At 63.2% G+C, this 54,226-nt stretch carries 47 protein-coding genes and 3 pseudogenes (1 of these 50 running past the window's edge); 31 read left to right on the top strand and 19 right to left on the bottom strand.

Annotated elements, in window-relative coordinates:
* Positions 1-1,148 precede the first annotated feature (1,148 nt).
* On the bottom strand, positions 1,149-1,403 hold the full coding sequence (locus M6G65_RS27240; protein WP_238199071.1) for a hypothetical protein: 255 nt from the start codon (positions 1,401-1,403) through the stop codon (positions 1,149-1,151).
* A 180-nt stretch (positions 1,404-1,583) separates the two neighbouring features.
* On the opposite strand from M6G65_RS27240, the gene M6G65_RS27235 reads away from it, so the two are divergent.
* The 9 genes and pseudogenes from M6G65_RS27235 to M6G65_RS27195 all read left to right on the top strand — a co-directional run bounded on the left by M6G65_RS27235 (position 1,584) and on the right by M6G65_RS27195 (position 9,497).
* Positions 1,584-1,793: a cold-shock protein gene (locus M6G65_RS27235; protein ID WP_238199072.1), complete on the top strand. Its 210-nt coding sequence runs from the start codon at positions 1,584-1,586 to the stop codon at positions 1,791-1,793.
* 77 nt (positions 1,794-1,870) lie between these two features.
* Positions 1,871-2,083, top strand: a complete 213-nt coding sequence (locus M6G65_RS27230) for a hypothetical protein (RefSeq protein ID WP_238199073.1) — start codon at positions 1,871-1,873, stop codon at positions 2,081-2,083.
* 847 nt (positions 2,084-2,930) lie between these two features.
* Positions 2,931-3,215 carry a hypothetical protein gene (locus tag M6G65_RS27225; protein WP_238199074.1) on the top strand — a complete coding sequence of 95 codons (285 nt, stop codon included), beginning with the start codon at positions 2,931-2,933 and terminating at the stop codon, positions 3,213-3,215.
* Between the two features lie 44 nt (positions 3,216-3,259).
* Positions 3,260-3,561, top strand: a pseudogene (locus tag M6G65_RS27220) (integrase core domain-containing protein); the annotation flags it as partial.
* A 1,040-nt stretch (positions 3,562-4,601) separates the two neighbouring features.
* Entirely contained in the window at positions 4,602-6,485 is a 1,884-nt protein-coding gene (locus M6G65_RS27215) for a PAS domain S-box protein (RefSeq protein WP_250103116.1), read from the top strand.
* A gap of 69 nt (positions 6,486-6,554) precedes the next feature.
* On the top strand, positions 6,555-6,947 hold the full coding sequence (locus tag M6G65_RS27210; RefSeq protein WP_238199076.1) for a response regulator: 393 nt from the start codon (positions 6,555-6,557) through the stop codon (positions 6,945-6,947).
* A 458-nt stretch (positions 6,948-7,405) separates the two neighbouring features.
* A complete protein-coding gene (locus tag M6G65_RS27205; RefSeq protein WP_238199077.1) occupies positions 7,406-7,762 on the top strand; it encodes an acyl-CoA thioesterase in 357 nt (118 codons plus the stop codon).
* A gap of 758 nt (positions 7,763-8,520) precedes the next feature.
* Positions 8,521-8,967 carry a PRC-barrel domain-containing protein gene (locus M6G65_RS27200; protein ID WP_238199078.1) on the top strand — a complete coding sequence of 149 codons (447 nt, stop codon included), beginning with the start codon at positions 8,521-8,523 and terminating at the stop codon, positions 8,965-8,967.
* Between the two features lie 86 nt (positions 8,968-9,053).
* Positions 9,054-9,497, top strand: a complete 444-nt coding sequence (locus M6G65_RS27195; RefSeq protein WP_250103115.1) for a GlcG/HbpS family heme-binding protein — start codon at positions 9,054-9,056, stop codon at positions 9,495-9,497.
* A 53-nt stretch (positions 9,498-9,550) separates the two neighbouring features.
* Here M6G65_RS27195 and M6G65_RS27190 read toward each other — a convergent pair whose 3' ends face one another.
* Together M6G65_RS27190 and M6G65_RS27185 are read right to left on the bottom strand one after the other, a co-directional pair.
* Positions 9,551-9,823, bottom strand: a complete 273-nt coding sequence (locus M6G65_RS27190) for a hypothetical protein (protein ID WP_238199080.1) — start codon at positions 9,821-9,823, stop codon at positions 9,551-9,553.
* A 261-nt stretch (positions 9,824-10,084) separates the two neighbouring features.
* Positions 10,085-10,378, bottom strand: a complete 294-nt coding sequence (locus M6G65_RS27185; RefSeq protein ID WP_238199081.1) for a hypothetical protein — start codon at positions 10,376-10,378, stop codon at positions 10,085-10,087.
* A 1,398-nt stretch (positions 10,379-11,776) separates the two neighbouring features.
* Here M6G65_RS27185 and M6G65_RS27180 point away from each other — a divergent pair.
* Complete coding sequence (locus tag M6G65_RS27180) at positions 11,777-12,040, top strand: hypothetical protein (RefSeq protein ID WP_238199133.1); 264 nt, start codon at positions 11,777-11,779, stop codon at positions 12,038-12,040.
* Positions 12,041-13,218: 1,178 nt separating this feature from the next.
* Here M6G65_RS27180 and M6G65_RS27175 read toward each other — a convergent pair.
* From M6G65_RS27175 to M6G65_RS27160, 4 genes are all read right to left on the bottom strand, one after another.
* On the bottom strand, positions 13,219-14,409 hold the full coding sequence (locus M6G65_RS27175; RefSeq protein WP_250103114.1) for an NADH-quinone oxidoreductase subunit D: 1,191 nt from the start codon (positions 14,407-14,409) through the stop codon (positions 13,219-13,221).
* Positions 14,410-15,096: 687 nt separating this feature from the next.
* Positions 15,097-15,429: a hypothetical protein gene (locus M6G65_RS27170; protein ID WP_238199083.1), complete on the bottom strand. Its 333-nt coding sequence runs from the start codon at positions 15,427-15,429 to the stop codon at positions 15,097-15,099.
* Between the two features lie 192 nt (positions 15,430-15,621).
* Positions 15,622-15,915, bottom strand: a complete 294-nt coding sequence (locus M6G65_RS27165; RefSeq protein WP_238199084.1) for a hypothetical protein — start codon at positions 15,913-15,915, stop codon at positions 15,622-15,624.
* A gap of 211 nt (positions 15,916-16,126) precedes the next feature.
* Positions 16,127-16,360, bottom strand: a complete 234-nt coding sequence (locus tag M6G65_RS27160; RefSeq protein ID WP_238199085.1) for a hypothetical protein — start codon at positions 16,358-16,360, stop codon at positions 16,127-16,129.
* A 589-nt stretch (positions 16,361-16,949) separates the two neighbouring features.
* Here M6G65_RS27160 and M6G65_RS27155 point away from each other — a divergent pair.
* The 5 genes and pseudogenes from M6G65_RS27155 to M6G65_RS27135 form a co-directional block, all read left to right on the top strand.
* On the top strand, positions 16,950-17,867 hold the full coding sequence (locus M6G65_RS27155) for a CBS domain-containing protein (RefSeq protein WP_238199087.1): 918 nt from the start codon (positions 16,950-16,952) through the stop codon (positions 17,865-17,867).
* 133 nt (positions 17,868-18,000) lie between these two features.
* Complete coding sequence (locus tag M6G65_RS27150) at positions 18,001-18,612, top strand: alpha/beta hydrolase (RefSeq protein WP_250103113.1); 612 nt, start codon at positions 18,001-18,003, stop codon at positions 18,610-18,612.
* Between the two features lie 56 nt (positions 18,613-18,668).
* On the top strand, positions 18,669-19,979 hold the full coding sequence (locus M6G65_RS27145; protein ID WP_250103112.1) for an erythromycin esterase family protein: 1,311 nt from the start codon (positions 18,669-18,671) through the stop codon (positions 19,977-19,979).
* A 404-nt stretch (positions 19,980-20,383) separates the two neighbouring features.
* Positions 20,384-20,596 (top strand): hypothetical protein, encoded by a 213-nt coding sequence (locus M6G65_RS27140; protein WP_238199095.1) that lies wholly within the window; start codon positions 20,384-20,386, stop codon positions 20,594-20,596.
* Positions 20,597-20,602: 6 nt separating this feature from the next.
* Positions 20,603-21,124 (top strand): annotated as a pseudogene (locus M6G65_RS27135) (Clp1/GlmU family protein); the annotation flags it as partial.
* A 315-nt stretch (positions 21,125-21,439) separates the two neighbouring features.
* Here M6G65_RS27135 and M6G65_RS27130 read toward each other — a convergent pair.
* Together M6G65_RS27130 and M6G65_RS27125 are read right to left on the bottom strand one after the other, a co-directional pair.
* A pseudogene (locus M6G65_RS27130) lies at positions 21,440-21,547 on the bottom strand (MarC family protein); the annotation flags it as partial.
* Positions 21,548-21,908: 361 nt separating this feature from the next.
* Positions 21,909-22,970: a zinc-binding metallopeptidase family protein gene (locus M6G65_RS27125; protein ID WP_238199096.1), complete on the bottom strand. Its 1,062-nt coding sequence runs from the start codon at positions 22,968-22,970 to the stop codon at positions 21,909-21,911.
* Positions 22,971-23,187: 217 nt separating this feature from the next.
* Between M6G65_RS27125 and M6G65_RS27120 the strand changes: the two genes are divergently transcribed.
* The 6 genes from M6G65_RS27120 to M6G65_RS27095 all read left to right on the top strand — a co-directional run bounded on the left by M6G65_RS27120 (position 23,188) and on the right by M6G65_RS27095 (position 28,107).
* On the top strand, positions 23,188-23,442 hold the full coding sequence (locus tag M6G65_RS27120) for a DUF6894 family protein (RefSeq protein ID WP_238199097.1): 255 nt from the start codon (positions 23,188-23,190) through the stop codon (positions 23,440-23,442).
* A 1,082-nt stretch (positions 23,443-24,524) separates the two neighbouring features.
* Positions 24,525-25,589 (top strand): M42 family metallopeptidase, encoded by a 1,065-nt coding sequence (locus tag M6G65_RS27115; RefSeq protein WP_238199098.1) that lies wholly within the window; start codon positions 24,525-24,527, stop codon positions 25,587-25,589.
* Between the two features lie 160 nt (positions 25,590-25,749).
* Positions 25,750-26,361, top strand: coding sequence for a cysteine hydrolase family protein (locus M6G65_RS27110; RefSeq protein ID WP_238199099.1), 612 nt, complete (start codon positions 25,750-25,752; stop codon positions 26,359-26,361).
* A gap of 35 nt (positions 26,362-26,396) precedes the next feature.
* Positions 26,397-27,137: an SGNH/GDSL hydrolase family protein gene (locus M6G65_RS27105; RefSeq protein ID WP_250103111.1), complete on the top strand. Its 741-nt coding sequence runs from the start codon at positions 26,397-26,399 to the stop codon at positions 27,135-27,137.
* 127 nt (positions 27,138-27,264) lie between these two features.
* Complete coding sequence (locus M6G65_RS27100) at positions 27,265-27,501, top strand: hypothetical protein (protein ID WP_250103110.1); 237 nt, start codon at positions 27,265-27,267, stop codon at positions 27,499-27,501.
* Between the two features lie 135 nt (positions 27,502-27,636).
* Positions 27,637-28,107 carry a CBS domain-containing protein gene (locus M6G65_RS27095; protein WP_238199102.1) on the top strand — a complete coding sequence of 157 codons (471 nt, stop codon included), beginning with the start codon at positions 27,637-27,639 and terminating at the stop codon, positions 28,105-28,107.
* Positions 28,108-28,152: 45 nt separating this feature from the next.
* Here the strand turns inward: M6G65_RS27095 and M6G65_RS27090 are convergent, their stop codons facing one another.
* On the bottom strand, positions 28,153-28,686 hold the full coding sequence (locus M6G65_RS27090) for a hypothetical protein (RefSeq protein ID WP_250103109.1): 534 nt from the start codon (positions 28,684-28,686) through the stop codon (positions 28,153-28,155).
* Positions 28,687-28,743: 57 nt separating this feature from the next.
* Here M6G65_RS27090 and M6G65_RS27085 point away from each other — a divergent pair, with 57 nt between their 5' ends.
* On the top strand, positions 28,744-30,507 hold the full coding sequence (locus M6G65_RS27085) for an SLC13 family permease (protein WP_238199134.1): 1,764 nt from the start codon (positions 28,744-28,746) through the stop codon (positions 30,505-30,507).
* 204 nt (positions 30,508-30,711) lie between these two features.
* Here M6G65_RS27085 and M6G65_RS27080 read toward each other — a convergent pair whose 3' ends face one another.
* From M6G65_RS27080 to M6G65_RS27065, 4 genes are all read right to left on the bottom strand, one after another.
* Entirely contained in the window at positions 30,712-31,020 is a 309-nt protein-coding gene (locus tag M6G65_RS27080) for a hypothetical protein (protein WP_238199103.1), read from the bottom strand.
* Between the two features lie 229 nt (positions 31,021-31,249).
* Entirely contained in the window at positions 31,250-31,453 is a 204-nt protein-coding gene (locus tag M6G65_RS27075) for a hypothetical protein (RefSeq protein ID WP_238199104.1), read from the bottom strand.
* Between the two features lie 59 nt (positions 31,454-31,512).
* Positions 31,513-32,013 carry a response regulator gene (locus tag M6G65_RS27070; protein WP_308445232.1) on the bottom strand — a complete coding sequence of 167 codons (501 nt, stop codon included), beginning with the start codon at positions 32,011-32,013 and terminating at the stop codon, positions 31,513-31,515.
* Positions 32,014-33,129: 1,116 nt separating this feature from the next.
* A complete protein-coding gene (locus tag M6G65_RS27065; RefSeq protein WP_238199106.1) occupies positions 33,130-33,873 on the bottom strand; it encodes a Crp/Fnr family transcriptional regulator in 744 nt (247 codons plus the stop codon).
* Positions 33,874-34,130: 257 nt separating this feature from the next.
* Between M6G65_RS27065 and M6G65_RS27060 the strand changes: the two genes are divergently transcribed.
* The 7 genes from M6G65_RS27060 (at position 34,131) to M6G65_RS27025 (ending at position 39,493) form a co-directional block, all read left to right on the top strand.
* Entirely contained in the window at positions 34,131-34,856 is a 726-nt protein-coding gene (locus tag M6G65_RS27060) for a Crp/Fnr family transcriptional regulator (RefSeq protein ID WP_250103108.1), read from the top strand.
* A 95-nt stretch (positions 34,857-34,951) separates the two neighbouring features.
* Entirely contained in the window at positions 34,952-35,212 is a 261-nt protein-coding gene (locus M6G65_RS27055; protein ID WP_238199109.1) for a hypothetical protein, read from the top strand.
* Between the two features lie 580 nt (positions 35,213-35,792).
* Entirely contained in the window at positions 35,793-36,515 is a 723-nt protein-coding gene (locus tag M6G65_RS27045) for a DUF4142 domain-containing protein (protein ID WP_238199112.1), read from the top strand.
* Positions 36,516-36,919: 404 nt separating this feature from the next.
* Positions 36,920-37,108 (top strand): hypothetical protein, encoded by a 189-nt coding sequence (locus tag M6G65_RS27040; protein ID WP_238199113.1) that lies wholly within the window; start codon positions 36,920-36,922, stop codon positions 37,106-37,108.
* A gap of 200 nt (positions 37,109-37,308) precedes the next feature.
* The gene (locus M6G65_RS27035; RefSeq protein ID WP_238199114.1) at positions 37,309-37,497 is read left to right on the top strand and encodes a hypothetical protein; all 189 of its coding nucleotides are present in this window, start codon (positions 37,309-37,311) and stop codon (positions 37,495-37,497) included.
* A gap of 17 nt (positions 37,498-37,514) precedes the next feature.
* Positions 37,515-38,399 carry a type 1 glutamine amidotransferase gene (locus tag M6G65_RS27030; RefSeq protein WP_250103107.1) on the top strand — a complete coding sequence of 295 codons (885 nt, stop codon included), beginning with the start codon at positions 37,515-37,517 and terminating at the stop codon, positions 38,397-38,399.
* Positions 38,400-38,962: 563 nt separating this feature from the next.
* Entirely contained in the window at positions 38,963-39,493 is a 531-nt protein-coding gene (locus M6G65_RS27025; RefSeq protein WP_238199116.1) for a DUF2721 domain-containing protein, read from the top strand.
* A gap of 121 nt (positions 39,494-39,614) precedes the next feature.
* On the opposite strand, the gene M6G65_RS27020 is transcribed toward M6G65_RS27025, so the two are convergent.
* The 3 genes from M6G65_RS27020 to M6G65_RS27010 all read right to left on the bottom strand — a co-directional run bounded on the left by M6G65_RS27020 (position 39,615) and on the right by M6G65_RS27010 (position 43,725).
* Positions 39,615-39,854 carry a hypothetical protein gene (locus tag M6G65_RS27020; protein WP_238199117.1) on the bottom strand — a complete coding sequence of 80 codons (240 nt, stop codon included), beginning with the start codon at positions 39,852-39,854 and terminating at the stop codon, positions 39,615-39,617.
* Between the two features lie 623 nt (positions 39,855-40,477).
* Positions 40,478-42,922 carry a tetratricopeptide repeat protein gene (locus M6G65_RS27015; RefSeq protein WP_250103106.1) on the bottom strand — a complete coding sequence of 815 codons (2,445 nt, stop codon included), beginning with the start codon at positions 42,920-42,922 and terminating at the stop codon, positions 40,478-40,480.
* A 353-nt stretch (positions 42,923-43,275) separates the two neighbouring features.
* Entirely contained in the window at positions 43,276-43,725 is a 450-nt protein-coding gene (locus tag M6G65_RS27010) for a hypothetical protein (RefSeq protein ID WP_238199119.1), read from the bottom strand.
* 904 nt (positions 43,726-44,629) lie between these two features.
* Here M6G65_RS27010 and M6G65_RS27005 point away from each other — a divergent pair.
* Positions 44,630-49,138, top strand: coding sequence for a HEAT repeat domain-containing protein (locus M6G65_RS27005; RefSeq protein WP_347710464.1), 4,509 nt, complete (start codon positions 44,630-44,632; stop codon positions 49,136-49,138).
* 139 nt (positions 49,139-49,277) lie between these two features.
* On the opposite strand, the gene M6G65_RS27000 is transcribed toward M6G65_RS27005, so the two are convergent.
* Positions 49,278-50,699 carry a hypothetical protein gene (locus tag M6G65_RS27000; RefSeq protein ID WP_238199120.1) on the bottom strand — a complete coding sequence of 474 codons (1,422 nt, stop codon included), beginning with the start codon at positions 50,697-50,699 and terminating at the stop codon, positions 49,278-49,280.
* A gap of 9 nt (positions 50,700-50,708) precedes the next feature.
* Positions 50,709-51,965, bottom strand: a complete 1,257-nt coding sequence (locus tag M6G65_RS26995; RefSeq protein ID WP_250103105.1) for a hypothetical protein — start codon at positions 51,963-51,965, stop codon at positions 50,709-50,711.
* A gap of 524 nt (positions 51,966-52,489) precedes the next feature.
* On the opposite strand from M6G65_RS26995, the gene M6G65_RS26990 reads away from it, so the two are divergent.
* Positions 52,490-54,226, top strand: partial view of a peptidoglycan-binding protein gene (locus M6G65_RS26990; protein WP_250103104.1) — the 5' portion only. It continues 135 nt past the right edge of the window; only the first 1,737 of its 1,872 coding nucleotides appear in the window; the start codon lies at positions 52,490-52,492; its stop codon lies off the right edge, out of view.

The raw sequence follows: 54,226 nt of genomic DNA, 5'->3' as shown, positions 1-54,226 counted from the left end.
CCCGCGGAAGCCGCGCCATTGGATCTGTGGTGCCGGGCGTGGCAGTTCCAGCTACCATGGCGACGCGCGCAGCGTCGCGATCCTTCATGTTCGGCATGAGATACTCCGTGTGGCGCAGGACGATGCATGGATGCGCCCTGCAACAGATGCAAAGGGCAGACGATCAGCTACGCTGGCCGACCAGCGCGAAAGCCGCGCGTGAGCGCGAGGCTGTTATTTTGAGATGGTGTATGCCGTTATTCAGCGAATTCAGACAATGCAAATGTCCCTGGCGATTGCATAGAACCGCTCATCGTTCGGGGCCCGCAGTTGAATTCATCAGGTCTCACTAGGTCCCAGTACGCTCAGGTTCGGCGCCGTCTGTCCAGTTGCCGTCCTATTCGATGCCCTTGTCGCTGAAGCACGCCTCTGGTCAGCTCCGACCTGATCCCCATCCTGGGCCATGACAGGATAAGGAGCCATGCTCATGAGCGCGGCAATGGAGACCAATAGCCGTTTGTGCATGTAGAGCCTCGGCACGTGGGCATATGAACTTGGATCGCGTAGGTTATAAGCGACTAGCGCGCCGAAAGTTTCGTTCGAAATACGACCTAAGGACCGATCCAGCCTAAGCTTGTGAAAAGTTGTCAATCTCAGTTCTGCCGTAAAATACATATGGTTGGCTTGAATGTTTATTTTCGTACCGCTAGAACAGGTAGATTCCCACGCGGAGATTCCGCCGCTTCTGCGTCATTTACGGGCTACGAGGCGTTTTTGCCGGCTGCGGTGAGTGTCAGCAGCCGGGCAGCCCTCTATCTGCGTTGCCGCAACCAGCACTCGCGATGACGGCCCCTTCAAGGGTGGCGCGATTGGTGGCGTGCTGGTGCTATCCAAAATCAGGCGGGAGGATTGCGGCAGGTCTCTGACTGCGCGCCTGCTGGCGCACCTGTCGTTACCGACTGGCGCCAGAAGCAGCTTTCCCGTTCCGGGACCCCGCCAAGTGCCACCGTTGAGCCTCAGCTCACCGCCGCCCGCCATCCTACGTCTCGGGCCGCGCCGCGTATCGGGCCCATGCCGTGAGGAACGGCACCAAGCCCCGCCGACCCGTGATCAGATCGGGTGACGGGGCCGAGCCCAAACCACAGCCCAGCCGCTCCGCTGAACGGCCGCTATTCTTGCACGGGCCTCGGCTCCGGCCTGGCGGCTCGCGTCAGGCTCTGGATCACTCGCGGCGGCCGACCAGCCTTCTGGGCGATCTCCGCCTCCTGCTGCTCGATGAGATCACGGGCGGGCTGATCACCGTCCAAGCCGCCCAGGATCTCCACCGGCACGCGCCGGTTCGAGGCGCGGCTGCCGTCCGCGAAGACGATGTCGAACAGAACGGTGCCCCGCTCCTGCGGGAGGGACTTCACGCGCTTGGCCATGCCGAGCTGCTATGCTGGCAAGCTCGGCTGCACCAGACCAGCAGAGTGACGCATGCTGGCTGGCAGTGCACCATCCGGCCTGCCGAGCCCCAGGGAACGGATGGCCGACGCAGCCGTTTCGGGCTTCATGGCACGCCATCTTGGCGAGCCGACGACGACAAAGACCACCAGGATACCGAAATGGCTACCGGCACTGTGAAGTGGTTCAACGAGACGAAGGGCTACGGCTTCATCCAGCCCGATGACGGCGGTAAGGACGTGTTCGTGCACATCTCCGCCGTGGAGCGCGCCGGCATGCGCGGCCTGAACGAGGGGCAGAAGATCTCCTACGACGTCGAGGCCGACCGCCGCTCCGGCAAGGAGAGCGCGGCCAATCTGAAGGCAGCCTAAGCCGTAACGGGCCGCTTGGAGCTTGATGGCGCCGCATCCGTTGCGGCGTCATCGCATGTGACATGGATAGCGCGCAGATGGCTGACGACGTTCCGCACCCCTACTCCATCGAGGTCTCGCCTATGACCAAGCCCGAGGGGCATTTCCAGTGGGCGATCCGCAAAAGTGGCAAGCTGAGCGAGCGCTCCGACCGCCCGCATCGCAGCGAGGCGAAGGCGCATGAGAGTGCGATGGAGGCGGTCGAGCGGGCGCTGAAGCCGGGAACCGATGGCGGGCGTCCCAGGCGCTGACGACCGTCTGGCAAGTCCGGCACAGACGTAATCGGCGTGCGGCCGCGCAGCTAACCCGGTTGGCCTACGACTTCACTGTAGTCAGCTCTTGCAGAATGAGGTCGATTGCACAGACGAGCCGCTCGGCCGTTTGGGCAGCAGCGGGGTTTTGCGACATCGCAATTGCGGCCTGCTGAAGCGTGCGAAACTGCTGAAGGCGCGCGGCTGGATCAACGCCTTTGGCGATGGCTGACTCCACGAGGCCCCGGACCAACTCACGCGCCACATGCCCATCGAGGCCCGGCAGCGTCTGGACCTTCGCAGCTTGATCGCCAGCGCCACCAACATCTGCCGCACCAGTAAAGGTCTATTCTCGGAGCGGAGATTGGTCAGGCTGCCTATTGGGCGGTCGCGCCATCGCATCTCGCTCAGCGACTCGGTCTGACACCCAACCCCTCGGAGACGCTTCGGCACCGTAGGCAGAGCGCTCCTAAACGAAGGCCGGGCGGCCGCCCGATCTGGATGAGGCGCCAGATGGTGAGCACCCTCGGCCCGCGTTGGAACTGGGGTCCAGGATGGGCGGCCTGATCGCGCCTCAGATCCCATTTCCGGGCGCGCCTGCGAGCATCAGAGATCTTCAGCCGGAGGCGGTCAGGCGGCGCCCCTCCGGGAACCGATCACCCGCTGGCCGGTCTACGAGTTAGCGTTCACGGAAACAGACCACCTTCAGCCCGCTCGGTTCGCCGCGGCGGGCTTTTTCACGTCCTCCGGCACCCTGCCCAGCAAACTCCCGTGCGATACCAAACAGAACTGCTGCCGCCAAGCTGGACTTGAACCTAAGGACCAGCTCTGGAGAGTGAGACGTCCTTTGCGCAAGCTCGCTGTTGGTCCTGGCGGCCTCGCGCTCGCCATCACCTTAACGTTTGTCGCCCTCATAGTTCTTTGCGAATTGGCCGGCTTCTCCACGTACGTCGGCCTATGGATGCGGGTGATTGCCGGTATCGGCTACGTCGGGGGAATGTCAGCCGCAGCTCACTGGGCAGAGATGCGCGACCACCCAGGTGCGGCCGAAGAGGATGCGGCATCCAGGGAACAGAACATCCATGCCGGCATGCCTCAGGCTACCAGTGTTGGCCAGCCGAAGGCCGCTTGATCAGGGGGCAGATCTAAGGACGCGCAAAGGTCAGCTGACCACTTCCGCAGATGATCTCGAAGTCACTGCGCAGGCGGATCGCCAAAGCTGGCTCGCAATCCAGTACATCGCGCCGGGCTCGCCATGGGAGAACGGGTCTTGCGAGAGCTTCAATGGCAAGCTGCGCGACGAGTGCCTCCGCCAAGAGATCTTCTACTCGCTCAAGGGAGCCCAGGCCGTGATCGCCCTCGGGCAGAACACCGACAACCGCGTCCGGCCGCACTCGTCCCTGGGCTCCCGGCCGCCCGCACCCGTCACCGTCCCGGATCTGGCCTTCCGTCTACCCATGGCCCCCACCATGCAGTAACCTCTCAATCGGCTCGGTCCAAAATACCGGTCAGGCCACACTCGCCCATGGCAGGCGGGGCCGCGCTTCACGGCCATGGTGTAAGTGAGCCGCTGCCTCATCCAGGCTGACGGCGCACCAAGCGCCCCCGATCTTCACTTCACAGGTCTGAGTGTCGGGGCTGGGCATTTCAAAGACCTGACATGCCGGGATGACCACCACCAGCCTGGAGTTGGATTGACCGGCGCGACAGAACGCCAGCGTTCAGTTCACGCGCTTGCTCCGGCCCTGGACCTCCTGCTGAGCGGCCTCGCAACTCGGCGATCGCCTACTGTGCGGCAATGGCAGGGTCATCCTAATATGCGATCAAACATCCACGCAGCGCCGACTGCTGTGAAGATGCCCAACACTCCGGCAGTGCCGATGAAAAGGCTGATCACGACCCGATCAGACACTCAACCACTCCGAAAGACTGCGGCATTGTCGGCCAGCGCCGTGAGGCGAACTCCGGGCGGCCGCCTGTTCCGAATAAGGCGCCGACGAACTTGGTGGGCGAACCTGATGCTTGGTTGCCTCTAGCAGTTCGCGCGAGCGCTGGATTAGCTGCCCGGCGTTTCGGATCATCCCGCGATCGTACTCGGCAACCGCTGCCCGCCGAGCCATCCTGGCGAAAGCTCTCTCAAGCTTCTCAGGAGAGATCGGCCGCAAGTGGGGCCCCATACCGGTGCTCCGCGCGATGCAGGCGGGAGCACACGTCACTCTCAGCCACCAGCGCCTACGGGTTCAAGAACCGGCTGGTGATTCCAACACCCTGCGCCCGTTCGGCTGAGACGTCCAATCGCTCCTCGCAAGCCGTATTGCCGAGGGCCAGACCCAAGGCAGATCTTCGAGTCGCGCCGGATGCAAGCTGAGGTCCGCATCCAGACAGGAGCAGACGTTCGGCGGATCTCAGCCAGCGGCGTCGAGATTGCGCGTTTCCTGAAACACTGAGACCCTCCGCAGGGTCTGAGCCTTGGTTCCTCGCCGACGAGGAGTGCCTACTCAGCGCCGGGGAGAGCACGATGGCCGAGCACGTGCGCAACGAGGACAGGCGTAAGCGCCAGCAGGTGCTGGCCGACTTCGGTGAGTTCGCTCTGGAATGCCAGGACCTCGACACCGTGCTCAACGAGGCCTGTAGGCTCGTCGCCGACGTGCTCGGCACAGGCCGCGCCAAGATCCTGGAAATCCAGAACGCAGGCCGGTGCCTCTTCGTGCGCGCCGGTGTCGGCTGGAACCCGGACGTGGTTGGCCATGTGCGTCTGCCAATGAGCGAACACTCCTCCGAGACGTTCGCTATCGCGCAAGCCGTGCCCGTCATCTCGCAGGACATCCGCGCGGAGAAGCGCTTCGAGGTCCCCGCCTTCATGAAGGCGGCCGGCGTGGTCGCACTCGCGAACGCACCCATCTTCCTGCCCGGCAGGAAACCCTACGGCCTGCTCCAAGTGGACGCGACCGAGGCGCGGGATTTCACCGATGAGGACACGGAATTCCTGCGCACCTACACCATCCTCTTGGGCCCGGTGATCGACCGGCTGCACAAAGTACGTGACCTGCGCGCGAGCGAGGACCGCTTCCGGTTGGTCGCCGAGGGGGCGCTGGATTACGCGATCTTCATCACGGACTCCGAGGATCGCATCACCGACTGGCTGCCGGGCGCCGCGTCCGTGTTCGGCTGGACACCCGGAGAGGCGGTTGGTCAACCCAGCAGTATCCTGTTCACGCCGGAGGATCGGAAGGCGGGCGAGGATGCGAAGGAGATCGAGACCGCACGGCGCGAGGGCTCGGCGCCGGACGTGCGCTGGCACCTCCACAAGGACGGCTCACGCGTGTTCATCGAGGGCTCGGTGACGACCCTGCGTGACGAGGGCACGCAGGTGTGCGGCTTCCTGAAGATCGGCCAGAACGTCACTGAGCGTCGGATCGCGGACGAGGCCTTGCAGGAGAGCGAGGCGCGGTTCCGGCAATTTGCGGAAGCCGCCTCATCGGTGGTGTGGGTCAGGAACGCCGAAACGCTGCGGTTCGAGTATGTCAGCCCCGCCTTCGAGCGGCTCTACGGTATACCGTCGGAGCAGGTGCTGGCTGGCCACGACCTGAAGGCCTGGGCCAAGTTGATCCTCGCGGATGACCGAGGCCGGGTCATGGACGCGCTCCGCAGCGTGCGGTCCGGCGAGCCGATCCAACATGAGTTCCGCATCCGCCGCCCGAACGATGGTGAAGAGCGCTGGATCAGTGCGACGGACTTCCCCCTGGTCGATGCGGCGGGCCGGGTGCAACGCATTGGCGGCATCTACTCGGACATCACCGAAGAGAAGCGGACCGGCCTGCGCTTGGAGACGCTCGTCAACGAGCTGCAGCATCGCTCGCGTAATCTGCTCGGCGTGATCACCTCGGTGGCGAACCAGACGCTGAGCCAGGGCGGCTCCATGGCCGATTTCGAGATCCGGCTCGGGGCGCTCGGCCGCGCGCATGGGTTGCTCAGCCAGTTCGGCAGCGACACGGTCGAGCTCGGCGCGCTGGTGCGCCTGGAGCTGGCTGCGCACGTTTCCGCCGCGCCGCCGAAGGTGGTCGTGGCCGGTCCGACGGTGCACCTCACGGCGCGACAGGTGCAGAACTTCGCCCTGGCTTTGCACGAATTATCCACGAACGCGGTGAAGTACGGCGCGCTGAAACGGGACACGGGCCGGCTGTCGGTCACCTGGGCCCTGACCCGCGACCAGCGCGACCGTCGCAGGCTGCTCCTGAACTGGATCGAGAGCGGCGTGCCGATCCAGCACGCGACGGTGACGCGGCGCGGCTACGGGCGCGAGCTGATCGAGAACGCGCTCACCTATGCATTGCGCGCCAGGACCGAGTACGTGCTCGGCGAGGACGGCGTGCGCTGCCAGATAGAACTGCCACTTACCTGATGTGTGTGGGAGCGGCGCCCCGCGCGATCTGCAAAGGTGAACGGTCTGTGGCAGGCGCTGAGAGGCTCTATGCCCGAAGCAGCAGGGCCGCTCGTTGGCCGTCGTGTTCTGGTGGTTGAGGACGAGTACCTGATTGCCATGCAGGTGAAGCGCTGGCTGCAGGTGGCCGGCTGCGAGGTGCTCGGCCCGGTGCCGAGCGTGGATCAGGCCCTTGACCTGATCGAGACGTGCTGCCCCGACGCTGCGGTGCTCGACGTCGACCTAGGCTACGGCGACAGCGCTTATCCAGTGGCCGACAAGCTCGACATCCTGGCCGTGCCATATCTGTTCGCCACGGCTGACGCGGGGCTGGCCGACACCTCGGTCCACGGCCGCCGACCGCGACTGAATAAGCCGTTCCTTGAGGCCGAGCTGGTGCGTGCCATGGCCGAGCTTGTCGCAACATCACGGAACGCTCCGTAAGCCGCCTCAAGTAGGACGAGCTGACTCGATCCTTTTGAAGTTCCCAGCCGCGCCGGGTGGCGGCCTCGTTCCGAAAGCCGCGTTACGTAGGTTCATTGTGGAGGACACGACAGCGGTTCACATGATGCGTCGAGAAACGTTTTCCGCCGCGGTCCTGACGTTGCTCACTAGCGCTCCGCTGGCCTGGGCGGCAGGCAATCCGGTCTCCGTGCCAGAGATTGAGGTCGGACGTGGCACGTGGCGGACGCAGGACGGGAGCTTGCTGACCTGCAGCGGTAGCTGGATCGCACACCGGGCATGAACCTTCGCGAACCAAGACCCGGTTAAACCTGTTCGCTTCTCTAGGGCTCACCGCCTGCTTAGGGGGGCTCCTGGATGGCACGGTAGGACGGAATAGGGCTGAGATGGCGGATGAGATCCCGAACATCCCCGGAGGTCCACACCTACGGACGGTGGCGATGCCACGCGACACCAACGCAAGCGGCGCCATTTTCGGAGGTTGGACCGTCTCTCAAATGGATCTGGCCGGAGGCACCTTCGTAGCTCAGCGTGCTAAAGGTCGTTTCGTTACGGTCAGTATTGATGCCATGCGTTTCCTCAGGCCAGTCTCGGTCGGCGATGAGGTCAGCGTTTATTGCACTCTCAAGGAGCAGGGCGACACCTCCTTGGCGGTCAAGATCGAGACTTGGGTTCGGGACCGATCAGGGACTAACCCGGAGAAGGTTACCGAAGGCGTATTCACCTACGTCGCACTAGATGAGGACGGGAAGCCCCGCACTCTGGACAGCACTGGTTCCCAATTGGCCAGAACGTAGGTTTGCTCTGAGCGGGGCAACACTCGCATCACGAAGGTCCCCGACCTCAGTCGGGCATCGACCCGAGTGTCATCAGGCAACACGGTACTGAGAGTGCCTGCGTCGCTGGCGGGCAGGCGAACCGGAGCCGTTCGAGAACGTTTGTTCCTCATGGAACACGTTTTCTGTCGCATCGTGATCAGTGCGCCGGAGTGCACGGTCAAAATTGAGTCTGACACTGAACGAAAAGCAGGGGAGGCCGCGGAAGCTATCCTGCGGCTTTCCAAGGGAAGAACTCAGGCCGTCACCATAGAAATTCAGTGCTTAGATGGCCCGGCCGGCGACCGTATCCTGAGCTACCTTTCGAATTTGGCAGACGAACTAGAGCGTGCCTGAACACTTTTCCACCCGAAGATCTGGGAGCCGGTCAAAGTGCTTCGGGGTCCGATACCGGATGATTAATAGAAATGCTATTCTTTTTCTCCAATCGCCTCGGCTGTGCTGGCTCGATCCTTCTTTCCTTTATCCTCACCGTGCTGTTGATCGCGGTCTTCCGAGGGTTCTAGGCACGCGTGTGCTGACCCGGCTGTCTGATTTTCAGACGATCGAATGCGTCGGTTTCAACGATATGGCCAGCTTCATCCAGGTGCTTGGGTAGGATCGAGGAGGGGTGACGGTCGGCCCACTACCGGTCGAGGCACCTGACAGCACCGGAACTCACCCCCAGCAGCAGGATTCTCCTGGTAGGACGAGTCTTCCTGCCGGAGGCCATATAAGCCATGGTGGAACCCCACACCCTAGGCGCGGACGCCCGAAGCGATGCCGCAAGAGCAAGCAATCTTATCGCAAGCGATAAAGTCGAGGGAACAGAAGTTCATCTGGGCGGCTCGGCTTCGATTGGATACATCAAGAGGCTGCTGATCGATAAGCCGTCGGGCAGGATAGTCTACGCTATTGTGCGCCTGACCGGCATGAGCAGCCAGCCTGCAGGTGAACGCGCCGTTCCCTGGCAGGCTCTCACCTACAACGCAGAACTTGGCGCTTACGACATTAACGGCACGGACGAGCAACTCAGGTCGGGGCCAATCTATCCTGAAACTACCAGCGATCCCACGTTTGATCCGGCGTGGGAGGAACACGTCCATCACTACTTTAACACGGAACCTTACTGGAACACAGAAGCCGACCGCGCAACTGATGTGCCGTTCGGCAAAAAGAAGACTTGAAGCACGGAGCGAAAACTCGTGCTTGGGAGCACAGTAGCAGACAGCACGCAACCTTCTGGACTGTGTTTTGCCCGAGAGGTGCAACGATGACGCTCACGCTTGCCGAGGCCAAACAGATCGTTGATGCGGTCCTCAGCCATGCGCATGACCATTCGGCAAAGGTCAGCACCTGCGTGTGCGACGAGAACGGCCGCTTCATCGCCCTCAACAGGATGGACGGCGCTGCCGCGACCACCAACCGCCAAGCTATCGGCAAAGCCATCGCTTCGGCATCGACCGGGCGCCCGAGCGACTACATGCCAAATCCCGACGAGGTGTCAGGCGGGTTTGCCACCGTTACGGGAGAAGGGATGCCGCTGAACCATCGACAGGGCGGGCTGCCGATCTACCGCGACGGTGCGCTGATCGGCGCTTGCGGGGTCAGCGGGGCTGGCGCGAACTCGATGGACCAGGCGTGCGCGCAGGCCGGCATCGGCGCCGTGGACGGGTTACGTTCGGACGACCTGACCGTGTTTCCGGGATGCTGCTAGGCAGCCGCGTGAGGGTCGGCGCGGCGGAGGATCCGAACACCGCAGGCGCATCGTCAATGGGTAAGCCAGATGGCCCCGCTGACGATCACGGCAGCCGATACGATGAAGCCGATATAGGTCGGAATGACCCAGGATTGCCGAGCATACGGGTAACCGGCGGGCCGCCTCGGCCGGTTCTCAGCCGCCGTCTTCCTGGCCAGCGCGATCCGCTCAGGTGAGGGCGGCGTGCCGCCTGCCTCGTCGCAGGTGCCGAGCTGCGCCATGCCCACGTCGTAGTGCTCGACCTTGTCGCCTGTCGCGCCGCTGTCGATGTCGGCTTTCAGCATGGCCGTGGTCGGCCGATCGGAGGCGGGCGGCTCTGCCACATGCAAGTTGCCAGGGGACGGTGGGGTCTTGGATCGAAACAGCATAGGGGTGCCTTTCAGGGCCGTAGCGTCGAATATCCCTCGATGCGCCATCGGTTGAGTGGGGAGTGCAAGCTGGCCGTCTTGTGGGCTGGTGTGTGACTCCCGGCGATTGCTCTGCCGGGGCACGGGAGGGCTTGCTCGGACAATCGCCGAGAGGCGTTCAGTCCGACGCGAAGCCGTTTAGCCGCCACCGCCGTTGCCGCCAGCGCCACCGCTGCCCGTCGAGCCGACGCGTGAAGGCTGGTCTTCGTTGCCGGCGGCGGCGGAGTCCTCCGCGATGCCGTCGGCAGCTCGACCAGTCGGCGAGTAGGTGGCGGCTCCTTGATCACCGGTCGAGCCCGGCTGGTGGGTGACGACGCCGGGTGCGCCGCGCGGGACGATCACAGTCGTGCTGGAGGGTGTCTCGATGACTTGAGCGAGGGCGGGCGTGACGATCATCGCTGCGACGGCCGCAACGAGGGTAAGCGAGGTCATGAAGGCCTTTCATAGGGTGGGGCATCGGGAACGGTCTGAAGCACGCGATGTGTCCCCAGCCCGGTGTCACAGGGCCGGGCAGCGGCGGCCCTGGCAGCTCGGCGACTGTGAGCGCCACTGCAACGGAAAAGCCGACACCGTGAGGCGGCGGGAGTGCCGTGCTCGATAAGCGGCTGACCTCAACCCGAAGGAGCATCCGGCAGCGGCATCCAGTGCGTCGGGATCCCGCCGTCCCACGGAGCCGGCTTAGCCCCGGTCCATAGGCGCCACTCTCCCGTATGCTTATGGTTGTACCGGGTCAGAACGCCTGCGAACTGGTACGTGCCGTCGAAGAGAAGAACTCTGCTCCCCTCCTCGGACGGTGCCGTCTCCATCGTTTCCCATTGACCTTCCATGGTCGATCACCAATGCGGCTCTGTGCCCACTCACAGTAAACATGCGGCTTCGATCACCAAGACAGCACTACATTCTCGCGGACTGGCGCTTCGGCGTTGGCGGCTGGCCGTCCGCTTCCCTGCGTCCTCTATGCCGCTGGTGAAGACCCGCGCTCAGTCCAATGCCGCCCGGCGATTATTGCCAACAGCCATCGCTTTCCGGTCGCAGCCGATCGGTGTCCGGCTCGGGGGCACCTGAAGTACGGCAGATTGATCGACTCGACCTGCGGGTTGGCGCGGATCAGCCCTATGGCGGCCCGCTCCCACCATCCGCCGTAAATGGTGTCAGAGCTGCTTTACGCGTCTGGATGTCCCGTTAGTCCGAAACCAATCCCAGAGCAGGAACGCCGGAAACGGGAGCACGATAGCGAAGAAGATCCAGTCGAACATCTGGGGCATGGCAGCCTCCTCCGGTTTATAAGATTCCAACTCGCATTGGGAGCCGCAGATCCCAGCGCCTCTTTCAGATCATCCACCACCAGCAGCCCTGAATGAAGCTCAGCAGGCTGGGGCATCCGCGGGTGAGGCCGCAGACGGAGCTCAAGAGGAAATTGCAGCTCGTCTAGTCGGCCCCTGCCGCAATGGATTGTCTTGCAGAAGGCGATGATTGGCATCGGATCCAAGATTTTGCTGCGGATAGCTGTCGTCCTCTTTATCAAACTGGGGTAATTCTGATCACAGCCGTCACAAGGTAGGATCAGTGTTCTGCAAAGCCCGCGAGGATCGCACCGCATGCCTGTCAGCGATCGGGCGGCCAAATAGCGGGACGTTGAGCGGCACGCGCTCCTGCCGCCGCTCCACCGCCGGGAGTAGCGCGGACGTGAAGGTTTTCGCCGCTCCTCGCACCTCGGATCCAAGTGGAGGGACCTGGGTTGAACGAGCACAGCTCGAAACGAGCGGCGAAAGCTCTGCTTATCTTATGTTGAAGTACTCACTCACCCTTGCCGTCTTGTACACCGCAGGAATGCCTATCGTGGCAAGCTCGCAGGAGCGTCCTTCGACCCCAGACATGACCTGCCGGCAAGCCAAAAGTGTTTTGTCGTCGCGCGGCGCCTTGGTGATGGGGACGGGTGGTTTCACCTACGACCGCTTCGTGCGTGACCGCAGCTTTTGCGATCCGACACAGGTGACGTCCAACGCCTTCGTACCGACGCGCGACGATCCAGAGTGCCTCGTCGGCTATCGCTGCATCGATCCTGGGCGGGACTGGTTCGGCGACGACGAATAGAGCCTGCGCCTCGGAAAGGCGCGCCTCAAACCCTCGTCCCCTCGCCGTTCGCCGGGGAGGGACACCTCCGATTTCCGCGCGATTCCACTTTGATCAGCGCCAGCGATGATGACGAGCGCACCGATCAGGCATGCGAAAACTAACCCGCATTCACGCGAGAGGCCTGGGCGGGCCGTAAGCTCGTATCTCGAACCTCTCACAAAACGGCGCTTGGCTATGAAAGCACCCCCTTCGTGGGAAGACAGCCCGCACATCCGCGAGATGATGAGGCTTCTAAGCGAGCCTCCCGAAATGCCAGGGCTTCGAGAGGAAGAAGCCTTCTTCCAAGAGCTCATGGCGCTTGAGACTGCGGCAGCTCTCGCGAACGCACCGGAGTCCACGCTCGAGATCATCAGGCGGTTACGGCGTATCGCGGGACGCGCGGCGTTGTCGTTGGCTCCGCCTGCCTCGACCGGAGTTCGAGGACACTGACGTCCCCCGTGTAAGGTGCTTCTGGCAGGCGCAAGATCTGCTATCGAGCCGCAGTCGACGCCGAAGATGGGAGCCGCCTCAGACATCAAAGATCTCCGCCATGTCGCGATCGACAGGCAGGCCCGCGGCCCGGCTGAGCGAGGCCTCGATCGCGCGGCCGGTCATGCTGGGTTTGGCGTCCAGGCTCGCCTGGTCGGCGGCTTGGCGCTTGGCCTCGGTGCTGGCTTAGCGGCATGCGAAGCCTCACCCTGCCTTTGGTAGGCAGGGTTCCAGACTTTGCCCTTTGCCGAATCGGACGTTCGGCTTTGCGCCGATTGCGTTGAAAAACTCGGGACCGAGCTGAAGCAGCACTGCAAGCCGCGCTCGCTGGAGAAGGTCCTGCTATCACATCGGCCAGAACTCACCGCCTAGGTGGACTTGCATCGGCTAGGGAAGACGAAACTTCTTAGGGGCGCCTCCTTAGAGCTCGCTTGAAGCGACGCCTCCGCGTTTTTTCAACAAAATCCGCCCATCCCGGTCGTTCAGACTTGCTCAGCATCATCTCAGAAGCGGACTTTCCCGCCCAAAAGGCCGGTCGCAAGCACGCTGAACCATAGAAGGCGGACGTCGAGTAGAACGACAGGCAGCTTGCACGACCGAGTTCGCCAGCAGCCAGCCAAACCCGGAGGCACTTGGGTCGGCCGTGTTGAGGGTACGGACTGTAACATTCACCGATCCACTTCACCGAACACGATATCGAGCGTGCCGAGCACGCACGACACGTCGGCTAAGAGGTGCCCGCGACATAACCAGTCCATCGCCTGAAGATGCGCGAAGCAGGGAGACCTGATCTTGCAGCGATAGGCGCGGTTCGAACCGTCAGAGACGAGATAGACGCCGAATTCGCCTTTCGGCGCCTCGGTCGCCACGTAGACCTCGCCCTCGGGCACGTGGAAGCCCTCGGTGTAGAGCTTGAAGTGGTGGATGAGCGCCTCCATCGAGCGCTTCATCTCCCGGCGCGGCGGCGGCGCGAACTTGCCGTCGAGCGCCGCGATCGGCCCCTGGCCGGCGGGCTCGCGCAGCTTGGCGATGCATTGCTTCATGATGCGCACCGACTGGCGCATCTCCTCCATGCGGATCACCTGGCGATCGTAGGTGTCGCCGTTCTTCCCCACGGGAATGTCGAATTCCATCTCCTCGTAGCACTCGTAGGGCTGCGCCTTGCGCAGGTCCCACGGGATGCCGGAGCCGCGCACCATCGGCCCTGAGAAGCCCCACTGCATCGCCTCGTCCACCGACACGATGCCGATGTCCACCGTACGCTGCTTGAAGATCCGGTTGCCCATGACGAGAGCGTCGAGGTCGTCCAGCACCCCCGGAAAGGTGTCACACCACGCGTCGATGTCGCCGATCAGCTTCGGCGGCAGGTCCTGGTGGACGCCGCCGACCCGGAAGTAGTTGGCGTGGAGCCGAGCGCCGGAGGCCCGCTCATAGAAGATCATCAGCTTCTCGCGCTCCTCGAAGCCCCAGAGCGGGGGCGTGAGGGCGCCGACATCCATCGCCTGCGTGGTGACGTTCAGCAGATGCGACAGGATGCGGGTCAGTTCGAGGAAGAGAACCCGGATCAGCTGGGCGCGCCGGGGCACCGTGATGCGCGCGAGCTTCTCGATGGCGAGGACGTAGGTTTCCTCCATGGCCATCGGCGAGACGTAGTCGAGACGATCGAAGTACGGGATCGTCTGCATGTATGGCTTGTACTCGATGAACTTCTCGGTGCCCCGGTGCAGGAGCCCGATATGCGGATCGACCCGCTCGACCACCTCGCCGTCGAGTTCCAGCACGAGGCGCAGCACGCCGTGCGCCGCCGGATGCTGCGGGCCGAAGTTGATCGCGAAGTTGCGAATATTATGCTCTGCCATCGGTGGCCCTACGCTTGCGGTGACAGGTGGGCGTCGAAAGCTGGCGCGGTCGGCCGCAGGGGGCCGGAAGCGGGGTGCCCGAGCTGGGCGTCAATTCGCCAGAAGGTCGCCAGCGCCTGCCCGACGATCTGGTCCATGTTGTCGTAGCGGTGGGTTGCCGCGCGGACGAGGAGATGCTGCGGACGCTGCCAGACAGAGCCCAAGCGCAGGTGCGAGGAGCAGACGAGCCTTGGTCTCGGCGGCTGGATCGCGCCGGTTCCGGTTTGCGGCCGATCGGGATCTCGGGAGAGTGTTGCGGCAGCGGTACGGCCCTCAAGACACGAGTTCCGCTCACACCATCACCTCGGTTCCAAACACTACGAACAGTCGAACAATCCCCGGAAGGCGCCGGTTGTTCGACATTCGTGTAATTATTTTCCGTTATGCTGAGTAACTTATGTTGATAACCTAGATTTGCTATTCATATATGGCGTGTGAGGCGATTGATAACTGGATCCTGGTAGCCGATGAGGGCCGGGCCTTCGAAGACAAGGAGCCGATCGAGCAGGCGGATGCGAGCCCGATACGCGGAGTTCGGCATTTGCTCCTTCAGAAGAGTGTGCAGCTTCTGGATTACGGAAGCGGGGACGGGCCGGAACCGCTGTTCCGTGTCTCGGCGCCCGTTGCCCGCTGGGTGGGACGGGGCGTTCACGCCGTTGGACCAGAAGCGGGTGCTGTGACCTGCAACGCTTCCGGGACCGGATTGATCGAAACGTCGTCGGCGAAGGCCGGAATCCGGCCCAGATCGGCATGGTCACCGAGCACGCGGCGCGCCGACAGGATTTTCTGGAATGCCTGCCGGTTGGCTCCGGAATTCCGTGCCAGATCTTCAAGCCGGCGCAGTTTCTCGATCGTCAGAGCTGTTGCCGCTTCAGCCGAAGTCGGATTGTTGCTCACGAGTTGCTGAACCAGCCAAGCCGTGTGGTCGTCCAAGTCGATAAGATTTTTACTCATGGCGGCCGTTCCGTCGAGCGTCATCATCGTTCCGGACATAGGCCGCGAAGGAGAGCCGATCATTAACCTAATAGAGCATCCGGAGTGTTGACTATATTGCGTGTGTTTTCGAACTTTTTTGATGCGTTGCGTTGCCTGCCCGTTCAATGCCAGTCCGCGCCAAGCTTAGCAGCGCCACTGGCTGGTCCAGGTGCCGGGGCAAAGTCTGCAGATCCGCTTTTACCGTCGGTCCGTCGTGCCCGGAGCTGTCCCGCTGCTTGTGGCGGTGACGCGTGCGACGTTGCCGTAAGCGGAATGCCCGTTCGGGGCCGCGCCGCTGGAATCGCCGACGGTGCCACCACTGCCGATGTTCTTGTCCTCGGTTCTGGAGGACTCCGTCGCGATGTTGTCGCCAAAGTGGCCATAGCTATTGGCACGTCCGGCACCGCCGGTTTCCCGAGTGACCGACATCGTGTTTCCAGCCGAGTTGAGCGCAGCCACGATGCCGCGGATGGTCAGGAGCTGGTGGGGCATGGGACGATTCTAGTGCGTTCTTCCTAGCCAAGCGGGCCGGTGCAGCTCAATTCTGGGGCGCGGTTGCTCGTGAGCCTGCTCCGCAGCAGACGCGTCCGGAAGCTCGGGCTTAATCGCTACGGAGTAGACCGAACTGCGATCACGGGAGCGATGCAGGAACGGAACTCTTCGAATCGCGCCTCGCCAGAACCGTTCGCTGAGTGAGGACAGCCTACCGGGTGATGCGCTTCGGTGAGATCGGGTCACTGGCCGGAAAGGTTTCTTCGATCGCCTCGTCCAGCAATTTCTCCTGACGCTGCCTCAGATCTTCGCCAGCGCGGCGCGGCCCGGGCGCGGCATCCGCGGCCTGATCGGCATTGAACTGACCGCTTGAACGGACTTCGTCCTCGCGACGGGTCTCGACTTCCTGGCTGGATGATGAGTGACTTGGATGAGAGTTCGCCACCAGACACCTCCTGCGGCTTTAGTCTATCAACCCCTGCGCGGGTGGGTTGTTCGGGTCGTGATGATCCGCTCGTGGCGCCTTGGCTGAGTGGCTGCATCATCGGCCAGACCTTCGAGGATCCTGTCCCGCTTGATCCTGAGCGGGTTCAGCAGCGGTGCACCGCGGTTTTGCGTCAAGAGCCGCCGATCGGCTGAGGACGCGGCGCGTGAAGCGCCGGCCCGCTGACGCGGACCTGCAGAGCAACGGAGAGGACCGCAGTCCCGATCGTGTTCCGGCTCAGGCCAGGTCCACAGCGGCCCCGCAAAGCGGCCGAACTCGGGCCGACATGCTGGGTTGTCCTGGTATTCAACCGCGGCGATGGATGATGGCAGGACGCGCGTAGACACTTCGTCTCCGACTCCGCCCGCAACCTTGTCGGAAGAATCTCGACCGGCCTGTTCCTGTCGTCTGCAGATATGGGTCGGGATACCGGCTCTCCAGGACTGCGAAAGAATCATCGGAGGCCGTCCGTACGGCACGCGGCGCCGATGACGGCAGCCTCGAAGTCGTCTCGATGGGGCGCGAACGTTGAGATTATCGGAGCCAGACGATGCAGGTGTGCGACGTGATGACCTCGGGGGTTCGAGCGATCGAGCCAAACCGCACCGTGCGTGACGCGGCGCGGCTCATGGATGAGCTCAATGTCGGCATCCTGCCGGTCTGCCGGGACCGGCTCTTGGTTGGCGTGATCACGGATCGCGACATCGTCGTCCGGTCGACCGCCGCCGGACAAGCGCCTGGGGACCAGCGCGTGCAGGAGATCCTCACGGCGGACGTGACCACCTGTCAGGCGGAGGAGGATTCCGGTGCGGTCCTCGGCCGGATGCGCGCCTTGCAAATCCGGCGCATGCCCGTGGTGGATCGGGACGGGCAGATCGTCGGCCTGCTGTCCCTGGGCGATCTGGCTGCGGCCGGAGCTCCGAATACGGGTGCGGCCCTGCACGACATCTCGTTTCCCGCCGAGCCCGACCGGTCCGGAACGCCGAGTTCCGGACGCGCGGACCCAACCCGCAACGCCCGGCCCATCCCGCTCTCGGCGGAGGAGCAGCAAGAGCTCGCCCGTCGCTTGGCAAAACCGCCGGAGCCTCGTCGCGATGCCGGTCGTGCGCCCGATCCGGACGGCGCCGGGCAGGCATCCCGCGACGAGGACGATGTGCGAGCCGCCTTCGGCATAGCCGGCAGCCCGGCCAGCGGCGGATCCGGGCGCATGCCAGGCGGGTTCGGAGGCGACGGCTACAACACCTATGGCGCGCGGTTCGGGCCCGGCGAGGCCCAGCCGCGGCCCGCCACCCTGAGCGACGACGTGAACCATATCCCCACCCCGGACGCCGCTCTGGATGGCCCGGTCGGCGACGAGGGAGGAGGTCCCAGCACCTCCCCAAAGCCGCAGATCGAAGAGGGTCACGTGGGTCGGGTCGTGTTCTCCAGTAGGCCCGACGACCCTGCCGGCGGTCCCGGCCGCGGATAGGCGCGCTTCGACGGGTCCGGTTCATCGCCGAAGGAGCAGCGGACCCATGCGTCCTGATGCCGAACACCGCCTCGGGATCCTGAGCGCACGCCCAGCCGCGCGTCCGAGCAGGCCTGCGCCGTCGGGGGATTCCGTGCACGGGACCCGGCGGCTCGGGCTCGGCGCCGGACGGGACGGTCTGATGCATGTTCCGGCCGCCGTGGCACCGGACACGCCGGCCCCCCTCCTGATCATGCTCCACGGGGCCGGTGCTTCCGCATCCAACGTGATGCCTCTGGTTACCGATGCGGCCGACACACACGCTGTCCTCGTCGCGGCGCCCGACGCCCGCGGCTCCACGTGGGACATCATTCAGCACGGATACGGGCCCGATGTCGGGTTCCTCGATCGAATGCTCGATCGGATCTTCGATGCCTACGCCATCGATCCAGCGCGCATCGCCATCGCGGGCTTCTCGGACGGTGCGTCCTATGCCCTGTCGCTCGGTCTCGGGAACGGCGCCTTGTTCAGCGATATCCTGGCGCTGTCGCCGGGCTTCGCGGCGCCCTCGCGAACGGAGGAACGGCCGCGCATCTTCATCGCACACGGTCGAGAGGATCCTGTCCTGCCGTTCGCGCGCTGCGGGGACCGCATCGCTGCCGCGCTCATCCAATCCGGCTACGACGTCGCGTACCGGCCGTTCAGCGGCGGGCACATAGTCCCGGCCGAGATCGTCGCGATGGCCTTCGCGCGCTTCATGAGCTGATCGCCCCGCGATCGAACCGGCATCCGGCGCCGGACCCCGTTGAGGCTGATGATCCCATGCCACCTTCCGCAGACCGCGATCGCCTCGCCGAACTCCTGCGCCGGAACGCCGAGCCGTTGCCGCCGCCCGAGGAGGCCGGCTTCGGCGCCTGCTTCGATCGGTTCGGGGAGGCCAGGATCGTCCTCCTCGGCGAGGCGACGCACGGGACGGCCGAGTTCTACCGCGCCCGCGCCGCCATCACCCAGCACTTGGTCGAGCATCACGGCTTCCGGATCGTGGCGATCGAAGCGGACTGGCCGGATGCCGCCCATCTCGACCGCTTTCTGGTCCACCGCAGCGAGACGCCGTTCCCGGGCGATGCCTTCGCGCGCTTTCCGACGTGGATGTGGCGCAACGCGGAGATCCTGAGCTTCGTGACGCACCTGCGGGCGCTCAACGCCGATCGAGACTGGGACGCGCGCGTGCGCCTCCGCGGATTGGATGTGTACAGCCTTGAGGCCTCGATGGAGGCCGTGCTGCGCTACCTGGACGCGGTCGATCCGGCCGCCGCCCGGCAGGCGCGCGACCGGTACGGCTGCCTGAGCCCGTGGCACGCCACGCCTGAGCGCTATGGCCGCGAGGTGATGTTCGGGGCCAAGCATCCCTGCGAGCCGGCCGTCACCGGGATCCTTCAGGATCTTCTCGAGAAGCGCCTCACCTACGCGGCCGAGGACCCCGAAGCCTATCTCGACGCAGCCCAGAACGCCCGCATCGTGCGTGCGGCCGAGCAATACTACCGCACCATGTACCGAGGCTCAGTGGAATCGTGGAACGTGCGTGATCGCCACATGTTCGAGACGCTTCAGAACCTTGTGGCTCAGGGCGCGAAGGCGGTCGTGTGGGCTCACAACTCGCATGTCGGCAACGCGGCTGCGACGGCGATGGGCAGGGAGGGCGAGTTCAACATCGGCGAGTTGGCCAAGACGGCGTATGGCGACGCGGCGGTGCTCATCGGCTTCGGGACCGACCGGGGCACGGTCGCGGCCGCAGATGATTGGGACGAGCCCATGCAATGCATGCGCGTGCGCCCCGTCCGGGCCGACAGCCACGAGGCCTTGTTCCGCGCGGCCGGTCACGCCCGCAGCCTGACCGACCTGCGCGGTCCGCGTGCGCGCGAATTGAGGGAGGCCTGGGCCCATCCCTACCTCGAACGGGCTATCGGCGTGGTCTACCGTCCCGACACCGAACGCACGAGCCACTACTTCGAAGCGGTCCTGCCGGAGCAGTTCGATGCCTTCGTGTGGTTCGCCGAGACCAGCGCCGTCACGCCTCTGTCCGTGCCCGAGACGCAGCCGGGCGAGAGCGAGACGTACCCGACCGGCCTCTAACGATGCGCACCCTGACCCTCCTGGCGTTTCAGCGCCGGGCCCGAACCATCGCCGCGGAGCCCGGGTTCCCCTCCCGTGGAGTTCCAGAGCAGGGAGGGCGCCATGCCGGTCTCGATCAATGACGCGCAGCGTAAGGACGCCGCCGAGCGTGTCGCGGCAAACCAGGGCCAGCCGAGCGCCAACCAGGGCTTCTCGTCCGCCGAGCCGCCGCAGGCGCCCAAGGGTCTCTCCACGCCCCTACACCCCGGCGGGACCCGGCCGGGCGGGGGCCGGCCGCCGGCGCCGGCTCGATGGGCACGGGTGGGGGCCAGGACGCCGACGAGCCGACCGGCTCCCTCAAGAGCGCGGAACGCTGAACCGGCCTTCTGAGCCTCAGACCCGCCAGCCATAACGGGAGATGTCGTATGTCCGTCGACGGGAAAGGCGAGGACCGGGCGGAGGGCTTGGCCGGCGACAGCGTCGCCGGGGCCCTCTCGCCGCCCAGCCAGAGCAGTCCGGATCATGCCGAGGCCGGCGACCGGACCCAGAGCCATCGGAGCCTCACGGGCGCGGATTTGCCCGCGGCGCGGGACGCTGACCCGGACCGGCCGAAGCCGGAAGACCGCTACAAGCCCTGAACTCCGGTGCCACCCGGCTTTCCGGACGCCTGGGCGACCGCCATCCGCAGGGTTCTGGACACCGCGACCCGCATCCTCGTGCTCGGTCCCGCGGACAGCGGGAAGAGCACCCTGTGCCGCCTACTGCTCGAGCAGGCGCGTGGGGCCGACCGGTCGGCCGCGATCCTCGACCTCGACCTGAGCCAGAAGCTCATCGGACCGCCCGCCTGTGTCACCCTCGGCACCGTCACGCGGCAGGGCCCCGTGCTCCGCGGCTTCGCCTTCGCGGGGACGACGGACCCCGTTGCGGCGGGCAGCCTGCTCCTGGCCGACGCCGCACGCCTCGCGGCCTGCGCAGCCGCCGACCTGCACGTCGTGAACACCTGCGGCTATCTCGGGGGCCGGGGTCTTGCCTTGAAGCGGGCAGCCATCGCGGCCACGGCGGCCGATACCCTGCTCATACTCGGCCAGGACCCAGCAGGGGCTGCCCTGCGCTCCTTCGCGACGGGACGAACCGTCCTGTGCCTGCCGGTCGCGCCGCAGGCTCGCCGGAAGACATCAGGGGAGCGGCGGGCGGCGCGCCGGGCGGCGTTCGCGACCTACTTCGCCGACAGCCGGCTGGTTCACCTGCCCGATGGTCCCGCCATCGGCTCGCCCTCCTCATCGGTCCTCTCGCCGGGACGCCTCGTCGGCCTCGCCGATTCGGACGGGACGGAGCGGGCAATCGGTGTGCTCGACTGCGCCGACAGCACGCGCGGCGGGATTTGGCTGCGCACGCCCCCGCCGCCATTCGCGATCGGCGAGATCCGGCCCGGAGCCCTGGTGCTGGACGCGGCTTTCGACGCACGGCCCGTTGCGGACGGTTCAGGCAGGCCGCAGCAACGCCTGGATGCGGTCGGCGACGAATTGGACCGCGAGCGCGGCCAGCAGCACGCCGAAAAGCCGCGGTAGCACCGCGTTGCCCGTCGTCCCGCAGCAGCAGGCAGGGATTGCCGCGGCGGAACGCGGTTCAGGCGATCCGAGAGGTCCCCTCAGGCCCCGGCGGGAGGACGGATTGCGGGCGGAGCGACATGAGCGGCCTCCGGGCGGGACGGCCATCCCACACCCAGCTCACCATCGCTCGGATTTCGCCAATAGAGTCGGACCGTTTTCCGCACAACCGCAGGCCGCGCATGTCTTTCGACGCCGGAACTTAAATGCTGCGATGCCCTGCTTGCCGCGTGGAGCAACTGAAAGCGGACCAGTGGTTTTCGACCAGACTACCTCACGCCGGATCGCTAGCGCGCGCAGAACATAGTTAGTGGCCGAGGGGCACCCTTGAGACTCCGTATGTTCAAACCCGCCCGTGAACCAGGTCATGGATGAAACCTAGCTTCTGGATGACGGCAGGCGAAAGCACGAAGGGATAGAGGTCGCGATTGCCCATGGCGCGGTTGACGCAGTTCATCGCAAAGACGAACGGCAGCCATGCATCGATGATGGGCCGAATGCCGTTTGCCTCATATGGATCGAAGTTGACGCGAGCGGACAGTGCGTCAGTGTTGCCGAGGGACGGCTTAACCTCGAGCCCGAAGGCACTCGCCATCTCCAGCGTGTCGACGATGTGCAGGTAATGCGCCCAGGTCTCGGCGAAGTCCTCCCACGGGTGTGAGGTCGCATAGGTGGACACGAAGTGCTCCTGCCAGTCAGGGGGCGCGCCGTCCGCGTAGTGCCGCTGGAGTGCCGCCCCATAGTCCTGAGTATCGTCGCCGAACATGGCTCGACAGGCTTCGAGCTTGCCGCCATCGCGCACGAGGATATCCCAGTAGTGGTGACCGACCTCGTGGCGGAAGTGTCCGATTAAGGTGCGGTACGGTTCGCCCATACCCTTGCGCCGCTTCTCGCGCTCCACATCGTCCGCCTCCACGAGCGCGATGGTGATCAGACCATTATCGTGTCCAGTCAGCACCTTCGGGCCTTGTGTTTCCGGCGGGTCGGACAGGAAGTCGAAGAGCAGGCCGTGTGCGGGATCCTCGTTGCGGGTCTTCAGCGGCAGGTTCCAGCGCAAGAGCGTGTAGAACAGGCGGTGCTTGGCCACCTCGATCTGCTGCCACGCTGCGAGTTGGGGTGGGTCGGAGACGTTCGGAATCGTGCCATTGTGCCGGCAGGCGAGGCAGAACGCCTGATCCGAGCCCGGCGGTACGAGCCAATTGCATGCGTCGTAGACGGCGTTCGCGCAGAAGCGGCCCGGGCGAGTTGGCGCGACGAGCGGCACCCAGGTGTCCTCACCAGCAGGTTCGATGGCTGACAGGGTACCGGCCTCCGGCAAGTACGCGAGCCGGTGACCGCAGCTCTCGCAGGTTCTGTTCTCGAAGTACAGGACGTTGCTACAGGATTGACACTGGAACAGCTTCATTGGGGTTTCGGTCCAAGATGCGGCGCTTACGTACGCTGCCTACTGACGAAGGACCTGATACCTCGCTGATAGTTCCGAGACTGCGAAAAATTGCTTTCGGACCGCTGAGGCAGGGAGGCAAGGCGCTCCTACAAGTCCGGGGCACGGTATGGCACCACACAGAAACCGGGGCGCCCTGGCTGGGTTGTAGAGATACAAGTTACTTTCGGAGAAGCTGGTGCCGCGCTACTACCTGGACGTTCACGACGACAGTATGGTGTGCAATGGAAGCGGCGCCGAATGCTCAGACCTCGGTGAGGTAAAGCAGCGCACAGGCGATCTGATCGCGAATTTGGTTGTCGGAAGCATCCAGTCGCGTAGGGATCAGCTGGCTTGCAGGATTTTCGTTCGGGATCAGAGCGGCCAGATCATCTACATGGGCGCCTTCTCCTACAACGGAGCGTGGGTCAACTTTGGTGCGCGGGTTGCATAGTGCGTGCTTTCCAGATCCTTTTTTAATTATCGCAGTCAAGCGCCTCTCGCGGGCAGCGAGCCTAAATAATCCAGTCGCCCTCTATACGTGAGGAGGTTATTATATTGGGAAACACCTCGGAAAGATCGGTGATATCCGATGGAATCCCGGAAGAAGCCACTTCGGCAGCACCGATTGAGCAACAGGAACTACAACGCGCTGTCGTGGATTTGCAGAGACGAGTTCGGCGACTCGAGGAGCGGTTAGTCGGGACAAATGGACCCGTTCTGGTCAGCAATCCGGCAGCGGATCAGACTCCGAAACAGTTATTCACACCGGGTAGGTAAATAGGCGTCACCGACGCCACGCCGCACCCTAAACAAAGGCAGTTTTGAAATTGTCATACCCGACTCATGCAGAAGTTTCGTGACGTATATGAGTTGTAAGAGGCGATCCCTCTGCGTTAGAGGAATTTGAGTACAGGCGGCATGCTGAGAACCGATGAACTTCACAGAGAGAGAAGTCCGGCTTATATCAGGCGACGAGATTCCGATATTTGCCTGCATAGTGCAGCCCAAGCACGAAGAGCAGCCACTCTAGCCCGCAAACGCGGAGCAGATACCGGGGCAGCTGTCGAGATGGCACACGAGTGCCTGCGACGCTCAAGGCACTACAGCTTGGCTGCGCGGCATCTTGGATGGCGCCTCCCCGACTGACGGATCAATTTTCCCTTCGCTATCGGGATAACGATCGCCTTGGCCCGGAGCACCTGCCGTTTCGACGGCTGCGGGAGCGCTGAATAGCTCGACTATCTTCGCAGACCGCGGTGATCTTCCGCACCAAAAACTTTCCACGTGTTGTGGTCACATGGCCGCATCATGAACATGGCTACCGCGGCTTTGAGGACGGCGAACGGCCAGAGCTTTTGCCGGATTCCGATTCAATGCGGGCGCTTCGGTGATGCGGCGGAGATCGCGGGTGGAAAATGCGTCCGCACCGATCTGCCGGCATGCGCGCGGGTTCACTGTTCGAGGACAGTTCGCTGTCCGATCGGCACCTCAATGAGGTGTGTCGCTTGTTGTTGTCATGAAGGCGGATACCGGATGCGGGCCGAGTCGATCGAATTCCTGAAAGCACTCGCGAACGTGCCATCCCCGAGCGGCTATGAGCAGGGTGCGGCAAAACTCTACCGTGAATATGCTCAGCCCTTTGCCGATCAGGTGAGCACTGACGTGCACGGCAACGTGACGGCTACGTTGAACCCGGACGCGCCGATGAAGATCATGCTCACAGCGCATATGGATGAGATCGGGTTCATCGTGCACTACATCGATGATTCCGGCCTTCTTTACATCAGCGGCATCGGCGGACACGATAGTGTAATCCCAGTAGGCCAAAGGGTCTGGGTGCACGGAAGGGAGCGAATTGCTGGCATCGTGGGCAGCAAGGCCATCCACTTGCTCGATGAGGAGGAGCGCAAGAAGAAGCCAAAGCTTACGGACCTCTGGGTGGATGTAGGCGCGACATCGCGCGCGGAGGTTGAGGCGGCCATCCAGCTGGGTGACGTGATCACCTATCAGTACGAGTTCCAGACATTGATAGGCGATCGGGCGACAGCACGCGGGTTCGACAACAAGGCTGGCCTGTTCATCGTCGCGGAAGCCTTGCGAAGCCTCAGCCAGGATGGGGACCTCCGTTCAGGAATTGGTGTGTATGCTGTTGCATCCGTGCAGGAAGAGATCGGATCGCGTGGAGCTCGAACCGCTGCCTTCAGCATAGCGCCGCAGACAGGGCTTGCTGTCGACGTAGGTCACGCCATCGACTACCCCGGTGTGAGTAAGGCGCGATACGGGCAGCTCGACATCGGTAAGGGCCCGAGCGTGTCCCGTGGCCCGAACACGAATCCCGTTGTGTTCGCTCTCCTGACCGAGGCGGCCAGAGCGGAAGGGATACCGTTTCAGGTGAGCGTGTTTCCAAGCGCGACACCGACGGACGCAAATGCGATGCAGCTCAACAGAGATGGGATGGCAGTCGGCTTGCTGGGCGTGGCGATCCGGTACATGCACACACCTTGCGAGCTATTGAGTTTGACAGACCTGCAGAACTGCGCCCGACTGATGGCCGCCTATTGCCGGCGTATAACGCCCGAGACGGATTTCACACCTTAGTCGATTTTGGTTGGTTCTTCCATCTTGAGCGGTCATTCGCCGTCCTGGCGCTGATGCGTGGTCGGTCAAGCCGACGCTCCAACGCTCGTCGGGTTCCTCTCGGCCCGGCCTTTTGTCCCATTCGCCTGATGTTCTTATCGGGCATTCTAGCAGAGGCACCATGGCAGGAGATGATGAGCTTCGCTTCGGCCCCCTCGGTGAGAGCTGCGCGCATCTGTGCGTTGATATGCAGAGGATGTTCGCCGAGCACACGGATTGGTGCACGCCCTGGATGCCGCGTGTCCTGCCGAAGGTGCGCAGCATCGTAGCGGCACATCCGCGGCAGACGGTGTTCACGCGCTTCATCCCCGCCGACAAAGCCGGTGATGGCGAGGGCACGTGGAGACGCTACTACGAACGCTGGGCGTCCATGACGATCGAACAGCTGGGACGTGATCAGATTGACCTTGTCCCGGAACTCGCTCCCTTCGTGCCACCGGCTGAGATCGTGGACAAGCACGTCTACTCACCCTGGCTGGAGACCGACCTGCATCGCCGGCTGCAGGCTCGCGGGGCCGACACGCTCGTGGTCACGGGCGGCGAGACGGACGTGTGTGTTCTGGGCACCGTGTTGGGAGCCGTCGACCTCGGCTATCGCGTCATCATCGTCACGGACGGGCTCTGCAGTTCGTCCGACGAGGCTCACGACGCGATGCTGACGCTCTATCATGGTCGCTACGGACAACAGGTGGAGACGGTCACGACCGATACTCTGCTCCGGAGCTGGGCGTAGCGGCCGCTTTCCTTCCGTGTTCCGGGACGACGCCGATGACGCCGCAGAACGGGTTCGTCCACCGGCGCGAGATCCTCGCGACCATGGTCGCCCTTCTTCCGCGCAGCGCTCGGTCCAGGACACCCACACCGTGCAGGGCATCCATGGCGCACGTCGTACTCCTCGGTGACTCCGTCTTTGACAATGCCGCCTACGTCGGCAGAGGACCGGAGGTCGTGCAGCAGCTCCGCACGGTGCTGCCCGGTAGCTGGCAGGCGACGCTGCTCGCGGTCGACGGAAACGTCATCGCGGATGTTGCCCGCCAACTCGAGCGCCTTCCGAGTTCGGCATCTCACCTCGTGGTGAGCGTCGGCGGCAACGACGCGCTGAGAATGTCCGGCGTGCTCGAGCGCGCCACGGGATCCGTGGGCGGAGCGCTCGACCTCCTCGCCGAGGTGCGGGAGCGGTTTCAGGCCGCGTACCGGGACATGCTGGACGCGGTCCAGGCGACGACCCGGCCAACGGCGCTCTGCACGATCTACGATCCGCGCTACCCCGATCCGCAGCGCCGGCGACTGACCGCCGCTGCGCTCACCTTGCTCAACGACGTCATCACGCGCGAGGCTTTTGCCCGGGGCCTCTCGCTCCTCGATCTGCGTGTCCTCTGCGGCGAGGACGCCGACTTCGCCAATCCGATCGAGCCGTCGGTGCAAGGCGGGCAGAAGATTGCTCAGGCCATCGCGGGCTTTCTTCATGTGCAGCCTGAATCGCGCAGCAGCAGGGTCTTTGCGCGGTAGCAGCAGGTCCACCTTTGAGCCGGGCAAGGCCGCCTGACAAACGCAATCGTTCGATGTCACATCACCTGATCCAGATTCTCCTGCCCCTGTTCGACAACGGGGGCAGCCTTTTCCTTGTTCCGATTACATGCGCGTGCGCTCGGAACTGACAGAGCGGTTCGGCGGGCTCACCGCCTTCACCCGCGCTCCGGCCGAGGGCTTGTGGGAGGAGAATGGCGAGACGACACGCGACGACATCGTCGTGTTCGAGGTCCTGACGTCTGAGCTCGACCCCGGATGGTGGGCAGGCTACCGGCGCAGATTGGAGGCCTGTTTCAGGCAGGACAGCATCGTCATCCGCGCGCAGGCAACGCGGCTACTCTGAGCGGCAGGCTACGAACTCGGGAAAGCCATCCGGTGTTTCGTTATCCGAAGCTTCCGAACGAGGTGCGCCGACGCGGGGGCTGGTCGCCGACTCAAGGGGATCCTCGGACGGGTCCTGTCCCCGGGGAACCAGATTTTGATCGAGCCGGCCCTGCACAACCCACCCGCCGAACAGCTTCGCGTCTCCGACGTGATGGCCCGGGACGTCGAGTTCATCGAGCCTCAAGCGAGTGCGCAGGAGGCCGCCATCCTGATGGGCGAGATCGAGGTCGGCGCGTTGCCGGTGGGCTCACCCGACCAAGTCGTCGGCATCGTGACCGACCGTGACTTGCTGTATCGGGTGGTGGCGCGCGGCCGCGATCCGACGGCCATCTCCGTACAGGAGGTTGCCTCCCGGCCTGTCCTGTCCTGCAGACCGGACGACACGGTGCGCGCCGCCCTGGACGTCATGGTGGCCAACTACGTCCGACGGCTGCCGGTGCTCGACAGGAGCGGGACGGCCGTGGGCTGGCTAACCCTTGCCGACATCTCTCGGCATCTGCTCGTGAACGACGACGCGCTGCAGGTCTCGCTCCAGGGCCTTCTCGAAGGCTCTGACATGCGTTGAAGCCTTGTGCGAGGCCGGTCTCCGCATCGCCGACGGCCCCTTCGGTCAAGTTCGGTACCGTCGTTCCGCCGCGCGCACCGCTGCTGTCGGCAATCCGCGATGCAGGGCGACGTAGTCAGCGAACGCCCCTGCCGCCGGACCCGCACTGCGCGCAGCGACCAGGCACAGGATGAAGGCGATCAACGCGACTTCGGGATCTGTAAGACCACTGAGAGCCGCATCGAGAGGCGGCGGCGATTGCAGGGCGGCCTCGAAAGCGGCGAGCATCTCAGCATCTGCCGCGAAGCCGATGAGGCACGCGCGCACCGGTTCGAGCGCTGCGCTCGCACTACCGGCACGAACAGCGACCGCGGCGAAACGGGCGATGGCCGCCCGCTCCGCGTCAGCGATCCGCCCGAGGCTGATGCTGAGCGGCATCAGGGTCTGGTGCCTGTTCTGCAGGAAGCCGTGCAGCACCTTCTGGCCAATCGCCTCGGAGATCTGGCGGCCGCCGGGCGCGATTTCCCGATTGCGACGGCTGACCGCCTCTCGTCCGGCCTCCGACGGCCGGCGGTCGGAACCGCTGTCGTTTGGCTGCACCAGACGCCCCCTTCAACCTGCACCGCCGCCGTGGTGCTCCGATCAGGTGCCTCTCGGATGACCCTCGATCAAGTGCTCGCCTTCGGCCTTATCGGCATCACCGTCGCCGCCTTCGTCTGGGACCGCCTGCCCTATGACGTGGTGGCGCTCACGGCATTGGCCGTCGGCATCGTGATCGGGCTCGTGCCGGCCGACAGGGCGTTCTCCGGCTTCTCGGACGACATCGTGATCATCGTTGGCGCCGCCCTTGTGCTCTCCGCCGCCATCGCCCGCTCGGGTGCGGTCGAGACCCTGATGCGGCCCCTGATGCCTTCCCTGACCAGCCCGGGACGGCAAGTGCCGATCCTCGTCGGCGGGGTGCTGCTCCTCTCGATGGTGACGAAGAACGTCGGCGCGCTGGCCATCTTCATGCCGATTGCCCTCCAACTCGCCCGCCGAAGCGGCACGCCGCCCTCAGCCCTGCTGATGCCCATGGCGTTCGCTTCGCTCATCGGCGGCATCGTGACCCTGGTCGGCACCTCACCGAACGTCATCGTCTCCAAGGTCCGCGCCGACCTGACCGGTCATCCCTTCGGGATGTTCGACTATGCGCCCGTCGGGCTCTGCGTCGCGGCAGCGGGCTTCGCGTTCCTCTGCCTGGGCTGGCGCCTCCTGCCGCGGCGCGATGGCGGCACACGCTCGCTGGACGCGGCCTTCACGCTGGAGCGCTACACCACGGAGGCGCGTCTACCCGACGGCCATTGGGCCGTCGGCGCCACCATCGCCACGGTCGAAGCCGAGGGCGACGGCGAGACCCGCATTGCGACCGTCCTGCGCGAGCGGTTCCGACGGTACCCAGCAAGCGCGGACTTCCGCCTCAAAGCCGAGGACGTTCTGCTCCTCACCGGTGACCCCGACGCTTTGGAGCGCTTCGTCGCGCGCACCGGGCTCGTCCTCGCCGGCACCACACCCACCGCCGAGGCCGCGGTCATGGAGGGCGTCGTAACGGCGGAGTCCCGTCTCGTCGGGCGAACCGCGGCGCAGCTCGATCTGCAGCGCGCATCGGGGATCGACATCCTGGCGGTCAGCCGCCGCGGCCGGCGCGTTGAGCAGCGGCTCGCGGCTGTCCGCTTCCGAGCCGGCGATGTCGTCGTGCTGCGCGGGCGTGCTGGCGCACTCGCCCCGGCTCTCGGAGCCCTCAAGGTTCTGCCGCTCGCCGCCCGCGAAATCGCCCTCGGCCGTAACGACCGCAGTTGGATGCCGGTCGCGATCCTGCTCCTCGCGATGGGGCTCGTCGCACTCCACATTTTGCCTGTGGCCGTGGCCTTCTTCGGCGCCGTTGTCGCGGTGCTGCTCCTGCGCTCGATGACCCCGCACGATGCCTACCAAGCGGTGGAGTGGCCCGTGCTCGTCCTGCTCGGTGCCCTGATCCCGATTTCCGAAACCGTGAGCAGCACCGGGGGGGCCGATCTGATCGCCGCGAAGCTCACAGCCGTGGTTCAGGACCTGTCACCCGTGGCCGCGCTCGCCACCATCCTGATCCTGGCGATGGCAGTGACGCCCTTCCTCAACAATGCCGCAACTGTGCTTGTCATGGGACCGATCGCGGCGAAGCTGGCCACGCGGCTCGGGCTTAACGCGGACCCCTTCCTGATGGCGGTCGCGCTCGGGGCGGCGTGCGACTTCCTCACGCCGATCGGCCACCAGTGCAACACCCTCGTCATGGGACCGGGCGGCTACCGGTTCGGCGATTATGCCCGGCTCGGATTGCCACTCTCCGTGATCGTCATTGTGGTGGGCGTGCCGCTCATCGCGCTCGTTTGGCCGCTTCATCCAGCGTGACGAGCGAGTCAGCCGCGAGCGGGAAATTCGACACGTTCGGTATGTGAACGGCACGATTCTCTGGGCTTCGTTTGGTCCGCAACCCGTTCTGGGGTGAGGCGCTTCCGCGAACCAGCACCGCACCCACGCCACCCAGCGCCTGCGGGCATAATCGAGGTCAGAGGGCCTTGAACGCTCCTCAGCTCCAGTTCCGAATGCCCGTTGTCACAGGCCCTGCGGGGGAATGTGCTCGGCTATCCGCAGACACTCCGGTACGGGGCGGACTGAGATTGCGTCTTCAGCAAAAGCTGGGATTCCACTGAGATCGGAATGGTCGCCGAGCACCCGGCGCGCCGATACGATCTTCTGGAAGGCCTGTCGGCTGGTTCCAGCGTTGCGCGCCAAATCCTCGAGGCGATGCAACTTCTCGATTGTCACAGCTGTTGCCGCATCGGCTGAATGAGGCCCGTTTATCGCAATCTGCTGGATCAGCCAGGCCGTATGATCGTCAATGTCAGCTGGATTTGCTTTCATGCCATAACTCTGCAGATCAGCATTAGATTTTAAATACTACACCTACGGCATGATCCGGTTTTTAACCTAAGTTCTGTGGGAAACCAAATGATAGCTTTCCGTTCGATGTCGCACCGTTTGGGATGCGGTCTCCACTGTTCGGACCAATACGTCGAATGAATTTATCGAGCTGGCCTATCTTGAAGCCTGAGGGCAGCCCCTTCTGGCGGCGCGGTTGGATTAACCTACTTTATCCGCTATGGCCGATCACCTCCGCCTCGCGAAAGAGCACGCTGACCTTGCCAAGGCCGAGCAGGACATTGCCGAGGGGCAGATGCGGATCACTGAGCAGGAACTGCGGATCGAGAGGATGCAGCGGGCGGGGCAAGATACGGCACGCGCTGAGGAGATGCTTGCTGCATTCCGAGAGATACTGGCCGAATGGCACCGCCATCGGCAGGAAATACTCAGGACGATCGAGCGCCTGCAGCGCGCTAGAATTGCGAACTTCCCCTAGCCAGCATCAGCCTTTTCGAATGCGTGGAGCACCTGATCTGCGAAGTAAGGCTTCGGAACGAACCGACCCACCACCGGCACCTCTTGGTTGGTAAACCCAGAACGCCCGGAGGTGACCACAAGGCGGATGTGCGGCCAGCGCTCGGCGACGTGGTCGGCCAGATCCAAACCCGACATCGAGCCTGGCATCTCGATGTCGGTGAACAGAACATCGATGGTTGGATCGATCTCAAGGATGGCCAACGCCGCATCGGCGGTCGCGGCTTCGGCTACCTCAAAGCCGGCATCCTCCAGCATGTCGACGGCCATCATGCGGGCCAAACCCTCGTCCTCGACAACCAGCACGACAGGTATGGAGGTGGTGCAATGGACCGACATAAGGTGCCAACATCCCCAAGCCGTGAGAGGTTCAACCTGGGTTGCCGCGCATCGTTGAACACGATGCGCGGCCTGTGCGATATCGAACAGAACTCCTGCTGCCAGCTCAGAATTGCGCATCCGGACAGAATCCGAGGAGTAGGACGTCCTTTTGCGCAAGCTTGTTGTTGATCCTGACGGCCTAGCGCTTGCCATTACCTCGACGTTTGTTGCCTTCACGGCTTTTTGCCAAGCGGCCGCGTACTCTATGCACGTCGACATATGGATGCGGGTGATGGCCGGTATTGCTCAGTCGCGGGAATGTCAGCCGCAGCTCATCGGAAGGAGTTGAACGGCCTTCCGCATGCGGTCGGCCGGGGTGCGGCACCCAAGCATCAGAGCGCTCGTACCAGCACACGTCAAGTTGCCGGTATCGGCTGGCTGCGGGCTGCTTGAGGGTCGTGCCGATATGGTTTGGGACCGGACGGCGTGTGCATTCGAGGTCGTGGATGCAATCGGTCAGCGCGCGCTCACGATACCGTTCAGCGACACGGTCACGGACCTGGAAAACTGGGACGAAACCGCAGCGCCACAAAATCGGAGTAGCAAATGATGGCTGACGTGATCGTCACCAGGCAAGGCAGCGATTAGGAGCCTGATCCCGTAGAGGATCATCGCATAGGGGAAGATTTTTCACGCCTCTAGGATTTCAGGCCGCTCTCGATTGTGAGGCCCGATCTCGCTCATGACCGAAGGGCGAGAAACAGGTGAAAGCCTGTCAAAGCCGAGCCCGCCTGTGCGGCCTTGAAATTAAAATCGGCTGGGGCAGCACCCAGATCAGTAACAACCCCGCTAAAAACCCACGCTTCAGCATGGATGAAGCTTGGAACGGCTCTGTCCTGACGAACCGCGCAGAGAATGCCTACATCGGTCCGACTGGCGAAGAGCTGGTACGGGCTTGGGAGCTTCGTGTGCCGGTCCATAAGGCTGCTTCTCAGATGCGAGGTCGCAGTGAGCATCAGATCGGCGCGGGGGTCATTTACAGGTGTTAATACATCCTGAAGGTTTGATCTCCGACAACGTTTGGTGTGGCACCCAACAAAACTGGACCGAGGGGAACTTCGGTACGGAGCCGATGGCCGATCGACGGCACCCTGGGTGCGAGCAGCGGCTCGGCGACACCCATAGCTGAACTGCCCCGCGGCTCCCTCCCTCTCCCGGCTGAGGGCGCTGGGTGCCGGTCCTCACGGCCGGAGCTCACGCGGCGGCTCGTTCTCCCAAGTGCAGGTAGCCGGACCTGAACTCCGCAAGCTCTCTGAGGCGCGGCAGGTCCAAGATCGTCAGGTGCTTCTGCCGGAGTTCAATCAGCCCCTTCTGCCTGAGTTCACGGAGCAAGCGGTTGACGTGCACGGAGGTCATTCCCGTCGTGTCGGCCAGATCCTGCTGGGTGACGGGCAGATCGAAGCGATCCTCGTCCGCTCGGCCGACCGCGCGCAGGCGTAGATGCAGCTCGCAGAACAGGTGTGCAAGCCGCTCGATCGACGACCGGCGCCCAACATTGAGCAGCCACTCGCGCAGGGTCGCCTCATCCACCAGCATGGACTTCCGCAGCGCTGAAGAGATGGCCGGACGTTGAACCAGCTCCCGGATCGTTTCGGGCGCGATCCGCAGCACCTTGCAATCCGAGAGCGTGGCGATTGAGTGATCCATCGCTTCCAGCAACGCCACGTCGAAATCGCAGGCGTCGCCTGACACCAGGTAGGCCATGATCTGCCGCGTGCCGCTGGCGCGCAGCTTGTAGCGGCAGGCGAACCCGTCCAGGATCAGGAACACGCCCGCAGGTCGATCACCCTCTCGGATGAGATCCGTTCCGGCTCGGACCGCGTACGCATTGCTGCTCACCTTCAGGAGTGCCGCTCGATCCGCCTCGGGCAGGTCGACGAACCGCTCCAGCTTGCGCAGAAATGGATTGTCTGCCGCGTTCGGCCTGCTGTCCGTCATGATCTCTCGCGCCCCCTCGCGAGCCGGGCGGCCCGCCGTGCCGATCACGGCCAGGCTTAGAGCCGCAGTTAACTCCGGTTAGATCGCGCTCAACCCGCTCCGGTTCGTCCGTTTGAAAATGAACATTCGATGGTGCATCCGGTTTTGCAGTTGGCTTTCAGCCACGTCGCGGCTGCGAAGACGCACTTGCCTCCAGCAACGCCGTTTTTCAGAGCATGAAAACGAACTTAGCCCGTGCAGGTGGGCAGGAGCACGGTATGAGCGAACCGACGACCCGTAACCGGCTCCTGCGGACGCTGCCGCCGGGTGAACTGGAGGAGCTTCTCCCTCAGTTCGAGCGCGTGGACGTCCATAAGGGCGAGGTCCTGATCACGGTCGGCCAGCCGCTCGAGTTCGCCTACTTCCCGGAAGGCGGTCTCTCGCCGAACCTCGCGGTCAGGAACGACGGCCGCAGGCTTGAGGTCGGCTGCTTCGGCTACGAGGCCATGGTCAGCACCTCCACGGTGCTCGGCTCTGATCGCGCCCCACACGAAATCTTGGTCCAGGTCGGGGGACCGTGGCTGCGGATCAGAGCGGAGGCCCTGCGCAGCGTGATGCGGCGCAGCACCGCCCTCCATGACCTGATGCTGCGCTACACGCACACGCTCGTCATGACCTTGAGCCAGACGGCCCTGTCGAATGGGGCTTTCACCATCGAGGAGCGGCTGGCCCGCTGGATCTTGATGGCTCACGATCGGCTGGAGAGTGACGAACTACCGCTCACGCACGACTTCCTGGCCCTGATGCTAGGGACAACGCGGTCCAGCGTGACACTCGCGACCCAGGCAGTGGAGGGCTACGGCGCCATTCGGGCCAAGCGCGCGCTCATCACCGTCCGAGACCGCGGCGTGCTCCTCGACCTTGCGGGCAGCAGCTACGGACCGGCTGAGGCCGAGTACGAGCGCTTGATCGGCCCCTTCAGGGACAAGCCGCCGCACGCTTGATCCGCAGCTGGCCCAGAATTACGAGCACTCAGTATTTCGTGAGGAACACTACAACTTCTCCCCGGTTTTCGACGTACTACCGAAGGGAGACGCTCATGAAGAACCTCGCGGTCGCCATCATTGCTACGGTTGCTCTGACCGGTACAGCCTTCGCACAAGGCAACTCCTCAACCAGCAGCCAAAGCGGCCATGGCGCAAGCTCTGGCTCCTCGATGCAGCGGGGCAACACAACCGGCTCTACATCAAACCAAGGTGGCGCCCTGAAGAACGGTGACGGCAGCTCCGGCAACACAGCCGGCGACCTCAGTAAGAATGGCACAGGCTCAGGCACGGCGTCGGGCGGCAGTCACAAGTAGGATCACAGGGCGGCTTGAGCAGAGCCGCCCCACACCCAGCACGGGACGGAGCTCAGGCCGCTCTAACGCAGGTCTCGGCCGCGCATGCACGGAGGCGCGCCTGTGCGGCCAGCAGTGCAGTCCCGTGTCCTTGGCGCCCGCCGCCGTGATCTGGGGCGGAGAGGGCCACGAAAGCCGCTGTTAGAGCCTCGTAGGTTTCGCGGTCCATCCCGCCGCCCTGTGTGGCCCGCTCAGAGATTTGGCGGACGAGAAGCTTTAGCTCGGCCTCGATATTTTCGCTCATGAGGATCTCCGCAATCGTGCGTGGCCCCTATGAGCGCATGTGGGATCGCGCGCCTTGCCTCTTGTTAAAGTTTCGGCGCGAGGCCGGATGAAACGTTCAATCACCGCTGTTGCGAGGGTCAGGAGGCGTGTTGAACACGCCGGCACTGTGTTGTCCGTCAGCGTATCTTAGACCTGCGAGGCCTGTCGCTGACCAGCTTACCTGGACGATACTGAGCCGTACCGTTCAGCTTCTAGCCGCTCGGTTTTCATCGCCTCGATGCGAGCGTGCACATGGCCAGCATCGGTAGCTGTCTCCATGAGCATGTCCTTCGCGGCTGCCAACTGCTCACGCAGTCGGGCACCCTCGATCGTCTTCTGGGATCTAAGATCGCGCGCCTCCATTCCGTCCAATATAGATCAGTCAGCAAATCTGCGGATTTTACGCCGCACTTATCATCAGGAACACCTGGGACCAGACCATGATTTTCGCAGCGGAGCTGCTGTGATGCAGGCTCTTACGAATGAATCGAAGGGTGCGATCATGGACAGACGCTCCGTACTGCTTGCGCTTGCTGGCGTAGTGTCAGCTGCACCAATGGCGTCCGCACAGCCACTTCTGCCGGCCTCGCCCGACCAGTTTAGGCTCTCCGAGCTGATGGGCGGCGAGTTCGCGATTCTCACCAGTCGCCTTGCCCTGGAGCGCTCGCGCAATCCCAACGTGCGCAACTTCGCCCAGCTGGAGATCAACGAACAGACCGCCATCGCTGCCGCGCTGGGCGCCACACCGGGCACTGTTCAGCCGCGACCGGATCAGCTCGCGATCGTTCAGCAATTGCAGGGGATAGGGCCGGGTCGTCAGTTCGACCGGGCCTATGTCGAGGGCCAGCTTGCTGGGCACGAGGAACTGCTCGCCCTGAACACCGCCTACGCTCAGGGCGGATCTGACCAGAGCGGGCGTGCTGTCGCGACGGTCGCAGTTCCATCGATCCAGACGCATCTCTCGATCTTGAGCAACCTGCGCCGAAATGGGCTTGCCTGATGAGGGAAGATAACGCCGATGGGCCATAACTGGCCCTGTCGGCGGGGCTTTCGAACGTGGAGATCGCCGGGTGCCGGACAAGTCGCAGACCACGAACACACAGGATCTTGCCAACACCGAGTACGACGCGGAGCGCTGGGCTCGCGTCGGTGATGAGCGACAATCCATTCCTACAATCAGCCCAAAAGCGCCCTCTGATCCGCCTAGCGGGCCGGACGTCGGTTTGGGACAGAAGGGTACTGACGAGGACGCAATTGTGGCGCGGGAGACCGACGTCTGAGAGGTGTTCGCCATGCGTGACGGTCCGGAGGTCCGAGCCTGCTTTCGGCGTAACCTGGCCAGCCTTTCGCCCGCCTGCCGCGCGGCGATCGAGCGCCACGGGAAGGATGGCGCGAAAGGTTGAGATGAGGGCCGAGAAGGACGAGCATATTGGCCGCACGGCCGAGGACGTGCCGACGCTCGACGCGATCTCTCGCGAGCACCTCGGACGGCGGATGCAGGAGCTGTACGAACCCATCTGGGACGAGGAGCTCGATCCACGGCTGGTCGAACTACTGCAGGCGATGGACCGCGCGCGCAGCGGCAGCGATTGAACTTCCGTCGCGCGAGCGGGTGGCTCGACCCGATGCGGGATGCCGCACCCATCCAGCCGAACAGTTCTCCTGAGGTCCGATTGAACGAGAGCGACCTCCCGATAGGCGGCAGAGGGGAACGCCGCGCTTCGGCGGCGGCCACCATGGTGAGAGACGAGCGCGAGTCCGACCGCCCATTCAGGCGCCGCCTGCATGAGACGATGGCGCAGCGCCTCCCGCCCGACGTCCCCGACGCGGGCGAGACGTTCTTCCGGCGAAAGCCGGCACTGGAGGCCGAGGCGAAAGCCGCCAGCGCTTTCGTCGGAACCTTGTCCGCCATCGCCAACACCCGCTTCACGGCCGGTGTCGCGACCCTGAAACCCTGGTTCCCGATGCCCCGGGGACACTGAGAGGACGTACGAGATCCTTGACCACGAATGACCGTGAATGGCGCTTCCTTGTCGCGGAGAGCGAGACACCGGAAGCGCGCAGGAAGCGCCGCGAGAGTGTCGGACGCTCATCCGGCGAGACGTATCTCGGCATCCTGCGCGAGCTCTCGCCCGGTGCCGCCTGCGACCGCATCCAGCCCGCCGACGCGGACGCGGCGCTCTCGCCCGGCGCGACCCTGGCCGGGTACGACGCCGTGTTCCTGACGGGCTCGCCGCTGCACCTCTATGAGGAGACACCGGAGACCCGGAGGACGGTCGCCTTCATGCGGGCCGTGTTCGCCTCCGGGACGCCGGCGTTCGGCTCTTGTGCCGGGCTGCAGGTGGCGACGGTTGCGGCAGGCGGCAGCGTGCGCCCGAACGTACGCGGGCGGGAGGCGGCGTTTGGGCGGCGCATCACCCTGACGGAGGCGGGCTGCGAGCATCCGTTGCTGGCAGGCCGGCCCGCCGCATACGACGCACCCTCCATCCATACGGACGAGGTCGAGGCGCTGCCGCCCGGCGCCACGCTGCTCGCCGGCAACCGGGTCACCGCCGTGCAGGCCGCCGAGATCCGCTTTGACGGCGGCGTGTTCTGGGGCGTGCAGTACCACCCCGAGATCGGCCTCGACGAAGTGGCCGGTGCCCTTCGCCGGCAGGCGGACGGCATGGTCGAAGCGGGCCTTGCCCGAAGCCGGGACGACGTCGAGGCTTACGCGCAGCAAGTCGATGACCTGCACAGAGAGCCGGATCGCCGTGACCTCGCCTGGCGCCTCGGCCTGGACGAGCAGGTGACCGTCGAGCGCCTCAGGCAGACCGAACTGCGCAACTTCGCCGAGAGTCTCGCGCGGCTCGGACGCGCCGGAATGCAGGTTGTGGGTAGGTGACAGCGTGCCACTGCCTGAACGAACGTCACTTAACCTTCCGCATTGCCTGGTGCCGCGAGCCTGATGGGGCCGCGGGCACTTGCGTGACCGGAGTGACGAGTTCCCATGCAGTTCCCGCGAAGCGAACGCGGTCATCCCTGTGGGCGTGCCTTGCACGGAGGATGCCGCGCGAGACATGCCTGGACTGTACATGCGGACGGGATGGCCTGTGGCCTTGGCTATAGCCGCCCAAAAACAGACGGCAGTTCGCCGCCAGGGGCGGCAACGGAAAGTGCCCCTTACCCTTGGCGCCAGACACGCGAACGGACACCAACACGTTCACTCTTGGGGGCCCGCCGCGATCTCAACACGCCGCCTGGGCGTTGTGTAGGGTTGAGCAGTCGGAACGCCCCCTGAATCGTGAACCGAGCGCCCTGAACCGCGAACCCGTCAGTCAGATTTTCTCCTCTGCCTGCCGCGCCAGATGAGATGCGCCGAGAGCTGAAGACCGTCGTTTTGGGGAGCGCTCAACGCTCCTTGAGGCAATAGGCCGTTGCCCACGATATCGGAGTAGCTGACGTCCAATGGATCTTGATCTCGCAAACGTGCTGAAGGTGATCGGGCCGGCAGCTTCTCTAATCTTCGCGGCCTGGATCTTCGTGGGCTTCCTGCAGACGAGATACGACGCCGCGGTCGAGCGTTACCGTGACATCATCGAAAAGTATAGAACCTCCGATCTGTCCGGCAGCAGAAAATCCAATATGGTAGATCAGATCGTCCACTACAAGCGCCGATGCGAACTGATGAGCAGGGCTACTGGATGCGGTCTAGTGTCGGCCATACTATTGATATGCACACTGATATCGGGCGGCCTGGCTCTGACCTTCCCCGATGTAGCGGTCTTGAAGTTCATTAGCGCGGGAACCGCATTGCTTGGCTTTCTGCTCGTCATTGCTGGCACAGTCATTGTGATTTTGGAGGGAAGGATTGTCTACCGGCAGATCCACGGCGAATTGCTGGACATCCCGGACCTCGCTGAGAGCATCGGGCAGCAGGCGGGTGCCATAAACGACCCGAACAGGAATCGACATGGCACCGCGCGGGATCGGCCCTAAGCCCAGCGCCCACCACCGATCCGCCGAAGCGGGTTTCCCAATTGCTGGCCTGACTGATTTCAGTAGGTAGCCATCCGGTCGAAAGATACCCGGCTTCCCTCGGTCGACACGTCGGAACGGCTCAGGCCATGAGCGCGAAGTACGCCACCCGGAGCGCGTCGCGTTGTGACCCGCCAAGCCAGCCCCGCCCTGCGCGTTTCAAGGAGCGTTGTGTATGGAGCACGGTGTGGCGACGGCGATCCTGTGCATCGTGGTCGGCGGTGTCGCCGCGCAGGTTCTTGCCGCCCGGCTTTGCATCCCAGCCATCTTCCTGCTCCTCGGCTGAAGCTTCTTGGTCGGGCCGGCGCTCGGCCTCCTCCATCCGCCGCAGGCGTTCGGGCCGAACCTGCGGTCCCTTGCCGGCTTGGCAGCAACGAGCTGTTAACCGTATCGCCGCCCCTTGCCGCAGCAGCGAAGCGGCGAGGGCTCCATGGCAACGTCACCTCGACCAACGGCGGCGTTCCTCGCGGTATCCGGTGCCGATCGAACTGATTTCAGCCCTCTACTGTGGTCCATGCTGCGTCGTGTAGCCGGCTGAGCTAGAGCGTTTTCGGTTTGGGCTGAGTCGGCTTGGTGGGGTTCACGCGGCGCTGGGAGGCTGATTCACTCGGCCGGTCGACAGCCGGAGTGATGCATGAGCCGCCCCTACAGCTTGGACCTGCGCGAGCGGGTGGTGACCCGCGGCTGCGGCGACCTCGCGCCGTCAGGCGGCCGCCCGCTTCGGGGTCGGCCAGGTGCGGATAAGCGCCGAACTAGGACCCCTTTTGAAGCACGGTAAGATTCTCAACATACAAACGTTTTTCGCACAGAGGTGGGGTCCCGATCGGCGCCGACCGGGACCCCGCCCCTCTCGCGATTTTGCTAGTGATAACAACGCGCTACATTGGCTCTGATCCGGGGTCCCGCTTCAACGCCTATCCACAGCCTAATCGCGCCTTTGGCGGATTATACCGTCCTTCGCTGTTCGACTTCGGCTCGTATCTGGTCCCGACGGGCCCGTGCAATTTCCACCCGCTCGGGTGGCCAAACGGATTCAGCGACAGTCAGACATGCGTTGAAGGCCATTGACGCCTCCTCCAGCAGGCCTGCTCCGTTCTCCTGCTCCCCGAGTGCCCAGAGCGCCCAGAGCGCGTTACCGAGGTTGTTCTGGGTCGCTGCCCAGTCGAAGGGGACCCGTTCGCGGGTCTGCTCCTCCAGAGCCGCGCGGTAAGCCTCCACCGCCTCCTCCAGCCGCGCCGTCCCACTCTCGCGATGCCAAAGGAGTGCAAGTGTTGCACCGAGACCAGCCTGCGCTCTTGCCCAGTCGAGGGGTACCCGCTCGCGGGTGTGCTCCTCCAGAGCTGCGCGATAAGCTTCCACTGCCTCCTCCAGCCGTACCGTCCCGGCCTCCCGCTCTCCAAGCGCTGCGAGCGCGTTGCCGAGATTGTTCTTCGTCGCAGCCCACTGCAGTGGCGCGTGCTCACGGGTCAATTCCTCCAGAGCCGCGCGATAGGCTTCTACTGCCTCCTCCAGCCGCGCCGTCCCGCTCTCCCGCTCCCCAAGCTCTGCGAGCGCATTGCCGAGATTGTAATGCGTCGTTGCCCATTGCAGCGGCACCTGCTCTCGCGCCCGCTCCTCCAGAGCTGCGCGATAGGCTGCGACCGCTTCCTCCAGTCGTGCCGTCCCGCTCTCCCGCCTCCCGAGTGTCAGGAGCGCAACGCCAAGGTCGTTCTGAGTCCCCGATCTGTCAAAGGGTATCCGCTCGCGGGTGCATCCCTCGAGGATGGCTCGATAGGTCTCGACCGCCTGCTCCAGCCACGCCGTGCCGCTATCTCGTTCCCCAACCAGCCGAAGCGCTATGGCGAGGCTGGTCTGCGTAGCTGCCCATTGCAGCGGCACCTGCTCGCGCGTCCGCTCCTCCAAGGCGGCGCGGTAGGCCGCCACCGCTTCCTCCAGTCGCGCCGTACCACTCTCCCGCTCCCCGAATGTCCGGAGTGCGCTGCCGAGGTTGGTCTGGGTTGTCGCCCAATGCATTGGCGCCCGTTCGCGGGTCAGCTCCTCCAGAGCCGCACGGTAGGCTCCCACCGCCTCCTCCAGCCGCGCCGTCCCGCTCTCCCGCTCCCCAAGCACTGCGAGTGCGTTGCCGAGGTTGTTCTGCGTCATCGCCCAATCGAGGGGTACCCGTTCGCGGGTCTGCTCCTGTAGAGCCGCACGGTAGGCCTCCACCGCTTCCGCCAGTCGCGCCGTCCCACTTTCGTGAACCCCGAGCGTCTGGAGCGCGGTGCCAAGATTGTTCTGGGTTATCGCCCAATGCAGTGGAGCCCTCTCGCGTGCGCACTCCTCCAGGACGGCTCGATAGGTCTCGACCGCCTGCTCCAGCCACGCCGTGCCGCTCTCCTGCTCTCCAAGCGTCTGGAGCGCGGCACCGAGATTAGTCTGTATCATCGCCCATTGCAGCGACGACCGCATGCGGGGGCACTCCTCCATGGCCGTGCGGTAGGCCTCTACCGCCTGCTCCAGCCGTGTCGCCCCGCTCTCCCGCCTCCCAAGCGCCAGGAGCGCATTGCCGAGATTGTAATGAGTCGCTGCCCAGTCGAGAGGTACCCGCTCGCGCGTTTGCTCCTCTAGGACGGCGCGGAAAGTCTCGGCCGCCTCCTCCAGCCGCGCCGTCCCACGCTCCCGCTTCCCGATTGACACGAGTGCACTGCCAAGCAGGTTCAGAGCGAGGCCGCGCTCGCCCGCATCGCGGGCCGTGGTCGCCATCCGCCGCGCGAGTTCAATCGCAACTAGGAGCGATAAGTTGATCCCCTTGTAGGTTCCATCGGCGTAGAACGCGTCGTAGCGGGCCCGGAACTCCGGATGCCATGCCAGCCGGTCTGTCGGATGGCTGGCGGCCACGATCTGCTCGACGCGCACGGCAACCGCGGCTGCATCGTGCCGCAGGGTATCGACTTTCACCCCCTCCTCTAGCAGCGCGAGCTGCGATTGGCGGTACCGGGCCTGCCTCTCCGTTTCTTCCGCCTCGAGGTTCGCGAGCGCTTCGCCGACGGTGCGAGCCCCTCCGTCCAGATCGTCATTGCGGACCTGGTCGACGACCCGCGCCAGCACCGTGTTGACGAAGGCGTCCTCGTTCGTGCCTCGCTCGCCCCGTGCGATAAGGTCGAGAGCGACATCTACGGCGCGTTCCAGCTCCATCACTGCCTGATCGAAATTGGACACATCAGGTTTAAGGCGCACGGCGAGGCCGATGATGGTCCGCCGTTGAAGGCCAGCCGCTTCGGAGGCCGCCAATAGCCCTCGTGCCTCCAGGACTGCGACCAGCTCCTCAGCCGTGGGCCCCACCTTCACGTCGCTGATAATGATGTCGCCGCCCGCCTGAGGGTGGTCGAGCTGCACGCTGATTTTGGTCATAGAGCGCTTAGCCATCTTGAGCCGAGCCTCGCCATTCGATCTCGGCTCGTACCAAGTCTCGGACGGCGCACACCTGCCCGACCCAGTTGGGCGGCCATACCGACGCGGCGACCCTCAGACAGGCATCGAAAGTCTCAACCGCCGCCTCTAGCCGCGCCGTCCCGCTCCCTTGCTCTTCTAGCGCCTCGAGTGCAATGCCGAGGTTCATCTGAGTCGCCGCCCAGCCCGATCTGTCTTGCAACTGTTGTCGCCCTCTGATTGAGCGTGACGTTGAGGAAGAAGTCACGCCCAGCCGTAGCCGAGCCGAGCTCCGATGTTTCCTGCCGAGGCAGCTTGGAGCCGTTCCGCCTCCGTTATGGGTTTCGCGAGGACGAACCGCGGGCCGTCACACGCGAGATCCGCACGTCGCCTTTGGCCTTCCACTTCTTGCCGCGGACGCCACCCTGGATGCACTCAGCGATGATGTTGCCGCCGGCCTCAAGTTCCTTGATGTCGGTGCCCCAGGCGGTGAGATGGTCAGGCAGTTCTTGGCGCATCGCATCCTGCAGAGCCTTAGTCTTCTTAAGCACCGCTTGATCGTCGAGGATTGCGGGCGTGTCTTGGATTTCCTCCTTGACAGCCTCCTGAGCCGCGGGGCTGGTGGGCTTCTTCTCGAGGAGCTGAGTTGAGGCCAGCTTGTAGGTGTCGACGAGGACGGTTTTGAGCCCTTTGTAGGTATCCTTGACGGCTTCTGTTGCAACGCCGGAGGCAACCGCACTTGAGCCCGCGACCAGGGCAGCGGTGATTGCAGAAAGTGGATCCACCGAAATCCTCCCGTCCGGAGGAATGCAATTTTACCACAAGCAGATAAGCGGTCAACCAGTTATCAAGGATCCGAATTGGCGAATCAAAACCTTCTGTGACGTTATTGATACATCTTTTACAACTTTAGTGCAAATGATATATCGTAGATACCAAGACCATGCTGACAACTTCGAAGCAACCCCATTGCATACAAGATTTGTAAAGATCTAAAATTGGCTTTTTTCCAACCTATTGCTATCGAGCACTGCCTTAGAGTCCGCTCCGTCTGCAGGTTTTGCAATGATGCTCACCTCGGCTTTGATTGCCGCAGCTATGTCCATCAAAGCCTTGAAAGCTTGGCCGTCGCGTTGATAGCCACTGCACGAGCTAATCCACTTGCGTGCCGGCTGAGTACTAACCGTTCCAGCGATACTGGGCGGACTGCCATGTTTGATTTCGGCGTCTTGGTCGCACGATCCTCTGCAGCTAGGAGCCGCATCTACACACAACCTCTAAGCCCCTCGCCGCCGCGGCCGCTCTTGGAAAGCATATCGGCCGGTCGGAAGCGATGGCGCGCGTGAGTTGAGCGCAGAGGACTACTGACCACCGAAACTTATCCAAGCTCAAAGAGCAGGCAGCGCATTCGTCGGGCAGGCCTACGGGTAGCCTCGCGCGGTCCCGAGCGGACGATGGTGTACCGGCAATAGTCATTGTTCTCGCCGCCACAAACACGGATTGTGAACGCCAGTTCGAATCCCGATTGGTCCGCCCAACCGAGAGGCCAATGCAACCGGTTTCACTGGGGTTGCGCAGTATCCGTTCGTGATTGCTAGCACTGCAGCACATCAATCGTCGGCGGGCATTGCAGCCCTCGTTTCGCATGAAAATGCTTGCTGAACCGCCACAATTTTGCTGAAGTGCAGGATGCTGACCATAGTGCGCCGCACACGTCTTTTAGCTGCTTACACCTTGGCGGCTGGACTGAGTCTTCTAGCGTGGCCCTATTCAGGCCGGTCGCAGGATGAACAGCCGCCGGATTGGCTTGTCCGCGGCTACGAGGCCGCAATCGCTGATCCAAGGAATGATGTTGTAACTGCGGCAGTCATGCTGTTTGGATCACTCCCCAAGGCTGTTCCACTGGGAACTCGAGCCAATGTCGCCGCTGACAAGCTCCTGCCCCTTCTCTCGGACGGCGACAGCGATGTGCGCAAGGCTACCGCGAACGCTCTGGCACGCCTGCCCCCGGGAGCGCACACTGATGCTGTTGTAGACAAGCTCCTGCTCCTCTTCGCAGACGGCGATGGAGGTGTACGCGAGGCCGCGGTTGACGCACTCATCAATATCGGAAAGCAAGCGCGAGCCGATGCTATCGTAAGCAAGCTCCTTCCTCTCCTCGCAGATCGCGACCACCGCGCGCGCAAGAGCGCGGCGGACGTGCTGGTGTTCCTCCATCCGACCGAAGAGGGAACGGACGCTGTCGTTGAAAAGCTACTGCCCCTCCTCGCAGATCGTCACGATGGTGTGCGCACGAGCGCGATGCTCGCACTTCCACAACTTCCATCAGGAGCTCGAACTGATGCATTCTTAGACAGGCTCCTACCCCTCCTCTCACACAGCGAAGAAGGGGTGCGCACCGTTGCGGTGATTTCGCTGGAGAGCGTGCCGCTGGAGGCACATACCGACGTTATCGTGGCTAAGCTACTGCCCCTGCTCGCAGATCCCAAATCGAATGTGCGCAGGCTTGCGGCAGCGGCGCTTGCGCGCTTGCCACTAGGGGCGCGAACTGATGCTGTGGTGGACAAGCTCCTGCCCCTCCTCGCAGATCGCGATGACGTTGCGCGCAAGTCCGTAGCGGACGCACTCGTCACGATCAGTAATCAAGCCCGAACCGACGCTGTTGTGGGCAAGCTCCTGGCCTTTTTCGCAGATATCAATGAACCTGCGCGCGAACCCTTAGTGGACGTAATCGTCACGTATCGTGAAGGCCAATCACCACGCAAGGAAAAGCCATCCAGTTCTGACTTGGACAATCTCCCATCCTTCGTCGAAGATAGCAACGAACTTGCGCGGAGGGCTGCGGAGTACGCGCTTGTCAAGATCGGAATTGAAGCGCGGACCGATACTGTCGTGGGCAAGCTCCTGCCCCTGCTCGCAGCTGACCGCGGAATTGTGCGCAAAGCCGCGGTGAGCGCGCTGGGGCAACTGCCGCTGGGAGGGCAAAGTGACATTGTCGTAGGCAAGCTCCTGCCCCTCCTCTCTGATGGCGACAACGATGTGCGCAAGGTTACCGCGAACGTTCTGGCACGCCTGCCCCTCGGAGCGCACACTGATGCTGTCATAGACAAGCTACTGCCCCTCCTCACTGATCAAAACGAAGATGTGCGAGCGAGCGCGACCGTTTCGCTAACGCATCTGCCGCTAGGTGCGCGAGCCAACGTTGTTGTGGACGAGTTCCTGCCCCTCCTCGCAGACCCAGACGAAGACGGGCGCAAGATCGCGGTGGACGCGCTGACAAATCTGTCGCTCGGAACGCAAACCGACATTATTGCCGGCAAGATCGTGCCTCTCCTCAAACAACGCGAGTGGAGCATCCAAACGGGAGTGGAAGAAGTACTCGCCGGTATCGGAAAACAAGAGCGAGTCGATGCCGCTGTTATAGTCGACAATCTCCTGCAACTCCTCGTACATAGCGATTTGTATACACGCGCCGCCGCAGTGAATGCGCTGGCACGCCTGCCACTGGGAGCACGGACCGATGCGGTCGTGGACAAGCTCCTGCTCCTCCTCGATGATTCTCAAGGATCTGTGCGCTGGAGCGCGGTGAACGCACTCTCAAAACTTCAGTCAGGAGTGAGAGCTGACACGATCGTGGGCAAGCTCTTGCCACTCCTCGCAGATTCCTGGGGTGAGGTCCGTGCTGCCACCGCGGACGCGCTAGCGCGCCTGCCGTTGGGAGCGCGGACCGATACTGTCGTGGGCAAGCTCCTGCCCCTGCTCGCAGCTGACCGCGGAATTGTGCGCAAAGCCGCGGTGAGCGCGCTGGGGCAACTGCCGCTGGGAGGGCAAAGTGACATTGTCGTAGGCAAGCTCCTGCCCCTCCTCTCTGATGGCGACAACGATGTGCGCAAAGTTACCGCGAACGTTCTGGCACGCCTGCCCCTCGGAGCGCACTCTGATGCTGTCATAGACAAGCTACTGCCCCTCCTCACTGATCAAAACGAAGATGTGAGGAAGACCTCGGTGGATGCACTCGTCAGTATCGGAAAGCAAACGCCAACGAGCACTATCGTGGACAAGATTCTGCCCCTGCTCGCAGATCGTGAAGAAGTTGTGCGTAAGGCCACGGTGGACGCGCTGGCACGCTTGCCGCTGAGAGCAAGAACCGACGCTGTCGTGGACAAGCTCCTGCTCCTCCTTGCAGACAGCGACAACGAGTTGCGAAATGCCACCATGAAGGTACTCATACGAGCGGGCCCTGGCAGCGCATCGACAGCTATTGGCGCAATTCAGTTAATTCATGATCGCGGAGCAACTGCCGTAGGACGGTTGCGGGCAGCGGGCCACATTGCGACGGGCGCCGACGCCCGCAACGAACAGGCTGAGACACTTCTCTCCTGGCTCGGTTGGCCATTAGCTCCTCCGATAGATCAGGTTCGTAATAATCCGGATGCTGCTCATGCGACTCTGTCTCTGCTACTGCAGCATTGGCCAGCCCTTGTCTCCACACCCGGTCTTCGGGATGAGGCAGAAGCCAGAGCGATGAGTATTGTCTATGCTGCGTGCCACACGCTAAAAGAGGCAGGCACATGGAGCCAATTGGTGAGTTTAGGGCTCAAGTGGCTCCAGTATCTGCCATCTGACGGTCTAGTACAGCGGTGCTGGACGCTGGACCAGAAGCACACTCTAGAGCATCTCTTGAAGAAGTTTCAAGAAAGTAATTCTGCCTACCAAAGGGCCCTTGCCGACCATCTTATGCAGGAGAATTTCGCGCCATTTATGCGGTGGTTTACTTGGTCTCTTGCTGGATGGACGGCATTTTGGACAGCTTTTCTGGTTTTATTTCCATATTCGAGAACCATTCAAGCTGTGTTTTTCTGGAATGCTCAGGCACGCAGTGCGATGAGCCTATGGTTTGTTCCATTGCTCCTGTTGATTATGCCGCCGCTCAGGCGAAGACTTCTTATCCCATTCCGCGCCGACCTAATCGCAGCCGCCCGAATAGAGGAGTTTTGGCAGCTCGGCTATTTCAGCACAAGAGCTCGGCTCAACGGAGGTGATCCCGTTCCGATAGATCGCATTCTGCCAAACTTGCGCGGAACGGTCGTAATTCGCGGTGAGGCTGGACTTGGCAAGACCAGCGCTGTGCGTTGGCTGACCGCAACAGCCTCCCATCCTGTGGCTTACCTCCTAGCTCGCGACTGCTCCAACGGCGTTGATACTGCAATAGCGCGGACGATTCACGATATTCAAAGCACAGATTTCGTGCGCAGCCTCGTCTATACTGGAGCGTTGATTGCAATCGTGGATGGCCTAAATGAGGTATCAGCCGATACTCGGGAAAAAATAGGAAGCTTTGCGCGCGAAATGTCTAGGGGTCGCGTGATCTTGACTACGCAACCGATTGAGTGGGAACCAGCACAGCCATCGCAACAGATTGACCTTCTGCCGCTAGATCGGGCGGAGGCGGAGAGTTTTCTTTCCTCTCGCCCGGTTGGAGCCGACGAGACACAGAAGTGCCACGGAGCAGACTATACAGCTGCCGTCTCAGCCTTCCTGCGTCGTGCATTGGATGAGGCGCCGAGCCCGCATGACCGGCGGGCAGCCGAGCTCATGCTGTCCAACCCTTTCGATCTCGCCTTCGCCGCAGATCTGCTCGCTCGAGGAGACATGCCGTCAGCGACAGCGCTCATCGGCGAAGCTTTTCGCATTGCCGATGAGGGTGTCACGGGCGAGCCAGGCTACCGTAGCATAACCGGTATGTCGTTTCCACTTAAGTCTTTTGGACGGCACGCGGTCGAGATGAGATTGGTAGATCGAAACTGGTTTAAACCTGATGAGTTTCCTGCAGAGACATCCAGCCTCCTGAGAGCAAGGCTCCTTGTTCGTCGGGCAGTGAAAGGAGTTGCCGGTATAGAGGAGCGCATCCAATTCCGACACGACCGCGTCTGGGATTTTTTCATATCTGCGGCATTTCGTTGCGATCTGGACTCGGCCGAGGCACATCTTGCTGATCCGCGATTTCGTGGGGCATACTTGCGCATTGCCGAGACATGGCCCATCAACCATGCAGCGTTAATTCGTGATCGATTAAGCCTTATAGCTGCGCATCGAGGTGATCACGCGACCAGTGATGAATTTATCAAGCGGCTTGAAGCACGCAGACGATCACGAAGGCGCTCAAAGACAACCGCAGCAGCACATATATCCGATTAATGCTGCTGTCGACTACGCTTGAGACGTTCATCCGGAAGCGGCCGATCGTACGTCTTTATTCCATTAAGCGGCCTGCGATATGACCTTCGAAGGGTCTCTTACGGGTCGGAAGCAGCCCCTCGCGACGGGTGCCTGGCGTCTACCGAGGGGCGGATTTCGTAATGGACGGGTGCAGGCGCACCGCCGGATCGCCAAATACGATGTAGTTGCGAGCATCATCGCGGGCGATCCAGAGCTGTAAAAGCTTTCGATCCGTTTCCCCCGTTTCTTGAGACCGGGAAAGATCAGCGATCTGGGTCGCGATGGAGGCCCACTTGACGCTGAAACGATCGAGCGCGCTGCCAACTCGCCGACCTAGCATCAGCGCAAATAGGACGCTGCGAAAGCCCTGTGCCTGCTCGCCCATCCTCAGCGTCGCGAAGCTATAGGCGAAGGCTCGATCAATGTGCGCGATCACCGCGAGCGGTCCGCCGTCCGCTCGCCCGAGCATCGCCTGGAGAAGCCGCGCAATTCCAGGGCGATCAGCAATGCGGCGCGCAGCTCCTCGATCGCGAAAGGTATCCGTCGCACTATATCCGCCGCCGTAGCAGGCAAACAGTAGGTGGATTGCTCCTGCCGCTACGCCGCCTTCAGGCAGGTCGGAGGCTGCAAACCAATGGCTGGCTTCTATTTTTGTCCCGGGCCCACGCCAGTCTTGGCAGACGAGCGCGCCTTGGGTGACCGGAAGCAGCGGGTCTTCGGGCGGGAAAGCCATTCCATGTCCGCCGCTGAAAAGCAGCGCCGGCAAACCGCAATCACGCTTGCCGGTGATAAGCTCCGAGAACGCTGCCTTGGTCGCGGCCGCAGCGAGCATCGGTTCCCAGGAGAAATCGTTCAGTGGCGCGGTGGCGACGAGCGGCGCAGCGACCATCTCGTTAAACATCTCCGTTGCTTGGTCGCCAAGATGCCTCGGTGCGAAGACTGCTGCTGTGCGTCGGTGCGGGATCGATTGCGCGGTCTCATAACGAACCACGTTGGCAGCATAGTTCTGATAAGCTTCCAGCGTGTCGAAATGTATCCGTCCAACGGCCCAATACAGGTCTATTCGATACTGAAATTCGGCGGTGATTTGCTCTAGATCGCCGATCAACAGAAGATAATACGGCGCTCCCTTGGCGGGCTCGACTAGATCAAGGCCGATATCAAGCCGTTCGAGCCATGCCTCGGCCGTGTCGCCTTCCCGAACCCCCTGGTCATGTTTGAAAATGCGGAACTGCAAGCCAGCTTGCATCTTTCGATGCTCAATCAACGGGGCGAGTGCGTTCTCGATTTCTTCCGCCCTGGGGTCGGCAGCAGCAAATACAATCCCCCACCCGCTGCTGGAGAGATCCTCCTCATTGACCTCAACGACCGTCCCGAAGGTCATTGCGTCTTCGTGCCGCCGGATCGCCGCGGGATCATTGGCGTCCGTCGAGGCTCGCTTGGCAAAGCCCGAGGGATCGGGATCCGGGAGAGGCCTGCTCGTCTCGGCGTCAATGCCGAATGACGCGAACTTCGCGCTCGCGACGTCACGTTCCGCCACCACGTGCTCCTATCCTGTTGCCACTGCGGCGCTCCAGATGAGGTGCGCGACCTCGGGTCCAGCAATGTCGCTATGTGCGCCGCTCACGCCGTCACCGCGGCAGATGGCGCGGCTCGCTTCGATGTTATGAATGGCCCCACCTGCAAGGTCATAGGCGTCACCCGCGTCGAGGATCGCAATGTTGCGGACAGGAGCGCCGAGGCCTTGTGCGCCGTAGATGCCCAGAGCGCCAAATCGCGGCAGTTTGCCCGCATCAAAGTCAATCTGCCACCGCGCTGCGGCGCCGAGCGGGTAGAAATACGATAGGGCGCGGTCGTGGCGGCTCTGTGTCGTGACAATGGGGCCGTCGGCGAGCCGGCCCCCGATCAACCGCTCGAAATAGCCACGTCCGCTGCCGTAGTCGTTGTTCGAGCCGTAGGACCAGAGTGAAAGCGCACCCTGAATAAGGGCAAGCGAAGCGATTTGGTTGCCCTGTACACCCGGTCCCCCGGCAATCGCCGCGGAGGCGGCGATGCATCCGAAGCTATGTCCCATCACGTGCAGCCGCGCCATTGGATAGCGGTCCGCGAGTCGCCGTAAGAGCGAGTGGAAGCTCACCTCACCGAGGCTCCGCGCGCGATCCTTCATTTTCCAGAACGACAGCATCTGGAGCGGAGCGAGCAGAGAGCCGAACCTCTCAAGTCCAAACGAAGCTGGACCGCTGCTTGACGCCTCGAAAATTGCAGGCGCGTCGAAGGGAGGGTTGTCAGCGCCCGGCTGCGCAGTCGGGCCGCCGACGGTAAGCTCAGTCATCATCAGGTCGAGCGCCTCATAGGCCGCTCGAACGGTCTCCGGCATCGTCTGGGGCGCACTGTCGGCGAGCGCGTTGGCGATGATGACCTTGAGCGCTTCACGTAGTCCCGGTCGCTCGCCTAACCGTCCGGCATAAGCGTCGGCGAGTGCATCAACCTCCCGCCCTTCTGGTGGTGAAAAGCTCGCCGCAGCGGGCAATTCCTCGTCGCCCCAGGGCAGGCTCGGCCAGTGCAGCCCCACCAACATCGGTACGAAGCCCTGCGGCCGAAATGTAGCAAGACGCGCGCTGACATCGTGAAGCGCGAGTAGAGAGCTGAACCAGCGGTTATATTGGTCGATTGCGGCTGGGATATCACCCATCCAGCCGTGGATATTAATAAAGATATCGGTAGGGTCTGCCGAGGCATTCAGCAGCGCTTCAGACGCGATGCCACCGCTCGCGGGCCTTTCGGCACCGTCCGCGTCGAAGCACAAGAGAGCATAAGGTCGGTTTTGCCCAGGCCAGGTTACGACTGACATCGCCGTCTCACCTTACAATCGATCAACAGCACTCTCGGGCGTATCGTGCCGCGTCAGATCGGAAGGCCGACTGCCGTCGAAATGAGGAGCACCGAGCACGCCAACAAAAGAGAAAGTACCGGCGGCACCGCGAAAGATGACCGCCAGAGCGCGTCAATTATCCCAAATCATTCTATTGCGCTCTCATCTCAACCCAACAAACTTTGAGGTTTGGTCTTAGAGCTCTGAACTCGATTATCGTTGCGAGAGATATCCGAGATAACTCTAAAATCGGACACAGTACGGTTTGTACAAACTTAGACGTAAAGCCGCGCGAATCCTGGCAACGAGCCGCATCTAACGTCAGATGGATATTGAGCTGCGGAGATAATAATGGCTGGATTTTCTCGGAAGTCAAGTTAGACTGTCTCGCCATTTCAAAGCAGCGGATGGGACCATCTCGAATCGATCGTCGCTCCAGGGGAAGCGGGAGAAGAGACATGAACGATACGGGCTATCCGAGCGAGAGCGGTTACGATTTTCAGGCGCTGGCCGACCGCGAAGCGGAAATCGCCGACGCCGAACAAGAGCCCTTCGTGCCCGATTTCGGGGTGGCGCCCTTGCCGGTGTCGGACGCGGCTTTGGCGCTTATCGTCCGCCATGAGACAGGCGGCCGCCCGTTCTATGAAAAGGTGATCAAAGCGCGGCCAATCTGGCCGGCCGGAGCGTCCGGCGTCACGATCGGGTTCGGATACGACATCGGGTATGTTTCTGCCGCTGACCTGCGCCGTGACTGGGCCGAGCTCGGCAGCAATTCTTTAGACCGGCTCGCGAGGGCATGCGGCCGCCACGGCGACCCGGCGCTGGCGGCGCTCGCCGCGTCAATGTCGGACATACGCGTGTCTTGGGACATGTCAGAGCGCGTCTTCAAAGCCCGCACGCTTCCGAAGTTCGTGCTTCTGACGATGTCGTCGCTTGCAAACACCGATGAACTCTCGCCTGATAGCTTCGGCGCGCTTGTTTCTCTCACGTTCAATCGCGGCGCTTCCTTCGCGATCCGGTGGAATCCGGCGAAGGATCCGAAGGACCGCTATCGCGAAATGCGCGCGATAAAGGACGCCATGGCGGCGAAGCAGTTTACTGGAATCCCGGACCTAATACGTTCGATGACGCGGCTTTGGCGTGGCACGGCTATCGAGGCCGAGATGACGAGGCGACGCAAGAACGAGGCAGCGCTGTTCGCCTACGGTCTCACGACGCAATCCGCGCCCTTTGTCCCAAGTTTCGACCTTTCTGATGATGACGGTTCCGGCGCGGGAATACCTGGCACCTCTGACGACCAAGAGGCGCCCGATGGCGCAGAATTCGAGGGACAGGCCGACGCGTTCGATTTTGCGCCGGCGATCAGCGCGGCGGCGGTCCGCTGGGCTGAGGACGAAAGGTCTCCGGATTACGCGCATCTCGTCGAGGCGCCCCCGACCGGTGGACTTTTCCGGCTCAACGCCGCTGCGCTGGAAGCGCTGAGCGAGGCCAACGACTTCGCGCTGCCCGACGGTGCCCGAATCCTTTTTGGCCTGCGCGGCTGTGCTATCGTCGATGGCGGCGGCGGCTTCTCAGAGTCGGTGACGCTTCGCGATATCCGCCCTGACCATCAGGTGGCGCGCTGCGTCCTCGGCGTCTGGGACCGCGCAAAGAGCCAGATCGCAGTGTTCGCCGGATCTACGGTACCGAATGCTGCGGCGGTCGTGTCATGGCGCGCGAAACACGACAGGGGAAACCTGCTCTCGACTGGTCTCTACGGCTATATTGTCGGCACCCATAACGGGAAGCCGGGCTGCTTCTTGCTCCGGAAGACGGCAAGCGTCTTCAGAGAGGTCGTGGTACGCCGCAGCTCAGCTGACCTCGAGTACTCACTCGGCGATATGGCGCACGTCTGCACCCCTGGTGACAACATACACCCGACGTTCTTTCAAACGACGGCAGCATTCTCGTCGGTCGGCTGCCAAGTGGTGGTCGGCTCGGCGAGCCCCGCTGGTGACCACAGGGGACCGTGGGCGAAATTCCGCGAGATGGCTGGCCAAGTTGGACCAGCAGGCACCCCTGGAGCCCCGTATTTCTATATGCTGCTCACCGGCGCCGAGGCTGCGCTCGCGAGAAGCGCACCGCCGAGGCGGCTGCGCTTCGGTTCGTCCGGCGAGCGCGTGCGTGCCATGCAGGAAAAGCTGGGTATCAGTGCT

The organism is Methylobacterium tardum, from assembly GCF_023546765.1.
Taxonomy (GTDB): Bacteria; Pseudomonadota; Alphaproteobacteria; order Rhizobiales; family Beijerinckiaceae; genus Methylobacterium; species Methylobacterium tardum.
The sequence above is the reverse complement of the archived record's forward strand: the minus strand, read 5'-3'. Positions and strand labels throughout refer to the sequence as shown.

Excerpts from the sequence above, each read along its gene's own strand:
- M6G65_RS27055 (WP_238199109.1), top strand. The coding sequence starts at position 34,952 with ATGAAGAACCTCGCGGTCGCCATCATTGCTACGGTTGCTCTGACCGGT.
- M6G65_RS27025 (WP_238199116.1), top strand. The coding sequence starts at position 38,963 with ATGGATCTTGATCTCGCAAACGTGCTGAAGGTGATCGGGCCGGCAGCT.
- M6G65_RS27205 (WP_238199077.1), top strand. The coding sequence starts at position 7,406 with ATGCCACGCGACACCAACGCAAGCGGCGCCATTTTCGGAGGTTGGACC.
- M6G65_RS27110 (WP_238199099.1), top strand. The coding sequence starts at position 25,750 with ATGGCAGGAGATGATGAGCTTCGCTTCGGCCCCCTCGGTGAGAGCTGC.
- M6G65_RS27125 (WP_238199096.1), bottom strand. The coding sequence starts at position 22,970 with ATGAAGCTGTTCCAGTGTCAATCCTGTAGCAACGTCCTGTACTTCGAG.
- M6G65_RS27230 (WP_238199073.1), top strand. The coding sequence starts at position 1,871 with ATGGCTGACGACGTTCCGCACCCCTACTCCATCGAGGTCTCGCCTATG.
- M6G65_RS27100 (WP_250103110.1), top strand. The coding sequence starts at position 27,265 with ATGCGCGTGCGCTCGGAACTGACAGAGCGGTTCGGCGGGCTCACCGCC.
- M6G65_RS27080 (WP_238199103.1), bottom strand. The coding sequence starts at position 31,020 with ATGAAAGCAAATCCAGCTGACATTGACGATCATACGGCCTGGCTGATC.
- M6G65_RS27075 (WP_238199104.1), bottom strand. The coding sequence starts at position 31,453 with ATGGCGGTGCCATTCGGCCAGTATCTCTCGGAATGCAGCAAGCATCTC.
- M6G65_RS27215 (WP_250103116.1), top strand. The coding sequence starts at position 4,602 with ATGGCCGAGCACGTGCGCAACGAGGACAGGCGTAAGCGCCAGCAGGTG.
- M6G65_RS27180 (WP_238199133.1), top strand. The coding sequence starts at position 11,777 with ATGCCTATCGTGGCAAGCTCGCAGGAGCGTCCTTCGACCCCAGACATG.
- M6G65_RS27140 (WP_238199095.1), top strand. The coding sequence starts at position 20,384 with ATGTCCGTCGACGGGAAAGGCGAGGACCGGGCGGAGGGCTTGGCCGGC.
- M6G65_RS27035 (WP_238199114.1), top strand. The coding sequence starts at position 37,309 with ATGGCGCAGCGCCTCCCGCCCGACGTCCCCGACGCGGGCGAGACGTTC.
- M6G65_RS27190 (WP_238199080.1), bottom strand. The coding sequence starts at position 9,823 with ATGCTGAAAGCCGACATCGACAGCGGCGCGACAGGCGACAAGGTCGAG.
- M6G65_RS27165 (WP_238199084.1), bottom strand. The coding sequence starts at position 15,915 with ATGCCCCACCAGCTCCTGACCATCCGCGGCATCGTGGCTGCGCTCAAC.
- M6G65_RS27235 (WP_238199072.1), top strand. The coding sequence starts at position 1,584 with ATGGCTACCGGCACTGTGAAGTGGTTCAACGAGACGAAGGGCTACGGC.
- M6G65_RS27115 (WP_238199098.1), top strand. The coding sequence starts at position 24,525 with ATGCGGGCCGAGTCGATCGAATTCCTGAAAGCACTCGCGAACGTGCCA.
- M6G65_RS27065 (WP_238199106.1), bottom strand. The coding sequence starts at position 33,873 with ATGACGGACAGCAGGCCGAACGCGGCAGACAATCCATTTCTGCGCAAG.
- M6G65_RS27175 (WP_250103114.1), bottom strand. The coding sequence starts at position 14,409 with ATGGCAGAGCATAATATTCGCAACTTCGCGATCAACTTCGGCCCGCAG.
- M6G65_RS27045 (WP_238199112.1), top strand. The coding sequence starts at position 35,793 with ATGAGCATGTCCTTCGCGGCTGCCAACTGCTCACGCAGTCGGGCACCC.
- M6G65_RS27085 (WP_238199134.1), top strand. The coding sequence starts at position 28,744 with ATGACCCTCGATCAAGTGCTCGCCTTCGGCCTTATCGGCATCACCGTC.
- M6G65_RS27005 (WP_347710464.1), top strand. The coding sequence starts at position 44,630 with ATGCTGACCATAGTGCGCCGCACACGTCTTTTAGCTGCTTACACCTTG.
- M6G65_RS27040 (WP_238199113.1), top strand. The coding sequence starts at position 36,920 with ATGAGGGCCGAGAAGGACGAGCATATTGGCCGCACGGCCGAGGACGTG.
- M6G65_RS27240 (WP_238199071.1), bottom strand. The coding sequence starts at position 1,403 with ATGGCCAAGCGCGTGAAGTCCCTCCCGCAGGAGCGGGGCACCGTTCTG.
- M6G65_RS27210 (WP_238199076.1), top strand. The coding sequence starts at position 6,555 with ATGCCCGAAGCAGCAGGGCCGCTCGTTGGCCGTCGTGTTCTGGTGGTT.
- M6G65_RS27170 (WP_238199083.1), bottom strand. The coding sequence starts at position 15,429 with ATGATGACGCTCGACGGAACGGCCGCCATGAGTAAAAATCTTATCGAC.
- M6G65_RS27020 (WP_238199117.1), bottom strand. The coding sequence starts at position 39,854 with ATGGAGGAGGCCGAGCGCCGGCCCGACCAAGAAGCTTCAGCCGAGGAG.
- M6G65_RS27060 (WP_250103108.1), top strand. The coding sequence starts at position 34,131 with ATGAGCGAACCGACGACCCGTAACCGGCTCCTGCGGACGCTGCCGCCG.
- M6G65_RS27185 (WP_238199081.1), bottom strand. The coding sequence starts at position 10,378 with ATGACCTCGCTTACCCTCGTTGCGGCCGTCGCAGCGATGATCGTCACG.
- M6G65_RS27070 (WP_308445232.1), bottom strand. The coding sequence starts at position 32,013 with ATGCGCAATTCTGAGCTGGCAGCAGGAGTTCTGTTCGATATCGCACAG.
- M6G65_RS27015 (WP_250103106.1), bottom strand. The coding sequence starts at position 42,922 with ATGACCAAAATCAGCGTGCAGCTCGACCACCCTCAGGCGGGCGGCGAC.
- M6G65_RS27200 (WP_238199078.1), top strand. The coding sequence starts at position 8,521 with ATGGTGGAACCCCACACCCTAGGCGCGGACGCCCGAAGCGATGCCGCA.
- M6G65_RS27145 (WP_250103112.1), top strand. The coding sequence starts at position 18,669 with ATGCCACCTTCCGCAGACCGCGATCGCCTCGCCGAACTCCTGCGCCGG.
- M6G65_RS27105 (WP_250103111.1), top strand. The coding sequence starts at position 26,397 with ATGACGCCGCAGAACGGGTTCGTCCACCGGCGCGAGATCCTCGCGACC.
- M6G65_RS27195 (WP_250103115.1), top strand. The coding sequence starts at position 9,054 with ATGACGCTCACGCTTGCCGAGGCCAAACAGATCGTTGATGCGGTCCTC.
- M6G65_RS27155 (WP_238199087.1), top strand. The coding sequence starts at position 16,950 with ATGCAGGTGTGCGACGTGATGACCTCGGGGGTTCGAGCGATCGAGCCA.